Origin of the sequence: Achromobacter sp. ACRQX (assembly GCF_022346505.1) — a bacterium.
Taxonomy (GTDB): Bacteria; Pseudomonadota; Gammaproteobacteria; order Burkholderiales; family Burkholderiaceae_B; genus Achromobacter; species Achromobacter animicus.
In genome coordinates, this window is the sequence record NZ_JAKRML010000039.1 from 1 (window position 1) to 54,470 (window position 54,470).

The 54,470-nt window shown below is 64.2% G+C and carries 55 protein-coding genes, 4 tRNA genes and 1 riboswitch (1 of these 60 running past the window's edge); of the genes, 31 read left to right on the forward strand and 28 right to left on the reverse strand.

The features are described 5' to 3' along the window. Window positions 1–181 precede the first annotated feature (181 nt). Window positions 182–372: riboswitch (yybP-ykoY riboswitch) on the forward strand. A gap of 43 nt (window positions 373–415) precedes the next feature. The 5 genes from MHZ91_RS25320 (at window position 416) to MHZ91_RS25340 (ending at window position 7,570) form a co-directional block, all read left to right on the forward strand. Beyond that, a complete protein-coding gene (locus tag MHZ91_RS25320) occupies window positions 416–1,420 on the forward strand; it encodes a sodium:calcium antiporter (RefSeq protein WP_175123193.1) in 1,005 nt (334 codons plus the stop codon). 438 nt (window positions 1,421–1,858) lie between these two features. Then, window positions 1,859–2,191, forward strand: a complete 333-nt coding sequence (locus MHZ91_RS25325; protein ID WP_175123192.1) for a hypothetical protein — start codon at window positions 1,859–1,861, stop codon at window positions 2,189–2,191. A 429-nt stretch (window positions 2,192–2,620) separates the two neighbouring features. Beyond that, window positions 2,621–5,434 carry a magnesium-translocating P-type ATPase gene (gene mgtA / locus MHZ91_RS25330; protein ID WP_239216259.1) on the forward strand — a complete coding sequence of 938 codons (2,814 nt, stop codon included), beginning with the start codon at window positions 2,621–2,623 and terminating at the stop codon, window positions 5,432–5,434. A gap of 51 nt (window positions 5,435–5,485) precedes the next feature. Further along, window positions 5,486–6,589, forward strand: a complete 1,104-nt coding sequence (locus MHZ91_RS25335) for a porin (protein ID WP_239216261.1) — start codon at window positions 5,486–5,488, stop codon at window positions 6,587–6,589. Window positions 6,590–6,697: 108 nt separating this feature from the next. After that, window positions 6,698–7,570, forward strand: coding sequence for a cytochrome c oxidase assembly protein (locus MHZ91_RS25340; protein ID WP_175123189.1), 873 nt, complete (start codon window positions 6,698–6,700; stop codon window positions 7,568–7,570). Between the two features lie 52 nt (window positions 7,571–7,622). Here MHZ91_RS25340 and galU read toward each other — a convergent pair whose 3' ends face one another. Further along, the gene (galU, locus tag MHZ91_RS25345) at window positions 7,623–8,474 is read right to left on the reverse strand and encodes a UTP--glucose-1-phosphate uridylyltransferase GalU (RefSeq protein ID WP_175123188.1); all 852 of its coding nucleotides are present in this window, start codon (window positions 8,472–8,474) and stop codon (window positions 7,623–7,625) included. 56 nt (window positions 8,475–8,530) lie between these two features. Between galU and MHZ91_RS25350 the strand changes: the two genes are divergently transcribed. Further along, window positions 8,531–10,054: a M48 family metalloprotease gene (locus tag MHZ91_RS25350; protein WP_239216263.1), complete on the forward strand. Its 1,524-nt coding sequence runs from the start codon at window positions 8,531–8,533 to the stop codon at window positions 10,052–10,054. A 7-nt stretch (window positions 10,055–10,061) separates the two neighbouring features. On the opposite strand, the gene MHZ91_RS25355 is transcribed toward MHZ91_RS25350, so the two are convergent. From MHZ91_RS25355 to MHZ91_RS25370, 4 genes are all read right to left on the reverse strand, one after another. Beyond that, window positions 10,062–11,162: a YheT family hydrolase gene (locus tag MHZ91_RS25355; RefSeq protein ID WP_239216265.1), complete on the reverse strand. Its 1,101-nt coding sequence runs from the start codon at window positions 11,160–11,162 to the stop codon at window positions 10,062–10,064. Window positions 11,163–11,179: 17 nt separating this feature from the next. Then, on the reverse strand, window positions 11,180–11,602 hold the full coding sequence (locus tag MHZ91_RS25360) for a nuclear transport factor 2 family protein (RefSeq protein ID WP_175123185.1): 423 nt from the start codon (window positions 11,600–11,602) through the stop codon (window positions 11,180–11,182). Between the two features lie 40 nt (window positions 11,603–11,642). Further along, a complete protein-coding gene (locus tag MHZ91_RS25365) occupies window positions 11,643–11,861 on the reverse strand; it encodes a zinc-finger domain-containing protein (protein WP_175123184.1) in 219 nt (72 codons plus the stop codon). An 88-nt stretch (window positions 11,862–11,949) separates the two neighbouring features. After that, on the reverse strand, window positions 11,950–12,870 hold the full coding sequence (locus tag MHZ91_RS25370) for a branched-chain amino acid transaminase (RefSeq protein WP_175123183.1): 921 nt from the start codon (window positions 12,868–12,870) through the stop codon (window positions 11,950–11,952). Window positions 12,871–13,043: 173 nt separating this feature from the next. On the opposite strand from MHZ91_RS25370, the gene MHZ91_RS25375 reads away from it, so the two are divergent. The 3 genes from MHZ91_RS25375 (at window position 13,044) to MHZ91_RS25385 (ending at window position 15,896) form a co-directional block, all read left to right on the forward strand. Further along, window positions 13,044–13,793, forward strand: coding sequence for an AzlC family ABC transporter permease (locus MHZ91_RS25375; protein WP_239216267.1), 750 nt, complete (start codon window positions 13,044–13,046; stop codon window positions 13,791–13,793). Next, on the forward strand, window positions 13,790–14,125 hold the full coding sequence (locus tag MHZ91_RS25380; protein WP_175123181.1) for an AzlD domain-containing protein: 336 nt from the start codon (window positions 13,790–13,792) through the stop codon (window positions 14,123–14,125). Before MHZ91_RS25375 ends, MHZ91_RS25380 begins: the two co-directional genes overlap by 4 nt. 283 nt (window positions 14,126–14,408) lie before the next feature. After that, entirely contained in the window at window positions 14,409–15,896 is a 1,488-nt protein-coding gene (locus MHZ91_RS25385; RefSeq protein ID WP_175123180.1) for a DEAD/DEAH box helicase, read from the forward strand. Window positions 15,897–15,990: 94 nt separating this feature from the next. Here MHZ91_RS25385 and MHZ91_RS25390 read toward each other — a convergent pair whose 3' ends face one another. Continuing rightward, a complete protein-coding gene (locus MHZ91_RS25390) occupies window positions 15,991–16,374 on the reverse strand; it encodes a thioredoxin family protein (protein ID WP_239216268.1) in 384 nt (127 codons plus the stop codon). 63 nt (window positions 16,375–16,437) lie between these two features. On the opposite strand from MHZ91_RS25390, the gene MHZ91_RS25395 reads away from it, so the two are divergent. The 3 genes from MHZ91_RS25395 to MHZ91_RS25405 all read left to right on the forward strand — a co-directional run bounded on the left by MHZ91_RS25395 (window position 16,438) and on the right by MHZ91_RS25405 (window position 19,106). Next, window positions 16,438–17,247 (forward strand): EI24 domain-containing protein, encoded by an 810-nt coding sequence (locus MHZ91_RS25395; protein WP_239216270.1) that lies wholly within the window; start codon window positions 16,438–16,440, stop codon window positions 17,245–17,247. A gap of 31 nt (window positions 17,248–17,278) precedes the next feature. After that, complete coding sequence (locus MHZ91_RS25400; RefSeq protein WP_239216271.1) at window positions 17,279–18,094, forward strand: molybdopterin-binding protein; 816 nt, start codon at window positions 17,279–17,281, stop codon at window positions 18,092–18,094. A 148-nt stretch (window positions 18,095–18,242) separates the two neighbouring features. Next, window positions 18,243–19,106, forward strand: a complete 864-nt coding sequence (locus MHZ91_RS25405) for an IclR family transcriptional regulator (protein ID WP_175123176.1) — start codon at window positions 18,243–18,245, stop codon at window positions 19,104–19,106. Between the two features lie 100 nt (window positions 19,107–19,206). Here the strand turns inward: MHZ91_RS25405 and MHZ91_RS25410 are convergent, their stop codons facing one another. Then, complete coding sequence (locus MHZ91_RS25410; RefSeq protein ID WP_056568785.1) at window positions 19,207–20,184, reverse strand: tripartite tricarboxylate transporter substrate binding protein BugD; 978 nt, start codon at window positions 20,182–20,184, stop codon at window positions 19,207–19,209. A gap of 381 nt (window positions 20,185–20,565) precedes the next feature. On the opposite strand from MHZ91_RS25410, the gene phaP reads away from it, so the two are divergent. Further along, window positions 20,566–21,144: a TIGR01841 family phasin gene (gene phaP / locus MHZ91_RS25415; RefSeq protein ID WP_105237564.1), complete on the forward strand. Its 579-nt coding sequence runs from the start codon at window positions 20,566–20,568 to the stop codon at window positions 21,142–21,144. Between the two features lie 128 nt (window positions 21,145–21,272). Here phaP and MHZ91_RS25420 read toward each other — a convergent pair whose 3' ends face one another. The 5 genes from MHZ91_RS25420 to MHZ91_RS25440 form a co-directional block, all read right to left on the reverse strand. After that, complete coding sequence (locus tag MHZ91_RS25420; protein WP_239216272.1) at window positions 21,273–22,316, reverse strand: quinone-dependent dihydroorotate dehydrogenase; 1,044 nt, start codon at window positions 22,314–22,316, stop codon at window positions 21,273–21,275. A gap of 62 nt (window positions 22,317–22,378) precedes the next feature. Beyond that, complete coding sequence (locus tag MHZ91_RS25425) at window positions 22,379–23,116, reverse strand: arginyltransferase (protein WP_175137197.1); 738 nt, start codon at window positions 23,114–23,116, stop codon at window positions 22,379–22,381. An 84-nt stretch (window positions 23,117–23,200) separates the two neighbouring features. Then, window positions 23,201–23,971, reverse strand: a complete 771-nt coding sequence (gene aat, locus MHZ91_RS25430) for a leucyl/phenylalanyl-tRNA--protein transferase (protein WP_239216273.1) — start codon at window positions 23,969–23,971, stop codon at window positions 23,201–23,203. After that, complete coding sequence (locus tag MHZ91_RS25435) at window positions 23,968–24,549, reverse strand: NUDIX hydrolase (protein ID WP_239216274.1); 582 nt, start codon at window positions 24,547–24,549, stop codon at window positions 23,968–23,970. Before MHZ91_RS25435 ends, aat begins: the two co-directional genes overlap by 4 nt. Window positions 24,550–24,559: 10 nt before the next feature. Next, a complete protein-coding gene (locus tag MHZ91_RS25440; RefSeq protein ID WP_239216275.1) occupies window positions 24,560–25,492 on the reverse strand; it encodes a LysR family transcriptional regulator in 933 nt (310 codons plus the stop codon). Window positions 25,493–25,624: 132 nt separating this feature from the next. Between MHZ91_RS25440 and MHZ91_RS25445 the strand changes: the two genes are divergently transcribed. Both MHZ91_RS25445 and MHZ91_RS25450 read left to right on the forward strand, forming a co-directional pair. After that, the gene (locus MHZ91_RS25445; RefSeq protein ID WP_105237569.1) at window positions 25,625–26,026 is read left to right on the forward strand and encodes a DoxX family protein; all 402 of its coding nucleotides are present in this window, start codon (window positions 25,625–25,627) and stop codon (window positions 26,024–26,026) included. A gap of 118 nt (window positions 26,027–26,144) precedes the next feature. Beyond that, window positions 26,145–26,600, forward strand: coding sequence for a nuclear transport factor 2 family protein (locus MHZ91_RS25450; protein ID WP_239216276.1), 456 nt, complete (start codon window positions 26,145–26,147; stop codon window positions 26,598–26,600). A gap of 15 nt (window positions 26,601–26,615) precedes the next feature. Here the strand turns inward: MHZ91_RS25450 and MHZ91_RS25455 are convergent, their stop codons facing one another. The 6 genes from MHZ91_RS25455 to MHZ91_RS25480 all read right to left on the reverse strand — a co-directional run bounded on the left by MHZ91_RS25455 (window position 26,616) and on the right by MHZ91_RS25480 (window position 28,383). Then, entirely contained in the window at window positions 26,616–27,215 is a 600-nt protein-coding gene (locus tag MHZ91_RS25455) for a DUF2946 family protein (protein WP_239216277.1), read from the reverse strand. Between the two features lie 4 nt (window positions 27,216–27,219). Then, window positions 27,220–27,555 carry a hypothetical protein gene (locus MHZ91_RS25460; protein WP_175123169.1) on the reverse strand — a complete coding sequence of 112 codons (336 nt, stop codon included), beginning with the start codon at window positions 27,553–27,555 and terminating at the stop codon, window positions 27,220–27,222. A gap of 102 nt (window positions 27,556–27,657) precedes the next feature. Beyond that, window positions 27,658–27,731: transfer RNA gene (locus MHZ91_RS25465), tRNA-Cys, on the reverse strand. A 55-nt stretch (window positions 27,732–27,786) separates the two neighbouring features. Then, window positions 27,787–27,862 (reverse strand) — tRNA-Gly (locus MHZ91_RS25470). A gap of 145 nt (window positions 27,863–28,007) precedes the next feature. Further along, a tRNA-Gly gene (locus MHZ91_RS25475) sits at window positions 28,008–28,083 on the reverse strand. A 224-nt stretch (window positions 28,084–28,307) separates the two neighbouring features. After that, a tRNA-Gly gene (locus MHZ91_RS25480) sits at window positions 28,308–28,383 on the reverse strand. Window positions 28,384–28,587: 204 nt separating this feature from the next. Here MHZ91_RS25480 and murB point away from each other — a divergent pair. Beyond that, window positions 28,588–29,631, forward strand: coding sequence for a UDP-N-acetylmuramate dehydrogenase (gene murB / locus MHZ91_RS25485; RefSeq protein ID WP_239216278.1), 1,044 nt, complete (start codon window positions 28,588–28,590; stop codon window positions 29,629–29,631). A 111-nt stretch (window positions 29,632–29,742) separates the two neighbouring features. Here murB and dapB read toward each other — a convergent pair whose 3' ends face one another. Together dapB and MHZ91_RS25495 are read right to left on the reverse strand one after the other, a co-directional pair. Further along, a complete protein-coding gene (dapB, locus tag MHZ91_RS25490) occupies window positions 29,743–30,534 on the reverse strand; it encodes a 4-hydroxy-tetrahydrodipicolinate reductase (protein ID WP_175123167.1) in 792 nt (263 codons plus the stop codon). Window positions 30,535–30,550: 16 nt separating this feature from the next. Beyond that, the gene (locus tag MHZ91_RS25495; protein WP_175137203.1) at window positions 30,551–31,087 is read right to left on the reverse strand and encodes an outer membrane protein assembly factor BamE; all 537 of its coding nucleotides are present in this window, start codon (window positions 31,085–31,087) and stop codon (window positions 30,551–30,553) included. 154 nt (window positions 31,088–31,241) lie between these two features. On the opposite strand from MHZ91_RS25495, the gene fur reads away from it, so the two are divergent. Beyond that, a complete protein-coding gene (fur, locus tag MHZ91_RS25500; protein WP_056321269.1) occupies window positions 31,242–31,661 on the forward strand; it encodes a ferric iron uptake transcriptional regulator in 420 nt (139 codons plus the stop codon). Between the two features lie 130 nt (window positions 31,662–31,791). Here fur and recN read toward each other — a convergent pair whose 3' ends face one another. Together recN and MHZ91_RS25510 are read right to left on the reverse strand one after the other, a co-directional pair. Next, window positions 31,792–33,459 carry a DNA repair protein RecN gene (gene recN, locus MHZ91_RS25505; protein ID WP_239216280.1) on the reverse strand — a complete coding sequence of 556 codons (1,668 nt, stop codon included), beginning with the start codon at window positions 33,457–33,459 and terminating at the stop codon, window positions 31,792–31,794. 13 nt (window positions 33,460–33,472) lie between these two features. Beyond that, window positions 33,473–34,372, reverse strand: a complete 900-nt coding sequence (locus MHZ91_RS25510; RefSeq protein ID WP_105237577.1) for an NAD kinase — start codon at window positions 34,370–34,372, stop codon at window positions 33,473–33,475. Window positions 34,373–34,513: 141 nt separating this feature from the next. On the opposite strand from MHZ91_RS25510, the gene hrcA reads away from it, so the two are divergent. From hrcA to dnaJ, 7 genes are all read left to right on the forward strand, one after another. Continuing rightward, on the forward strand, window positions 34,514–35,518 hold the full coding sequence (gene hrcA / locus MHZ91_RS25515) for a heat-inducible transcriptional repressor HrcA (protein ID WP_062840377.1): 1,005 nt from the start codon (window positions 34,514–34,516) through the stop codon (window positions 35,516–35,518). A 45-nt stretch (window positions 35,519–35,563) separates the two neighbouring features. Then, complete coding sequence (gene hemH, locus MHZ91_RS25520) at window positions 35,564–36,679, forward strand: ferrochelatase (RefSeq protein ID WP_175123164.1); 1,116 nt, start codon at window positions 35,564–35,566, stop codon at window positions 36,677–36,679. Beyond that, window positions 36,669–36,905 carry a hypothetical protein gene (locus tag MHZ91_RS25525; RefSeq protein WP_175123163.1) on the forward strand — a complete coding sequence of 79 codons (237 nt, stop codon included), beginning with the start codon at window positions 36,669–36,671 and terminating at the stop codon, window positions 36,903–36,905. Before hemH ends, MHZ91_RS25525 begins: the two co-directional genes overlap by 11 nt. A gap of 126 nt (window positions 36,906–37,031) precedes the next feature. Then, window positions 37,032–37,589, forward strand: coding sequence for a nucleotide exchange factor GrpE (gene grpE, locus MHZ91_RS25530; protein WP_175123162.1), 558 nt, complete (start codon window positions 37,032–37,034; stop codon window positions 37,587–37,589). 14 nt (window positions 37,590–37,603) lie between these two features. Continuing rightward, a complete protein-coding gene (locus MHZ91_RS25535) occupies window positions 37,604–38,008 on the forward strand; it encodes a thioredoxin family protein (RefSeq protein WP_239216282.1) in 405 nt (134 codons plus the stop codon). A gap of 84 nt (window positions 38,009–38,092) precedes the next feature. After that, the gene (dnaK, locus tag MHZ91_RS25540) at window positions 38,093–40,018 is read left to right on the forward strand and encodes a molecular chaperone DnaK (RefSeq protein WP_175123160.1); all 1,926 of its coding nucleotides are present in this window, start codon (window positions 38,093–38,095) and stop codon (window positions 40,016–40,018) included. A gap of 108 nt (window positions 40,019–40,126) precedes the next feature. Next, window positions 40,127–41,257: a molecular chaperone DnaJ gene (gene dnaJ / locus MHZ91_RS25545; protein ID WP_175123159.1), complete on the forward strand. Its 1,131-nt coding sequence runs from the start codon at window positions 40,127–40,129 to the stop codon at window positions 41,255–41,257. 135 nt (window positions 41,258–41,392) lie between these two features. Here the strand turns inward: dnaJ and MHZ91_RS25550 are convergent, their stop codons facing one another. From MHZ91_RS25550 to MHZ91_RS25560, 3 genes are all read right to left on the reverse strand, one after another. Continuing rightward, window positions 41,393–41,674, reverse strand: a complete 282-nt coding sequence (locus tag MHZ91_RS25550) for a DUF4148 domain-containing protein (protein ID WP_239216284.1) — start codon at window positions 41,672–41,674, stop codon at window positions 41,393–41,395. A gap of 1,061 nt (window positions 41,675–42,735) precedes the next feature. Continuing rightward, entirely contained in the window at window positions 42,736–43,125 is a 390-nt protein-coding gene (locus tag MHZ91_RS25555) for a DUF4148 domain-containing protein (RefSeq protein ID WP_239216286.1), read from the reverse strand. Between the two features lie 286 nt (window positions 43,126–43,411). After that, window positions 43,412–46,159 (reverse strand): pitrilysin family protein, encoded by a 2,748-nt coding sequence (locus tag MHZ91_RS25560; protein ID WP_218344902.1) that lies wholly within the window; start codon window positions 46,157–46,159, stop codon window positions 43,412–43,414. Between the two features lie 132 nt (window positions 46,160–46,291). Here MHZ91_RS25560 and MHZ91_RS25565 point away from each other — a divergent pair, with 132 nt between their 5' ends. From MHZ91_RS25565 to MHZ91_RS25575, 3 genes are all read left to right on the forward strand, one after another. After that, complete coding sequence (locus MHZ91_RS25565) at window positions 46,292–46,891, forward strand: GNAT family N-acetyltransferase (protein ID WP_218344901.1); 600 nt, start codon at window positions 46,292–46,294, stop codon at window positions 46,889–46,891. Between the two features lie 248 nt (window positions 46,892–47,139). After that, window positions 47,140–47,520: a hypothetical protein gene (locus MHZ91_RS25570; RefSeq protein ID WP_218344900.1), complete on the forward strand. Its 381-nt coding sequence runs from the start codon at window positions 47,140–47,142 to the stop codon at window positions 47,518–47,520. 101 nt (window positions 47,521–47,621) lie between these two features. Next, window positions 47,622–48,179 (forward strand): GNAT family N-acetyltransferase, encoded by a 558-nt coding sequence (locus MHZ91_RS25575; RefSeq protein ID WP_175123153.1) that lies wholly within the window; start codon window positions 47,622–47,624, stop codon window positions 48,177–48,179. A gap of 46 nt (window positions 48,180–48,225) precedes the next feature. Here the strand turns inward: MHZ91_RS25575 and MHZ91_RS25580 are convergent, their stop codons facing one another. Together MHZ91_RS25580 and MHZ91_RS25585 are read right to left on the reverse strand one after the other, a co-directional pair. Then, the gene (locus MHZ91_RS25580) at window positions 48,226–49,398 is read right to left on the reverse strand and encodes a VWA domain-containing protein (RefSeq protein ID WP_175184131.1); all 1,173 of its coding nucleotides are present in this window, start codon (window positions 49,396–49,398) and stop codon (window positions 48,226–48,228) included. A gap of 25 nt (window positions 49,399–49,423) precedes the next feature. Next, on the reverse strand, window positions 49,424–50,305 hold the full coding sequence (locus tag MHZ91_RS25585; protein WP_175123151.1) for a MoxR family ATPase: 882 nt from the start codon (window positions 50,303–50,305) through the stop codon (window positions 49,424–49,426). 175 nt (window positions 50,306–50,480) lie between these two features. On the opposite strand from MHZ91_RS25585, the gene MHZ91_RS25590 reads away from it, so the two are divergent. Together MHZ91_RS25590 and MHZ91_RS25595 are read left to right on the forward strand one after the other, a co-directional pair. Continuing rightward, window positions 50,481–50,834 (forward strand): cytochrome c, encoded by a 354-nt coding sequence (locus MHZ91_RS25590; RefSeq protein WP_056568700.1) that lies wholly within the window; start codon window positions 50,481–50,483, stop codon window positions 50,832–50,834. A gap of 12 nt (window positions 50,835–50,846) precedes the next feature. Further along, window positions 50,847–51,209, forward strand: a complete 363-nt coding sequence (locus MHZ91_RS25595; RefSeq protein WP_175123150.1) for a cytochrome c — start codon at window positions 50,847–50,849, stop codon at window positions 51,207–51,209. A 63-nt stretch (window positions 51,210–51,272) separates the two neighbouring features. On the opposite strand, the gene MHZ91_RS25600 is transcribed toward MHZ91_RS25595, so the two are convergent. Further along, window positions 51,273–51,698 carry a DUF1841 family protein gene (locus MHZ91_RS25600; RefSeq protein ID WP_056321316.1) on the reverse strand — a complete coding sequence of 142 codons (426 nt, stop codon included), beginning with the start codon at window positions 51,696–51,698 and terminating at the stop codon, window positions 51,273–51,275. A gap of 205 nt (window positions 51,699–51,903) precedes the next feature. On the opposite strand from MHZ91_RS25600, the gene icd reads away from it, so the two are divergent. Beyond that, window positions 51,904–53,160: an NADP-dependent isocitrate dehydrogenase gene (icd, locus tag MHZ91_RS25605; protein WP_056568692.1), complete on the forward strand. Its 1,257-nt coding sequence runs from the start codon at window positions 51,904–51,906 to the stop codon at window positions 53,158–53,160. A gap of 155 nt (window positions 53,161–53,315) precedes the next feature. Further along, window positions 53,316–54,470: the 5' portion of an O-antigen ligase family protein gene (locus MHZ91_RS25610; protein ID WP_239216288.1), read on the forward strand. Its footprint extends 117 nt past the window's final position; only the first 1,155 of its 1,272 coding nucleotides appear in the window; it begins with the start codon at window positions 53,316–53,318; the stop codon falls past the right edge of the window.

Genomic DNA, 54,470 nt, shown 5'->3' on the forward strand with positions numbered 1-54,470 from the left:
GTTAGGGGGGGTTTGGGGGGGGGGGCCGGCAATGGGGGGGGGGGAGGGGGGGGCCACCCCGGCAAGGGCGAAAGATGGGGCCTACTTTACCCGCCATCCCGCGAATGCAACACCCCGGCCGCGAATCCGCGAGGACGGCGCGGTGATGACTGGACGGCGCGCGAACCGCTGCTACAATCGCCGCTCTGTCATTGGGGAGTAGCCATCCTTTTCCCCTAAAGGAGTCAGCGTCAACAGACTTGGTGGTTCAGTGCTGCGGAGCAGCCGCTAGAACCCCATGGCGCTGACGGCACCCACGTCCGGCTTGCCGCCGCGTGGATCAGCCAGGCGAGACCTTTGGCCGCGTAGCGTTCACCCTTGGCCGGGCGAGCCGCTGCGTCGCGCCAATGGTATCTGCTCGTCCGGCCGCGTTCCCATGTTGCTCACCCTGTTTCTGTTCTTCCTGTCCGCGGCAGTGATCTACGTCGCGTGCGAGTTCTTCGTCAACGGCGTCGAATGGGTCGGTCATCGCTTCCAGTTGGGCGCGACCGCCACCGGCACCGTGCTGGCGGCCTTCGGCACCGCGCTGCCGGAAAGCGCCGTCACCTTCATGGCCGTTGTCTTCGGCGATACCCCAGAACAAAAGGACATCGGCGTCGGCGCCGCAATGGGCGGTCCTCTCGTGTTGGCCACGCTGGCCTACGCCGTGGTCGGCCTGGCCCTGTGGCGCGCGCGCCGCGGCCAACCCGCGCAGGCAGACTGTATCAACGCGGACCAGCGCCGGCTGGCCCGCGACCAGGCCTGGTTCATGGGCATCTTCATCTTCAAGGTGGGCCTGGGGCTGCTGGCCTTCGCCTGGAAGCCGTGGCTGGGCTTCGTGTTTCTGGCCACGTACGCGCTCTACATCAAGCGCGAGCTGAGCAACGACGAGGAATGCCTGGACTGCGAGGACCTCGAGCCGCTCAAGCTGCGACCCCGCGACGAGAACCCGACCATGTTCTGGGCCGCCACGCAGACCATCATGGCGCTGGTGGTGATCGCCGGCGCGTCGCACGTCTTCGTGAACCAGATCGAACTGCTCGGCATTGCGATGGGCGCGTCGCCGCACGTGGCCGCGCTGCTGCTTGCGCCGGTGGCTACCGAATTGCCGGAAATCATGAACGCGCTGATCTGGGTGCGCCAGGGCAAGGAGCGTCTGGCGCTCGCCAACATCTCGGGCGCCATGATGATCCAGGCCACCATCCCCAGCGCGCTCGGCATCTTCATGACGCCGTGGGTGCTGGATGCGCCCCTGCTGGCCGCAGGTCTCTTCACCATGGTGTCCATCGGCCTGTTGTGGATGCGCTTCCGCCGCGCTGCCATGAGCGTGCCGGCGCTGTCGGCGGTGGGCGGACTGTATGCGCTGTTCGCCGGCTATCTGGGCTGGCACTTCTACGCCTGAGCGCAGTTGCCGGGCAGGCCTCTCCGTGCCTGTCCGGCTTTGCTTCATTTGTGTGTCAAAAGTGCGTCAGACCCTTGTCCATCAGTACAAACCCGCGTAAACTCGCCGTGTTTTCCATCCCAGGAGTTGTCTTCGTGAATACCGATTCCGGCGAAAGTTGTCGATCTTGCATCGACGTCGCTGTCTGACAGGATCCACGCAGAACTCCGTCTGCCGCATCCTGTCATTCAGGTTGCGGTGTATCCCAAGCGCCAGGCATCAGCCCGGCCCAAAGTGCAGGCCTACGGTCTGCCGGGACTCCCCCCGACATAAACCGCCAGAACCGCCGCTAGTCGCAGCGCCAGCGTTCGTGCACGTTCGTCGTGCCCGCCGCAAGGGCGTTGTCCGGCTGCGCTCGTGTTCGCGATCACGCTCCGCCTTCTTGTCATGGAGGTCGTTATGCGTTTCTTCGACTTGTTCCTGCGCCGCGCTGGCGTGGACCGTGCCACCGCCCTGGGCCGCCGTCGCGGCACGTCCCGGCTGACGGTGATCTGTCCTCGCGGTGAGCTCGGCGCCCTGCGCAAGCAGATCTGCCTGGACTTCAGCGCCGCCGGCCTGGATGTCGCGCAAGTGCAGATCGATCAAGGCCAGGAGCCGGATCTCGCATCGGCTTGCATTACCGTCAATTGCCCCCCGGAGCTGCGGGCGGAACTGATGACGCAAGCGCGCCGTCTGAGCGCCAACCCTGCTGTCCGTCACGTGCATTTCGGCGCGCAGGCCGCATTGGCCTGATCGCGCCTTTTCTTTCAACCCAGGAGAAATCATGCCTAGCGCCTTAGACCCAGAGCCTCGATTGCGCCCTGCGCGCGGCTCCGGCATGCCTATCTGACCCGTCATCTCCCTGCGAGCCGACTGGCCGGATAGACATCCCGGTCCGTACGGAACCCGCAGCCTGGAATCCCCGGCCCAGCACGCGCCCTGCGCGCCCCGGCGCCCGGTCCTGATTCCACCGCCCGCTCCCTTTCCGTTTTCCGCACCCGGCGCGCCATAGACGCGATCCGGACACCGGCAACATTGCTCCGGCGCCTGCGCACGCCCGTCAGTGGCGGTCCCACGGCATTTCCTCGGAAACGCCGCGGCCCGCTGCTGCCCGCGCGCGGCCGCTATCGGCAGGGTAGTCCGTGTCTCCCGCAACAACTTTAATAAATGCGGAGCACTCCCATGTTTGCTTTCCTGAAGTCCTTTTTTTCTTCCGCTGCGCGTCTGCGCGGCACCGGCCGGCACTTTCGCCGCGCCCCCATTCTCGAGCAAGGCGGGGATGAGGCCGCGGCATCGTCCGAAGCCGCCCGCCGCGCCAGCCAGCGTATGGTCGAGACGTCCCGGCTCGGTTTCGATTCGCTGTTCGAACGGTTTGGCAGCGGCTGGGGCGGCCTGTCCGACGCCCAGGCGCTGGCCGCGCGCGAACGCCACGGCGCCAACGAGGTCGACCACGAAAAGCCGCTGTCCTGGCCAGCGCACCTGTGGCTGTCGTACCGCAATCCGTTCAATCTGCTGCTGACCGCGCTGGCCGTGCTGTCGTGGCTGACCGACGTGCGCATGGCCGCGCCCGAGGAACAGTCCTGGACGGCGGTTGCGATCATCGGCTCGATGGTGGTGATCTCGACGGTGCTGCGCTTCGTGCAGGAGCAGCGCTCGAACCGCGCCGCCGAGGCCCTGAAGGCGATGGTGCGCAACACCGCGACGGTGCTGCGCAGCGATGCCGGAGCGCCGGCCGCCGGAGCGCCGGACGCGGGCAATGGCCGGCGCTTCTTCGGCGCCGCCCTGCATGCCACCGGCTCGCAACAGCGCGAAGTGCCGCTGGCCGACCTGGTGCCCGGCGACGTGGTGCTGCTGTCCGCGGGCGACATGGTCCCCGCCGATTGCCGCATCCTCAACGCCAAGGACCTTTTCGTTGCGCAGGCCGCGCTGACGGGCGAATCGCTGCCCGTCGAAAAGCACATGTCCCCGCGTGAGCAATCGGCCAATGCCCTCGAGCTCGAAAACATCGCCTTCATGGGCACCAACGTGGTCAGCGGAGCGGGCAGCGCGCTGGTGGTGGCCACCGGCTCGGACACGTACTTCGGCCAGTTGGCGGGCCGCGTCACACAGACCTCGCGCGCGCCCACGCAGTTCCAGCAGGGCATCAACCCCGTGAGCTGGATCCTGATCCGCTTCATGCTCGTCATGGCGCCGGTGGTGATGTTGATCAACGGCTTCACCAAGGGCGACTGGCTCGAAGCGCTGCTGTTCGCGCTGGCCATCGCGGTGGGACTGACGCCCGAAATGCTGCCCATGATCGTCACCGCGACGCTCGCCAAGGGCGCCGTGCGCATGTCGCGCCGCAAGGTGGTGGTCAAGCGCCTGGATGCGATTCAGAACCTGGGCGCCATGAACGTGCTGTGCACCGACAAGACCGGCACGCTGACGCAGGATCGCATCGTGCTCGAGCGCCATACCGACGTGTATGGCGCGGCCAGCGACGACGTGCTGGCGTACGCGTATCTGAACAGCTACTACCAGACGGGCCTGAAAAACCTGCTGGACGTGGCGGTGCTGGAGCATGCCGAGGTCGCGCGCAGCCTGGATCTGGCGGGCCGTTACCGCAAGATCGACGAGATCCCGTTCGACTTCTCGCGCCGCCGCATGTCCGTCGTGGTGAACGAGACCGAGAACGGCCGCGACCACCACGAACTGATCTGCAAGGGGGCGCTCGAGGAAATGCTCTCGGCCTGCACGCGGCTGCGCGTGGGCAACGAGGTGCAGCCGCTGACCGACGCCCGCCGCGCCGATATCCGCCGCGTGACCGCCGGTCTGAACCGCGATGGCCTGCGCGTCATCGCGGTGGGCGTCAAAGAGTTGCCGCCCACGCAGCAGGCCTATGGCATCGCAGACGAATCCGATCTGGTGCTGGTGGGGTACATCGCGTTTCTGGATCCTCCCAAGGAGTCGACGGGGCCCGCGCTGGCTGCGCTGAAGGACTCGGGCATCGAGGTCAAGGTGCTGACCGGCGACGTTGAACTGGTCACGCGCAAGGTCTGCCGCGAAGTGGGACTGGACGTGCGCAAGGTGTACCTGGGCGCCGAGATCGAGGCGATGGACGACGAGGAGCTTGCCGCCGCCGTGCGCGAGGCCAACGTGTTCGCCCGCCTGTCGCCCATCCACAAGGAACGCATCGTGCGCAGCCTGCGCGCGCAGGGCAACACGGTGGGGTTCATGGGGGATGGCATCAATGACGCGCCGGCGCTGCGGGCGGCGGACGTGGGCATTTCGGTGGATTCGGCGGTGGATATCTCGAAAGAGGCTGCCGACATCATCCTGCTGGAAAAGAGCCTGATGGTGCTGGAGGACGGCGTGATCGAAGGCCGCAAGACCTTCTGCAACATGCTCAAGTACCTGAAGATGACGGCCAGCTCGAACTTCGGCAACGTGTTTTCAGTGCTGGTCGCAAGCGCCTTCCTGCCGTTTCTGCCTATGCTGCCGATCCACCTGCTGCTGCAGAACCTGATGTACGACATTTCGCAGACGGCGATCCCGTTCGACAACGTCGACGAAGAACTGCTGAAGCAGCCGCAGCGCTGGGACCCGGACGGCCTGGGCCGCTTCATGGTGTTCTTCGGCCCGATCAGCTCGATTTTCGATATCGCCACCTATGCCGTCATGTGGTACGTGTTCCAGGCGAATGCGCCCGAGCACCAGACGCTCTTTCAGTCCGGCTGGTTTGTCGAAGGCCTGTTGTCGCAGACGCTGATCGTGCATATGATCCGCACGCGCCGGATTCCCTTCCTGCAAAGCCGCGCCTCGTGGCCGCTGATGGGTATGACGCTGATGGTGATCGCGCTGGGCCTTGTGCTGCCGTTCTCGCCGTTGGCGGAATACTTCCAGCTACAGGCGCTGCCCTGGAGCTATTTCCCCTGGCTCGTCGGCATCCTGCTCGGGTATTGCGTGCTGACGCAGGCGCTGAAGGGTTTCTGGGTGCGCCGCTACGGCTGGCAGTAGGCTGATGCAACCGGCGGCGGGCTCAACCCGCCGCCAACGCAAGGAAAGATCATGAGAATTGCATTTTGCGCCGCCTTGTCGGCGGCCGGCCTGATTCCGCCCTGTACCGCGCTGGCCGCGGATGCCGGGGCCGGACTGCAACTATATGGCGTGGTGGACGCGGGCGTTGCCGTGACCCGGGTGTCGGGGCAGGGCAGTCACAGCGGCCTGCTGAACGGCGGGCTGACCGACTCGCTCTGGGGGCTGCAGGGGACGGAAGACCTTGGCGGCAGTTGGGCCGCCAACTTCCAACTGGAAAGCGGCTTTGACCCGTCCAGCGGCACCGCGGCCGACGGCAGCCGCCTCTTCAACTATGGCGCCTGGGTCGGCCTGGCCCATGCGGACTATGGCGACTTGCGGTTCGGCCGCCAGTACACCGTTGGTCAGACCTACGGCGACGCGCTGGAGATCGCCTCCTGGAAAGACATGGGCATGGGCGCCACCTTCAAGGCGTCCGACAACTACCAGTTCAGCAACATGGTGAACTGGTATTCGCCGCAGTGGCGCGGGTTCCAGGCCGGGGTCGGATACGCCTTCGACGCGGATGGGCAGGACAACTTCCGCACCAACCAGAACACTCGGGCAATCAGTGTGGGCCTGAAGTATGAGGACGGCCCGCTGCTGGCCGTGGCGACTTGGGAACAACTGCGCCTGGCCGACCCGCCCGCGGCGGCCGAGGGGCGTCCGCAGGCGATGCAGCTGGGCGCCTCGTACGACTTTGAGGTGGCCAAGGTGTCGGTGGCCTGGTCGCGCCAGCGCAACGGTTACGTGGGACTGGACGGCGGCGACCCGGATGGCTTGGGCGTGGGGCTGGGCCCGGCGGCCTTCGTGCAGGGCGGCACGGTCGATGCCTGGCTGGTCGGGGTCAGCGTGCCTGCCGGGCCGGGTGCGGTGCTGGTGCAATGGTCCCTGGCCAAACCCGACTGGCGTTGGGCCAATGGCATGACGGCGCGCAATGCGCAGGTCGCGACGCTGGGCTATACCTACGACTTGTCCCCACGCACGACTCTCTACGCCTTCGCCGGCTACGCGTCGAACTACACGCTGGACAACCAGTTCGACCCCGGCAACGCCCACACCACGCGCATCGGCACGGGCGTGTCGCACCGCTTCTGACGCATGCCGCCGCCGGCGGCGCGCGGCAGCGGACAACGGCGGGGTCTACTACAATCGCCTGAGATCGGCGCCCGGCGCGCCGGTCCTCGTCTTCGCGTCGTTTCTCGGATGGCCCGCATGGATAGTCTCGAATGGCTCGTACCCTGGGAGTTCTCTCCCACGCTGGTGGCTTCCTTCCTGGTGGCCATCGTGCTGTTCGTACGCGGCCAGCGGGTCCACCACGTCACGCGTGCGCGCAGCATTCTGTTCTGGACGGGGATGGTCCTGCTGTACCTGTCGCTGCACACCCGCCTCGACTATTACGCCGAGCGCATGTTCTTCATCCATCGCATCCAGCATCTGGTCCTGCATCATCTGGGACCGCTGCTCGTCATGGCGGCCTTCCCCGGACAGGTGATGCGGGCGGGCCTGCCGATGCGGTGGCGCGTGCGGCTGCGCGACTTCCTGCGCACGGGCACGGGCCGCGCCACGGTGGCCGTGCTGACCAACAAGATTTTCGTGCCGGCCCTCTTCGTGTTCCTCGTGCTGGTCTGGCTGATCCCGTCGGTGCAGTTTTATTCGATGCTGGATTGGCGCCTGTACCGGCTCATGAACTGGTCGGTGGTGATCAGCGGCTTCATGTACTGGAACCTGATTCTGGACCGTCGTCCAGCGCCCCCGGCGGCCATGTCGCCCGGCGGTCGGGTGATCTCGCCCGTGGCGACCATGCTGCCGCAGATGGTCGCGGGCGCCGTCATCGCCTTCACGGAAAGCGACATCTACCCGCTCTTCGAGCTGTGCGGCCGTGCCATCGCCATGTCGGCGCAGACCGATCAGACGATCGGCGGGCTGACGATGTGGATCCCCGCCGCGCTGGTGGAAGTGATCGGCCTGATGGTGGCATTGGGAACGCTGATGCGTCTTTCCGCCAAGGGGCGGCTGCGCAAGGCGGACCGCGATGCGCGCGCGCGCGCCAAGTCCGGCGCGGCGCTATCGTCGTAAGCCCGGCCGGGAATGCCGCGCTGATTGGCGCATTCCCGTCAGGCCGTGCCGGTCATTCCGGCAGCAGGCCGTGATACTTCTTGCCCAGCGCCACGGTGGCCTGGAACATGCCGGCCTTGTTGCCGCAGTCGTAGCGCACGCCGTCGAAGCGATGCGCATAGACCTCGCGCTCGCGCATCAGCGAGGCGATGCCGTCGGTCAACTGGATCTCGTTGCCCGCGCCCATCTTGGTCGAGCGCAGATGGTCGAAGATCGCGGCTTCCAGTACATAGCGGCCCACAACAGCCAGCGTCGACGGTGCGGCCTCCGGGTCCGGCTTTTCGACGATGTGCGTGACGCGCTCGGTGCGGCTGTCCGCCGGCGTTTCGCCAGTATGGGTGGCCACGATGCCGTACTTGCGCGTGTCGGCGCGCGGCACGTCCTGCACGCCCAGCACGCTGGCGTTGCGCGCCACGGCCACATCCACCAGTTGCTTCATGGCAGGCGTATTGGCGTCGATCAGGTCGTCGGCCAGCAGAACGGCAAAGGGTTCGTCACCCACGGCGGGCGCGGCCGACAGCACGGCGTGGCCCAGGCCCAATGGGGCCGACTGGCGGATATAGAGGCAATTGACGTGCGCGGGTAGAATGCCCCGCACCATTGCCAGGAGTTCATGCTTGCCCTTGCTTTCCAGGTCGGTTTCCAGCTCGGGTGCAGAATCGAAATGGTCCTCGATGGCGCGCTTGTTGCGGCCGGTCACGAATATGAGATCAGTGATGCCGGCGGCGACGGCCTCTTCCACCGCGTATTGAATCAGGGGCTTGTCGACCACGGGCAGCATTTCCTTGGGCATCGCCTTGGTGGCGGGCAGGAAGCGTGTACCCATGCCGGCGACAGGGAAAACGGCTTTACGGACGGGACGCATTGATACCTCGTTGAGGATTCGATGAAACATTTTAAGCTCATCGCTATCATAGGCTTATGAACCGCAGGAACATGCCATCCATTTGCTCGATTGCGAAACGGGGCGCGATCGCTAGCCTTTGCGCGGCGCTCGCCATTCCCGTTGCTCCCGTCGCCGCGTGGGCGCAGCCGGTCGGGTTGCCTTCCATGGGCGCCGCCTCGTCGTCCGACCTGTCGCCCATGCTGGAGCGCACGCTGGGCGAAGCCATCATGTCGCAGGGGCGCCGCGACCCCACTTACATCGACGACTCCGAACTCAGCCAATACCTCACGACGATGGGGCGCAAGCTGGCGCAGTTTGCGCCAGGCGGCGTGCCCGAGGTCGAGATGTTCGGCGTGCGCGATCCCGAAATCAACGCATTCGCGATGCCGGGCGGCTTCATTGGAATCAACACGGGTCTGATCGTGTCGTCGGCCAGCGAGTCCGAACTTGCGGCCGTGGTCGCCCACGAAATCGGCCACGTCGTGCAGCGCCACATTGCGCGCGGCATGACCCAGCAGAATCAGAACGGCATGCTCATGCTGGCCAGCCTGGCGGGCGCGTTGCTTGCGGCGCTGGCGGGCGGCGGCGGCAATCTTTCCATGGGCGTGGCCGCCTTCGGTCAGGCGGCGGCCATCAACCGGCAGTTGGGCTTTTCCCGCGACGCCGAACGCGAGGCCGATCGCGCCGGCCTGCAGATGCTCACCAAGGCCGGCTACGACGCCGCCGGCATGTCGCAGATGTTTGCGCGGCTGATGAACGCTTCGCGCCTGAACGAAGGCGCGGGCGGCGGCTCGTGGGCCAGTACCCACCCGCTGTCGATCGAGCGCATGTCCGACGTGCAGAACCGCACCCGCGCGCTGCCGGCAACGCGCCATCTGGACAGCGACGACTTCTGGTACATCCGCGCCAAGATGCGCGTGGTGCAGGGCCGCGATACCGTGGGCTTGCGCACCGCCGGACAGCAATTGCAGGACGAGGCCCAGGCGCTCTCGGGCGTGCGGCAGTCTGCCGCTTATTACGGACTGTCCCTGCAGAACTATCAGCGCAACAATCTTGCGGAAGCGGAACGCTATTGGAATCTGGCGTCCGCCGATGGGCGCAGTTCGCCCCAGTTGGCGAAGCTGGGCGTGGACATCGCGCTGGCGCGCAAGGATTTCCCGCAGGCGCTGTCACTGGCCCAGGCGGGCACCAAGCGCTATCCGGACCACCGGGCGCTGGGCATCGCGTACGCGCAGGCGCTGCAGGGCAATGGGCGGCACGCCGAGGCGCAGGACTACCTGCGCGCCAAGATCAAGCAGTGGGGCAGCGACGAGCCCAGCCTTTACCAGATGCTGGCGCAAAGCGAAGAGCGCAACGGCAAGCCCGTACAGGCGCGCCGCGACCTGGCGCGTTACTACGTCATGACAGGCGCCTATGCGGCCGCGGAATCGCAACTGCAACAGGCGCGCGGCCTGTCCAAGGACTTCTACGAGCAGTCGCAGATCGACGTGCAGATCAAGGAAGTGAAGGACAAGCTGGCCGAAGAGCGCCAGCTGCTCGAGCGCTTCAAGTCGGGCTGACGGGCGCCTAGAGACCCGTTTCGAAGAACCGCCCCAGCCGCTGCGGCAGCCAGTTCAGATGACCCGGAAAGCTGCCTGTCGGAAAGCCCGCGTGCCCGCCATCGGAAGGCTGGTGCAGCAGGATGCCCGGCGCGCACTCGTCAGGTTTCGGCAGCGAAGCGGCAGGAATGAAGGGGTCGTTGCGCGCGTTCAGCACCAGCGTCGGCACCGCAATCTTTGGCAGCCACGGCTTGCTGGAGGCGCGCGTCCAGTAGTCCAGCGCATTGCGAAAACCGTGCATCGGCGCGGTATAGGTGTCGTCGAACTCGCGCAGATCGTGCGCGTGCGCGATCCGCATGACGTCGATGGAACCCGGAAACCGGTGCGCCTTTTCCAGGACCTTGTGCTTGAGCGTCTTCAGAAAGTGCGCAGTATACACGCGCCGGTTGAAGATGCCGGTGGATAGCGTCTTGCCGCAGGCGACCAGATCCAGCGGCGCCGACACGCCGGCGCAGGCGGTCAGCCACGTGGTGTCTTCCTGGTGTTCCCCCAGGTACTTCAGCAGCGCGTTGCCGCCCAGCGATACGCCGACGGCATGCCAGCGCGCGTGGGGAATGCGCTGGCGCACGGTGTTGAGCAGAAATCCGACCTCGGCCGAGTCACCCGAGTAATACGCCCGGGCCAGCCGGTTGGGCACGCCAGAGCAACCCCGGAAATGCGCGATGACCACGATCCACCCGCGCGCCCGGAAATGGTGCGCGACGGACTGCGCATAGCGGCTGTTGCTGCCGCCTTCCAGGCCGTGGAACAGGATCAGGGCAGGGGTGTCGGGCGTTTGCGGCAGCGACTTCCAGTCTGCGTCCGTCATCCAGCGCGCCGCGGCGGTCTTGCCATTGCCGACCGGTCGTTGGCCGCTCACCGGCGCGCCATCGGCGGCCTTGTGCGGAAACAGACCAGGGCCTGTCCAGTCGAAGTCGACGAAGTCCGTATCGGGCGTGTCGACGCGATCGCGCACGAACGCGATGCGGTGATACTGCGCGAACAGGGCGGCGTAGACCGTCTGGCTGTCGCCCCCGGGAAGCCAGGGGGGTACAGGGCAGGGCGTTGTATCAAGACGAGCAGCGGCCAACTGGGAATCCACCGCGTTCAATGAAGCATGTCGGGCACGTCGTGCAGGTCGAGCACCCCGGCTTCGGAGGGCGCCTGCGAGGCATGGTGCATGACCATGCGCCAGCCCGTGGGGCCCTTGTGGTAGATGTTGGTGGCATAGCAGTTGGCGAACTGCGTGCCCTCACGCGTGCGCACCGCGACCTGTTCCACCAGGACATGCACCGCGCACATCATGCTGAGCATGACGAGCGGGCGCAGTGGACGCACATGCAACGGACCGTTGGCCAGCACCTGTTGCCAGGACTCGTGCACCGCGGAATGGCCGACGACGCGCAGCCCTCCCGGATGGATGCATACGACTTCCTCGTCGTCGGCCCAGACCTGCATCAGGCGGACGGCGTCCGCCTGCTCAAGGGCTTCGTAGAACGCGTGTTCTGCTTCTTCGGGCGTGGCGAACATGGCTGCTGAAACGGTTAAGCGTGTTATGGGGCGGTGCCGCTCAATGGTGGCCGTGCAACACCGTGCCGGCCTTCAGGCGGTACTCGGCGCCACAGTAGGCGCAGCTTGCGGAACCGGTGCGGGCCACGTCCAGGAAGACGCGGGGATGCATGCTCCAGAGCGGAGCCTTGGGGCCGGGACAGAACACGGGAAGGTCTTCGGCGCCGACCTCGATGACTTCGTTAGCGCGGGAGCCGGCGGCCGGGGCAGCAGCGGTCATGGATATTCCTGAAAAAAAACCGATAGACGGCAGGTTGAAACAATGATGCGGTCTTGCTGGGCAAAAGCGCGCCAATCAGAATTGAGAATCAGACTTTACTTAGCCAGTGATGGTACTTCGGGTTGCGGCCATTCACCACGTCAAAAAACGCGTTCTGCAATAGTTCGGTGACTGGACCACGCCGGCCCGAGCCGATCTGGCGGTTGTCGACTTCGCGGATGGGCGTGACTTCAGCGGCCGTGCCGGTGAAGAACGCCTCGTCCGCGATGTAGACGTCGTCGCGGGTGAGCCGTTTGGTGACCACACGCAGGCCGAGGTCGGCGGCCAGGGCGTGTATGGTCGAGCGGGTGATGCCGGTCAGGGCGGAAGCGATCTCGGGTTCGCAGAGCACCCCGTCCTTGACCAGAAAAAGATTTTCGCCGGAGCCTTCGGCCACGAAGCCGTCGGTGTCCAGCAGCAGGGCCTCGTCGTAGCCGTCCTGCAGGGCTTCGGTATTGGCCAGGATGGAATTGGCGTAGGTGGTGGCGACCTTGGCGCGCGGCATCGTGACATTCACGTGCTGGCGCGCAAATGACGACACCTTCACGCGGATGCCGCCGGACAGCGCCTCTTCGCCCAGATACGCGCCCCAGGGCCATGCCGCGATGGCCACGTGCACCCGGGCGCCCTTGGGCGACACACCCATTTTTTCGGGGCCGTAGAACACGAGGGGGCGCAGGTAGCCGGATTCAAGCTGGTTTTCGCGCACGACCGTCCGCTGCGCCTCGTTGATCGTGTCGCGATCGAACGGCATGGGGATCTGGTAGATGTGCGCCGAATTGAAGAGCCGGTTGGTGTGGTCTTCGAGGCGGAAGATAGCCGTGCCGAGGGTGGAGTTGTAAGCGCGCACGCCTTCGAAGACGGACAGCCCGTAGTGCAGCGAATGCGTCAGGACATGCGTCGTCGCGTCTCGCCATGGGACGAGCTTGCCGTCATACCAGATGAAACCGTCGCGGTCAGCCATCGACATGGTCTTCTCCACACAGTGCGCACCAAACCTGCCGCCGTGCGCCAGGCCATGGGGGCCAAGAATCTCGAGGGCGCTATTGTATCAAGCAGCGAGGTTACAATACGGGCCTATTCGCGCAGTTCATTCCCATCGAGTATCCATGTCGTCCTGCCTGAATCGCCAGGGGCCAGCCGTTGTCCTCTGAAACCGCGCTTCCTGAATCCGAAGACCCAGTCCTGGTCCGCCAGGAACGCGTAACCGCCTTCCGTGCCGGCGTCCATGCCATCGTGCCCGCCCTGATCGCCACCGCGACCTGGGGATTGGTCACCGGTGTGGCGATGGTCAAGTCCGGACTGACGGAATCCATGGCGCTTGCCATGACGCTGCTGCTGTATGCCGGCTCGGCCCAGCTCACCTCATTGCCGCTCATCGCCGCCGGCGCGCCGCTCTGGCTGATCTTCGCGGCCGGCTGCGTCGTGAATCTGCGTTTCATCATCTTCGGCGCGGCCCTGCAGCCCTACTTCCGCCACCTGTCGTGGCCCAAGCGCCTGGGACTCGGCTATTTCACAACGGACATGGGCTTCGTGCTGTTCATGCCCCGTTTTGGCGACTCGGTCGAACGCGGGACCCGCGAGCAACTCTGGTTCTTCCTGGGTTCAATCGTGCCGGGCTGGCTGGTCTGGCAGTCGTCGTCGATCATCGGCATCTATCTGGGCGCGCAGGTCCCCACCGATTGGTCCCTGGATTTTGCCGCCGTGCTGGCGCTGCTGGCCATCACGGTGCCGCTGGCCAGTTCCAAACCGATGCTGGTGTCGATGCTGGCCGCCGGCGTCGTCGCCTGGGTGGGGCAGGCAATGCCCCTGCGCCTCGGGCTGGCTGCGGCGGTGATCTCCGGTGTCATCGCCGGCATGTGGGCCGAACGCTTCTTCAAGGCGCGTCCATGACAAATTGGTCCTGGGAACTCTACGTCTATTCCGCCATCCTGCTGCTTGCCCTGTGCAGCGTATTGACGCGTGCCGGGTTCATGCTGTTTGGCGATTACATTCCGCTGTCCGACAATGTGCGCCGCGCCTTGCGCTACGCTCCCGCCGCGGCGCTGACTGCCATCGTGGTCCCCGATCTGCTGCCCTGGAAGGCTGGGCTGGGCCCTGTCTTCGACTACAAGCTGGTCGCCGGGCTGGTCGCCATCCTGGTGTTCCTGCGCACCCGCAGCGCGGTGCTTGTGATCGTGGTCGGCATGCTGGTGCTCTGGGGTTTGCGCTGGCTGGCCAGCTGACGGCCACAAATCCAGGGTCACATCGTCCGTCTGATGGACACTCGAGGCACTTTTTTTGCCTCGGTGGGCCGTTGGATCGTGCTGCCGACCGGCCCTCAAACAGACCGTTTGACCGTGTGGTAAGGCGGCTGCGCTAAAATTCATCAATCCACAGCAATCCGGGCCTGGTACTGCCCTCATAAGTATCGAATCCAGCATGGATGCCCCGATGCCTTATGTAGCAGTGCATGCAGCACTCTCGTTTTGTTCTTTTTCACTGGTCCCGGTACTTGCCTAACCCCTGATGACTGAATCCACTCAAACCGCAGCACCCACCGCTGACGCGCCCGCGCCCGCGCCGACGTTCGACGATTTCGGGTTGCACCCCCTGTTGTTGCAGTCCATCGCCGAAACCGGCTACACCACCCCCACGCCCATCCAGGCGCAGGCCATTCCCGTCGTGGTGTCGGGTCGTGACGTCATGGGCGCCGCGCAGACCGGCACCGGCAAGACGGCGGCCTTCACGGTGCCGATCCTGCACCGTCTCATGCCGCTGGCCAACACCAGTGCTTCGCCCGCCCGGCATCCGGTGCGCGCGCTGATCCTGGCGCCCACGCGTGAACTGGCGGACCAGGTCTTCGAGAGCGTCAAGCGCTACAGCAAGAAGACGCCGCTGCGCTCGGCCGTCGTGTTCGGTGGCGTGGATATCGGTCCGCAGAAAGAAGCGCTGCGCCGCGGCTGCGAGGTGCTGGTCGCCACGCCGGGCCGCCTGCTCGACCACGTTGAACAAAAGAACGTGAACCTCAGCCAGGTCGGCATCCTGGTGCTGGACGAAGCAGACCGCATGCTCGACATGGGTTTTCTGCCCGATCTCGAACGCATCATCCGGCTGCTGCCCGCGCAGCGCCAGGGCCTCTTGTTCTCGGCCACGTTCAGCAACGAAATCCGCAAGCTGGGCCGTTCATACCTGAACCAGCCTGTGGAAATCGAAGTGGCGGCGCGCAACGCCACCGCGACGACCATCACCCAGATCGCCTACAAGATGACCAGCGACGCCAAGCGCGCCGCCGTCGTGCATCTGGTGAAGTCCCGCGGCCTGAACCAGGTCATCGTTTTCTCGAACACCAAGATCGGCACGGCGCGCCTGGCGCGCGACCTCGAACGCGACGGCGTCAAGGCTGAATCGATTCACGGCGACAAAACCCAGGCCGACCGCATGAAAGCGCTGGAAGCCTTCAAGGCGGGCGAGCTCGAAGTGCTGGTCGCAACCGACGTGGCCGCGCGCGGCCTGGATGTGGCGGGCGTGCCTTGCGTCATCAACTACGACTTGCCGTACAACGCCGAAGACTACGTGCACCGCATCGGCCGCACGGGCCGCGCGGGTGCGTCGGGCGAAGCCATTGCCCTGTTCACCGCCGATGAAGAGCGTTTCCTGCTCGACATCGAAAAGCTCATCAAGCGCGAAGTGCCTCGTGGCACGCTCGACGTGCCGGCCGATCTGATCGCCCGCAGCCATCGCCGCAGCGACGGTGGTTCGCATTCGCGCGAAGGGCGCGAGAGCAGCCGCGAAAGCCGCGGCGACCGTGGCGATCGCGGCCGTTCTTCGGACCGCCGCTCCAGCCATCATGGCGGCGGCTCGCGCCAACCGGTGGACGACTTCTTCCTGAAGCCTTACGAGCCCTCGACGACTGCCGCGCCGGCCGAAGAACAGGATTCGCGCAGCAATGCCGCGCCGTCGTCGGCGCCCAAGCGCCAGCTTGCCGTCCTGCTCGGCGGCAGCCGCAAGCCCTGATCGCACGCGATACCGGTCGCCGGTCCTCGGACCGCAAAAAAACCCGCAAGGCCTTCTCAGGCGTTGCGGGTTTTTTGTTGGGCGCGGCGCGATGTCAGGCGGCCAGCATTCGCGGCAGATCGGGCAGGGCGGTGGTCACGGCCGCGCTGTCTTCGTCAAGGCTTTCCAGCAGACGCTCCAGGTGGCCGATATGCGGCAGCATGGGGCCGTAGAACACGACACGACCGCCGATCTGCACCAGCAGCGTAGGGAAGTTTTCGACGTCCACGTCGCCCAGCAATTCAGCGTGATCCTCGATGTCGACCCATGCAAAGACGTGTTGCGGCAAGGCGCCGGCCAGGGCCTGCAATTTGGGCTTGTATTCTTCGCAGGTGTCGCACCAGGCGGCGCAGAAACAGGCGATGAGCCAGGTGTTGGGCGTGGCGCTCAGCCGCGAGCGCAGCGGGGCGAGATCGGTACCAGGAGTAAGCAGAGACATGTGAGCGGATCGGGGCGGGTTTGACTATCATACCCGGGTTGTTCACCCCTCAATTTGATTGCCATGACCGTCCTGCGTACTGATCCGCCCACCCCCGGAAACGGCCGCCTGTCCGGCGCCGGCGCGGGGGCCGTAAGCGTGGGGCAGGCGTTCAAGCGCGCGCTCGTGTCGCAGTGCCACCCGACCATGCTGTTCGCGGTGCTGCTGCCTTTCCTGATCGCCCTTGTTGGCGCCATCCTGCTGCTCTGGTTTTTCTGGACGCCCCTGACCGACTGGTTGCGCACCGAGGTGTCGCAATGGGACATCGTCAATCGCGTCGACCAATGGTTAGTCGCGGTCGGCCTGTTCTCGCTCAAGATCTGGCTGATTCCGGTCATCGCCGCGGCCATCCTGTTGCCGGTGTCCGGCATCCTGGGACTGGCCATCGCCGCCGTCTTCGTCATGCCGCTGGTGCTGCGTCACGTCGGTCAGCGCGAATACGCCACGGTGGGCCGCCGCGGCAAGTTCTCCACTGCGGTCAGCGTGTGGAACGCCGTGTGGGTGTCCGCGGCGTTCGCCGCGGGGTGGGTGCTGACGCTGCCGCTCTGGCTCGTGCCGCCCATGGCCATCGTGCTGTCCATCTTCTGGTGGGCCTTCGCGTTCTCGCGGATGATGCGCGTCGACGCGATCGTCGAGCACGCCAGCCCGGATGAACGCAAACTGATCCTCGAACGGAACAACGGCGGCTTCTGGACCATCGGTCTGATTTGCTCGCTACTGAACCTGCTGCCGCCCGCGTGGATTATCCTGCCGGTGTTTTCCGCGCTGGTCTACGCGCACTACGGCCTGGAAGCCCTCAAGCGCCTGCGGCAGGACCGCGTCATCGACGTCTGATCGGCGTCTTTTCTTATCAATGGAATCGGACATGGCTGCAGAACCCACCGCCCGCCGTATCGGCCTCATCATCGTTGGCGATGAAATCCTGTCGGGACGGCGCCAGGACAAGCATTTTTCCAAGATCGTCGAAATGCTGGGCGCGCGCGGCATGCACCTGAGCTGGGCCGAATTCCTGCCTGACGAGCGCGACCGTCTGGTCGACGCCTACAAGCGCAGCTTCGCCAGTGGCGACGTCGTGTTGTCGTGTGGCGGCATCGGCGGCACGCCCGACGACCATACCCGCCAGGCCGCGGCCGCTGCGCTTGGCCTGCCGCTGGCACTGCATCCCGAAGCCGAGGAGGCCATCGCATTGCGCACGCGCGAAATGGCTGAAAAGGGGCAGGGCACTGCCGACATGAGCGCGCCGGAAAACCAGCAGCGGCTGCAGATGGGCATGTTCCCCGAAGGCTGCGAGATCGTCCCCAATCCGTACAACCGGATCCCGGGATTCTTCATCAAGGATCACACCTTCGTGCCGGGCTTTCCCGTCATGGCATGGCCAATGCTGGAATGGACGCTGGATACCCGCTATCGTGCGCTGCAGCATATTCGCGCCCACGTCGAGCATTCCTTCCTGGTTTTCAGCATGCCCGAATCGCGCATCACGCCGTCGATGGTTACTGTGGAAAGTCGTTGGCCCGACGTCCGCGCGTTCAGTCTGCCCAGCGTCGGCGAGGCGGGCGGCACGCCCCACATCGAGCTGGGCGTGAAGGGCGAACCCGAGGCTGCCGCAGCGGCGCTGGAATTCCTGCGCGCCGAAGTCCTGCGCCTGGGCGGCAAGCTGGCGCCCCCGGCGGCGGCCTGATTTGCGCGCCGGCGGGGCACCGCCGGTCGCGCCCGCTGCGCAAATACCATTTGCCAAACCGGCCGGTAAATTTCACAATACGGGATAAGAACTGTTTGCTGCATTGCCGCAACGCGTGTCTTGCGTGGCGGCGCCAGCCCAAAATTCCATGGCCCGTCTTCCCACCCCTCGCAATCCGCTGGACGCCGAAACCGAAGGCGCTTCCGCCCATCCGATCGCCATTCAGGTCATCGAACGCGCGATGCGTCTGCTCGACGCCCTGGCCGCTCAACCGGATCCGGTCACGCTCAAAGAGCTGTCGGCCACCACCGGTCTGCACGCCTCCACCGCCCACCGCATCCTGAACGACCTGGTCGTCGGCCGCTATGTCGAGCGGGTCGACAACGGGCTGTATCAGCTGGGCATGCGCCTGCTGGAGCTGGGATCGCTGGTCAAGGGCCGTCTGAACGTGCGCGAAGCGGCCATTCCCGCCATGCGGTCGCTGCACAAGCTGACGGGGCAGACCATCAATCTTTCCGTCCAGCAGGGCGACGAAATCGTCTACATCGACCGCGCCTGGAGCGAACGCTCCGGCATGCAGGTGGTGCGGGCCATCGGCGGCCGCGCGCCGCTGCACCTGACGTCCACCGGCAAACTGTTTCTGTCCACGGGCGACACGCGCCAGGTGCGCGCTTACGCGCTGCGCACGGGGCTGGCCGGCCATACGCGCAACAGCCTGACCGATCTGGACAAACTGGAACGCGAACTGGCCCTGGTGCGCCGCCACGGCTACGCCCGCGATAACGAAGAGCTGGAGTTGGGCGTACGCTGCATCGCCGCCGGCATCTTTGACGACACCGGCAAGCTGGTGGCGGGGCTGTCGATCTCGGCGCCGGCCGAACGGCTGCAGGACGACTGGATCAAGGCGCTGGTCGAAACTGCCGCCAGCATTTCCGAAGCGCTGGGCTACGAGCCCTCCGTGTCCTCGGGTTTCAACGGATTGGGTCTGGCGGCCGAAGCCATGCGGCCGTAGCTGCGGCGCACGCCAAAACAGAAAGCCCCCATGAGGGGGCTTTTTTATGGGCCGTTGCCGCAAGAGGCGCCGCCGAAGCGGGCGGCCTCTTGAAGCGGGCTTATTGCTTTTCGATGCCGGCCTTCTTGAACAGCTCGGCCCATTGCGGGACCTGCTGCTTGACCTTGGCGGTCAGCGCATCGGGGTTGGCTTCCGACGTCAGCACGGTGGCGCCGAGTTGCTTCATGCGCTCCTGGAACTTGGGATCGGCCAGACCGGCCTGCAAGCTCTTGACCAGCTTGTCCACGACAGGCTTGGGCGTGCCCTTCGGCACCCACATGCCATGCCAGATGCCCACTTCAAAGCCCTTGTAGCCGGACTCGTCCATGGTCGGCAGCTTGGGCAGCGTGGGAACGCGCTTCAGGCTGGTCACGGCGTAGGCCTTCACCTTGCCGCCTTCGATCTGCTGCGTGGTGTTGGTGGTCTGGTCGCACATCAGATCGACCTGCTTGCCCAGCAGGTCGTTCATGGCGGGCGCGGTGCCCTTGTACGGGATGGTCAGCAGTTGCACGCCCAGGGCTTCGACCAGCATCGTGCCGCACAGGTGGCTGGCGGCGCCGATGCCCGCGTTGGCGAGCGAGACCTTGTCCTTGTTCTTTTTGACGTAGTCGGCCAGTTCGGCGATGGTGTTGGGCGGGAAGTCCGAGCGGGCGACGATGGTCATGGGCACGTCGACCACCAGGCCGACCGGCTCAAAGCTCGTGAAGGGGTCATACCCCGGATTCTTGTAGAGCGACGGGGCGGTCGAGAAGCCGGCGTGCATCAACAGGATGGAATAGCCGTCCGGCTGGGCACGGGCGACCTGAGTGGTGCCGATGGTGCCGCCGGCGCCGCCCTTGTTTTCAACGACGACCGTCTGGCCCAGGCTGGGCCGCATGGCTTCCGCAAGGGAGCGGGCGACGTTGTCCGTCGGGCCGCCTGCCGCGAACGGCACCACCATGTTGATGGGGCGTTCCGGATATTCCGCGTGCGCGGCGCCGGCCGCGAACAGGGCACCGGCCGCGAGCAGGGCCGAAAGCGTGCGGGGAATGAAAGTCATGAGGTCTCCGATTGCAGGGTTTTGCTTGCTGCGATTAGTTATCTTTCGCTGACATATCATTGGTATTTGTCGGTCATCAGCGTGAAAACAGTGTAGAAAAGAATTGATACCGCGTCATGTCCGGTATTTCCCGAGTTCCGGGAATTCGTTGAGCAGAATCAAGCCCCGGCAGGCGGGCGCACCGTTAAAGTGCAAACACTTGTTGCGCCGCACAAAAACTGCTTGACAAGTTTTTTACCCAGTCTAGAATGGCAATTGTGCAGTGCATCAAACGGGCCGGCGGTAGCTTGTAGTACCAGTTTCCGCGCACGTTTCTTATTTCGTCGCAGACAACCATCCTTACTGCCGGACAGCCTCCGGCTACCCTGAGAGGAGCATCCTATGAGCGCAATTCCGCAACAAGTTCTGGACCGTCAAAAGGCCAGCATCAACACCATCGTGGCCGCCCAGACCGCCGTCTTCGCCGGCTTCGAAAAGCTGGTCGAACTGAACCTGAAGGTCGTGAAGGCCACCCTGGACGAAGTCGCCCAGAAGTCGCAGCAAGCCGCTGAAGTCAAGGATCCGCAGGAAGCCGCCGCGTTCGCGACGGGCCTGCTGCAACCGGGCGCCGAAAAGGCTCTGGCCTACACCAAGCACGTGTATGACATCGTTGCCGGCGTGCAAGGCAGCCTGGTCAAGCTGACCGAAGAACAGATCGCCGAAAGCCAGCAACAGCTGAGCGAAGCCGTCGACCAGTTCTCCAAGAACGCCCCGACCGGTTCCGAAAGCGCCGTCGCCCTGATCAAGTCCTCGCTGGCCACCGCGACCAGCGCCTACGATTCGATGACCAAGGCTGCCAAGCAGGCCGCTGAAGTCGCCGAGTCGAACCTGAACGCCGCCGCCAACGCGACCTTCAAGGCCGCCACGGACGCCGCCGACGCCGCGACCAAGGTTGCCGGCCGCAGCCGCCGCAGCGCCTAAGTATTTGGCGCACGGTGCTGCGCAAAGCGCAGTAATGTAGTACTGTTGAGTGACAGAGCAGAGCTGGAATTAGGGCCACCCACAGGGTGGCCCCTTTTTTTGCCTGCGTTTTTTGTCTTTATCGGCCGTCAGCGGGACGCGACGGCGCGTACGCATTCGCCAACCAGCCCGGGGCCACGGTAGATGAGGCCCGTGTAGAGCTGCACCGCGTCGGCGCCGGCTTCCATCTTTTCGCGGGCTTCCCGTCCGGACAGCACGCCGCCCACGCCGATGATGGCCAGGCTATTGCCCAGCCGTTCCTTCAGGCGGCGGATCACCGCCAGCGACAGTTGATGCACGGGCGCGCCGGACAGGCCGCCAGCCTCCTCCGAGTGGGCCTGGCCCTTCACCGCGTCGCGCGACAGCGTGGTGTTGGTGGCGATGACGCCATCGATGCCGTGGCGCGGAAGGATCTCGGCGATGGCGTCGATTTCCTCATGGGTCAGGTCCGGCGCGATCTTCACCGCCATCGGGACCCGGCGCTGGTGCTGGTCTTCCAGGGCGCGGCGCTTGTCGGCCAACTGCGCGAGCAGCGCAGAAAGCTCGTCGCCGCTTTGCAGCGCACGCAGGTTCTTGGTGTTGGGCGACGAGATATTCACGGTGACGTAGTCGGCATGCGAGTACACGCCGTCCAGGCCGATCAGGTAGTCGTCGGCGGCCCGTTCGATGGGCGTGTCCGCGTTCTTGCCGATGTTCAGCCCCAGGATCCCGCCTTGCTTGCGCCACGTGCTGCGCTGCACATTGGCAAGAAAGGCGTCGAGCCCCTGATTGTTGAAGCCCAGCCGGTTGATCAGCGCATTGGCGCGCGGCAGGCGGAACATGCGCGGCTTGGGGTTGCCGGGTTGCGCGCGCGGCGTCACCGTGCCGACCTCGATAAAGCCAAAACCCAGGTTGCCCAGCGCGTCGATGTAGGCGCCGTTCTTGTCCAGGCCGGCGGCCAGCCCGATCGGGTTGGCCAGCTGCATCCCCATCAGCGTGCAGGGCGCCTTGGGCTGCGCGTGCATGAGCTTGCGCGTGGCGCCGCATTCATAGGCGCGCTGCAGGCCCGAGAGGGTGACTTCGTGGGCGGTTTCCGCGTCCATGGCGAAGAGCGCCGGGCGGGCCAGGGGATAGGCGTGGAAGAGGATAGACATGGGCCGGGATTGTAGAGCGATTTGCTCCGTCTCCGTCGATTGCAAACGACGCCGCAACAGATTCAGGCGGGCGGGCGCTCGGGACTGTCGCGCCATTCCCCGTCGACCAGGAACTGCGCCGGACGGAAGGCCGATTTGTAGGACATCTTGCGGCTGTCCGCGATCCAGTAGCCCAGATAGAGCCACGGCAGGTTCAGCGCGCGGCACTGTTCCACCTGCCAGAGAATGCTGTACGTGCCCAGGCCATCGGCGATGTCCGGGTCATAGAACGTGTAGACCGAGGACAGGCCGTCGTCCAGCACGTCGATGATGGAGACCATCACCAGCACGCCCTCGGCGTTGCGGAACTCGACCAGCCGGGTGTTGACGCGGCTGGTCAAGAGGAACTGCGCGTACTGCGTGCGGCTGTCCTCGTCCATGCCGCCGCCCGGATGCCGGCCCTGCTGATACCGGGTATAGAGCCGGTAGTGTTCCGGCGACCATGCCAGCTCCGCGACGAACGACTGCAGATGCTGATGATCGCGCCACGCACGGCGCTGGCTGCGGTTGGGGGCGAAGCCGGCCGTATCCACGCGCACGGGAATGCAGGCCTGGCAGTTGTCGCAATGGGGACGATAGGTGAAGAGACCGCTGCGGCGAAAGCCTTGTTCCACCAATTGGGAATACGTGCCCGCGTTGATCAGATGCCCGGGCGCGGCAACCTGCGACCGGGCCTGGCGACCCGGCAGATAGCTGCAGGGGTAGGGGGCGGTTGCGTAGAACTGCAGCGTGGAGAAGGGAAGTTCTTTCAGCTGGCTCATTGGAGCTGGCTCATGGGAGCTGGCGTATCGGATATCCCGCGTATAGGCGGCAAACCCGGGACGGGAGTGGCTCCATATTAACGCTTAACTCGGGCTGCAATCCGTCCCCTCGGGTGTATCCGGATGCAGTTGGCCGCGCGTGTCCAGCCGGCCGCGTGACCACGGAATGCCGGGCTGTTGAGTGGCTTGCCGAACATGCCGCAGAAAGTGTTCCCGTGGCACGGGAGCCGCGCCCATGCTGGCCAGATGCCGCGTCTGCTGCTGGCAATCGATCCATTCGACGCCCTGCGCGTCCAGGTAGCGAACCAGATGCGCGAGCGCGATCTTCGAGGCGTTCGGGACGCGGGTGAACATGGATTCGCCGAAGAACATGCGTCCCAGGCTGATGCCGTACAGTCCGCCCGCCAATTCCCCGTCAATCCAGGTTTCGATGCTGTGCACGACGCCGGCGTCATGCCACTGCCGGTAGGCGTCCTGCATGGCTGCGGTGATCCACGTGCCCGGCTGGCCGTCGCGCGGCGCGGCGCAGGCCGCCATGACCTCGGGAAACACGGTGTCGACCCGCACCTGCACGCTGGGCGTGGCCTCGTATTCCCGGGCGGCGATCTGGCGGAGCAGCTTGCGCAGCGAGTGCGACGGCGCAAAGTCCTTCACGGGCAGCACCATGCGCGGATTCGGACTCCACCAAAGCACGGGCTCGCCTTCCGAGTACCACGGAAAGATGCCGTTGGAATAGGCCTGGGTCAGACGTTCCGGCGACAGGTCCGCGCCCGCGGCCAGCAGGCCGTCCGGATCCGTCAGCGCGAATTCCGCAGGAGGAAACGGGGTGTCGGCGGCGAGCCAGGGCAGTTTCAACGGTGGGATTCTAGGGTGTAGTGATGCGGGCCGAAGGTGCCGCGTTTGCGGTCCTCGAAGAACAGGCGCAGGGTGCTGGCGACGGTGCGGAAGGCCAGGTCGTCCCAGGGAATTTCGGATTCGTCGTACCAGCGCGCTTCCAGGCTTTCCGGGCCCGGGTCCAGTTCCGGACCCACCGCCTGGGCGAGATAGAACACGTGCACCTGCTCGATCTGCGGGACGTCGATGATGGTGTAGATGTCGCCCAACTGGATTTTGGCGCCCGACTCTTCCAGCGTTTCCCGCGCCGCGCCTTGCGCCGTGCTCTCGCCGAGCTCCATGAAGCCGGCGGGCAGGGTCCACGTGTTGTAGCGGGGTTCGATCGCGCGGCGGCAGAGCAGGATGTGGTTTTCCCAGACGGGCACGGTCCCGACCACCAGCCGCGGATTCTGGTAATGGATCGCCCCGCAGTGATCACAGATGTCACGCTCGCGGTTATCGCCTTCCGGCACGCGGCGGTTTACCGGAGAGCCGCACTGGCTGCAAAAGTGGGAACGGCGCGGGGCGGGGAAGTATTCGAGGGGCGATTTGGCGGTCATGGGTACGATTCTACCGGCTGCGGCGGGTCGTGGCGCGCCGGGCCGGCGGCGTGGGCGCGGGGCTGCCGAACCGCGCTTCCAGGTGTTCGACGAACGACCGGACCTTGGGCGACAGAAAGCGGCGGTGCGGGTAGACGGCGACCATGGAAATCGGCGTGTGGGCATAGGAGGTCAAGAGGGCGGTCAGACGTCCGGCGCGTATGTCATCCCCGACCAGGAATTCCGGCTGCAGGATGATGCCGTGGCCGGCCAGTGCAGCGGTGCGCAGCACGTCGCCGTTATTGGCCCGCAACGCGGCGTTCACGCGCACCAGATGCGTCACGCCGTCCTTCTCGAAATGCCATTCATTGCCCGTGCTGGCGTAGGCGTAGTGCAGGCAGCGATGCTGCTTCAGGTCTTCAGGCACGGCCGGCGCGCCGTGGCGCTCCAGGTACGACGGCGCTGCGCAGACCAGCAGTTGCTGCGGCGCCAGGGGCCTGGCCACCAGCGACGAATCCACCAGCGGGCCGATGCGCACCGCAACGTCGTAGCCGTCCTCGACCAGATCCACCACGCGGTCGTTCAGGTCGAGGTCGATCACCACGTCCGGATAGCGCTGCAGGTATTCGGCGATGGCTGGCCCCAGATGCAGGATGCCAAAGGACACGGGCGCGCTGACCCGCAATCTTCCGCTGGGCCGCTGGCCTTCCGCCTGCAGCGACAGCTCCAGGTCGGCAACTTCCGCCAGAATGGGCCGGACGCGGTCATAGAAGGCGCGTCCGGCGTCCGTCATGCTGAGCTTGCGCGTCGTGCGATTCAGCAGGCGTACGCCGTACTTCTGCTCCAGATAGGCGATCTGCCGCGTCACCACAGATCGCGCCTGGCCCATCTTGTCGGCGGCTGCCGCGAATGAGCCCAGTTCGACGACCTTGGCATAGGTCTGCATGGCCGTATGGGTGTCCAAGATTGTTTCCTATCGAGGAACAATAATTTGCAATTCTGCATGTTTATCTTTGTTTTTGGAATCGCAAGAATACGGCCCATGAAGGATCTGCCTGCTCCGGGCGATTCGCTTTTCTGCACAAGGATGATTGCAATGATTGATTCCCGTACCGCGCCGTATGCTGCGTTGCTCTTGCGCGTGGCGCTGGGCGTGATGTTCCTGGCTCATGGCCTGACCAAGCTGCTGGTGTTCACGCTGCCCGGCACCGCCCAGTTCTTTGCCAAGATCGGTTTTGCCAGCTGGTTGGCCTATCCCGTCACGTTTTTCGAAGTGGCTGGCGGCATCCTGCTGATCCTGGGCGTGGTGCCGCGCTGGGTCGCTGCGATTGCCGTGGTGCAGCTCTTCGCGGCGTCGACGGTCCATTTTGGCAATGGCTGGGGCTTCGGCAACCCGGGCGGCGGTTGGGAATATCCGATTTTTCTGACCGTGGCGGCTGCCGTCCTGGCGCTGTTGGGCGACGGCAAGTTCGCGCTGGTCAAAAGCGGCCGCCGCTGAGCCATAGCGGCGTCAAGCCACTGAGCGCTACGCGCATCAATCTGTTTACCGGGCCGGACGTGGCCCGCGCGAAGGCGGGGCCATAGAATGGCTTCGCCTTTTTTTATCTGGAGTCGTTATGTCCCGGCCTATGTTCATGCGCACGTTTGCCGCACTGCTGTTTTCCGTCCTGGCCTGCGCCGCGCAAGCCACGCCCGAACAGGAAGCCGCCAACAAGGCTGCCGTCCTGGCGTTCTATGAAAAAGGCTTGAACCAGAAAGACGCGGACGCCGCGCTCAAGTACGTGGGCGATCGTTATGTGCAGCACAATCCCAACGCGGCCGACGGCCCCGAGGGCTTCCGGCAATTCATCGCATTCCTGCGCGACAAGTATCCCGCCTCGCACAGCGAAATCAAGCGCGTGTTCACGGATGGCGATTACGTCATCCTGCATGTCCACGCCGTGCGCGAGCCGGGTACGCGCGGCAACGCCATCATCGACATCTTTCGCCTGGAAGGCGGCAAGATCGTCGAACATTGGGATGCCGTGCAACCGATTCCCGAGAAGGCCGCCAACAGCAACGGGATGTTCTGAGTTTGCGCTGGCCCGTCAGGCCGCGGGGGCGTGCGGGGCGGGGTCAAATCCCAGGCGCGCGGCGATGTCTGCCTGCGCGATTGCGTGCAGCGGCGCTGCCGCGTACACGTCAGGCCAGACGGCTGTCATCGAATGGCTAGCCGCCAGTTCGGCCAGCGCGTCCAGCAGCGGACCACCAGCTTGCGTCCGCATCATCTCCAGCAGCGGCTGCAAATCGCGGTCCAGCACGATGCCGGCGCCCATCGGCGTCGATGCGTAGAGCTGGCCTTCATCATCCAGCCACCACGCGCTGACTGCGTCGACGGTCGCATCCGTGTGCGTGATGAGGCCGCGATTGTCATCGGCAAGGCGCATCACAAAGGGCGCTGCGTCCAGACGCACGAACACCCGTTGCGGGCCGTTCTGGAAAAACCAGCGGCCGTCATCGTCGCGTTCGTAATTGCGGCTGATGAATTCCAGGATCTGTGTGTTGGTGATCGGCTCGCCCGGCCCGCCGTCATTGGCATGTCCTTGCGGATGAAGGCGCCAGCGGCCGCGCGCATCCAGTGACAGCCATCCGTAGACAGCCGGCACATTCGGCCAGCGGGCGAGGGCGTCCTTTACCGATTGATCCATGATCTCAGGGGCGGATGACGATCGTGGGCGAGATGACGATGCCAGGTTGCACCGGCATCACGGGCACCGCCACGGGTTGCGGTGCGTAGCCATAAGCATAGTCGTCACGGCATTTGCGCTTTTCGCTGTAGTCGCCGTTGCGCTTCCACTTGCGCTCGACCTTGCAGGCGCCATCCCAATACTTTTCCTTATACTCGCCGCCCTTGTGGCGGTGGTGATGGTGCTTGTCATGCGCCTCGGCAGCCAGCGGCGCTAGCGCGATCAGCGCGGCGGCGGACAGGCTCAGGAAAGCAGGGCGGGCAGTGAAGCGGCGCGGTTGCGATACCGGGATGTTGTGCATGGACTCATCGTTCAAATGAAAACGGGGTCACCATAACAATCATCCGGCTGACCGGGCGTAGGGATGGGTAACGAGATGCTGGGGAGAAGGGGGGAAAGATGCTGGAGGCGCAAGCCGGAATCGAACCGACGTACACGGATTTGCAATCCGCTGCATAACCACTCTGCCATTGCGCCAGCACTTGCAAGAAAAAAGGAAGCGCGGTGTTGGCCGATGCTTCCTCTTTGTATTTGGAGCGGGAGACGAGTCTCGAACTCGCGACCTCAACCTTGGCAAGGTTGCGCTCTACCAACTGAGCTACTCCCGCGGGGGTACTGCTGGGGTACTGCTTATTACTACTAAGCTACAAGCTTTAGCTTGTTTTGATGAATGCCTGTTTTGGTATCAGGGCTGTTCACCAAAGACAGCGATTGTACATACTTTTAAGGGTCTTTGCACGGCAGACCGAAATCTGGAGCGGGAGACGAGTCTCGAACTCGCGACCTCAACCTTGGCAAGGTTGCGCTCTACCAACTGAGCTACTCCCGCATTTGCTAATACCCTCATCGCTGGCTGTGCGCTTGAGTCTTCAAGAAGAATCTTCAAGAATCTGGCGGCTGTCCAATCAGCGAGGCGAGAGTATACATTAATTTTTTCATCCATCAAGCCGGCTCGCATGTGCTGCATGAACTGGCTCTTCAGGCATGAAAAAAGGGCCTTTCGGCCCTTGCTTTCAATGATGTGCAGCTTTGAGAAAGCTGCACATCAAAATCTGGAGCGGGAGACGAGTCTCGAACTCGCGACCTCAACCTTGGCAAGGTTGCGCTCTACCAACTGAGCTACTCCCGCATTGGTTCCGCAAACTGCTCAGAACCGCTTTTCTTATTCACTCTGATCAACTTGGTTATCGATCAGAAGGCGCGCAGTCTAGCACGATTTTTTGAGCTTGTCCTGAGCCGCTGTGGCCGTTTCGATTCGAACTTCAAATCGGGTCAAGCACTCAATCAAGTAAACTGAGCGAAGACAGAAACTATAGCACACCACGTAGCACCCATGTCAAATTCCTTCGCCGGACCCGCGTCCGATTCGTTGTCTCCGGCCGTGCAGGACCTTACTCGTCTGAATACGCTGGGACTCGCGTCCCGGGCCGACGCCTTCGTCGCGCTGCGCGATCCGGCGCAATTGCCGGCCTTGTCGGCGCTCGCGCAAGCGGCGCCGTCGCTGCTGGTGTTGGGCGGCGGCAGCAATGTGGTGTTGCCAGAGTGCGTGCCGGGCTTGGTCGCGCGCGTCGCGTTCGAAGGCGTGCGTCTGCTGGAGGCGCGGCCGGACGCATGGATCGTCGAAGCCGCGGGCGGCGAGAGCTGGCACGGATTCGTAGCGGCCTGCGTGGCGCAGGGATGGGACGGCCTGGAGAATCTGGCGTTGATCCCCGGTACCGTCGGCGCCTCGCCGGTGCAGAACATCGGCGCTTACGGCGTTGAGCTGCAGGAGCGGTTCCACAGTCTGACGGCCTGGGATGTGCGCGAGGCACGCTTCGTGGAAATGCGGGCGGCCGAGTGCAGGTTTTCATACCGCGACAGCACGTTCAAACATGATGAACCTGGCCGCTGGATCATCGTAAGCGTGCGTTTTGCGTTGCCGCGCCCCTGGCGGCCCGTGCTGGAATATCCCGATCTGCAACGTCATGCGCGGCTGGCGGACGGAGCGCCCAGCGCGCGCGACGTGTTCGAGGCGGTTTGCGAGATCCGGCGAGCCAAGCTGCCGGACCCCGCCGTCACTGGTAATGCGGGCAGCTTCTTCAAGAATCCGATCGTGCCGGCTGCGCAGCGTGAAGCGCTGGCGGCGCGTTTTCCCGGCCTGGTGTCGTATCCGCAGCCCGATGGCCGCTACAAGCTGGCCGCCGGCTGGCTGATCGATCAATGCGGCTGGAAGGGCAAGGCGTTGGGCGCGGCGGGTGTGCATGACCGGCAGGCGCTCGTGCTGATCAATCGAGGCGGCGCCACGGCCGAGGACATCATGGGCCTGGCGCGAGCGGTGCAAGACGCCGTGGCTGACCGTTATGGCGTGCGGCTGGAGCCGGAACCCGTCGTGGTGTGACCGGCCGGACCTGGCTGGCCGCGCCTAGCCGGCCGCGCCAAAAGAACCGCAAGAACACGGCATGAAAAAAGGACCCCGAGGGGTCCTTTATTTTTAGCGCCGTGAACCGGATCAGAGGCCCAGCACCGACTGCATGTCGTACAGACCGTTGCTCTTGCCGTCGAGGAAGCGCGCCGCGCGCAGCGCGCCTTCCGCGTAGGTGGCCCGGCTGGACGAGCGGTGCGTGATTTCGATGCGCTCGCCGATGCCGCAGAACGACACGGTGTGATCGCCGACGATGTCGCCGCCGCGCAGCACCGAAAAGCCGATGGTGCCGGGTTTGCGCACGCCGGTGTCGCCGTGGCGGCTCCAGGTGGCGACGTCGGGCAGGGCAACGTCCCAGGCGGACGCAATCGTTTCGCCCATCTTCAGCGCCGTGCCCGAAGGCGCGTCGACCTTGTTGCGGTGGTGCGCTTCGAACACTTCGACGTCATAGCCGGCGTTCAGGATGCGGGCCGCCATGTCCAGCAGCTTGAGCGTGGCGTTGACGCCCACGCTCATGTTGGGGGCGAACACGATGGCGGTCTTTTGCGCAGCGACTTCGATTGCGGCGCGGCCATTGTCGTCAAAACCGGTGGTGCCGATGACGGCCTTCACGCCGTGCTTGACGCAGGCTTCCAGGTGCTTGAGGGTGCCTTCCGGGCGGGTGAAGTCGATCAGGCAATCGGCGCCGGCAAGGGCGTCCAGATCATCCGTGATGGCCACGCCCGTCTGCTTGCCCAGCTGGGCGCCGGCATCGCGGCCCAGCGAAGCAGAGCCCGGAACGTCCAGCGCAACAGCCAGCTCCAGGCCGTCGGCCTTCAGGATGGCCTCGATCAGCATCTGGCCCATGCGGCCGTTGGCGCCGGCGATAGCAATACGCATAAAAAAGTCCTTCGGTTTAAAGCAGCGGCTCGGGCGCGTTGCCCGGCTGGCCTGGGTATTGGTTGAGCGGGCTGACGGGCGCATCGGCGTCGCGCTTCTGTTCGTCCTGCTCTTGCTTGATACGCTCTTCGTCCCGATTCAGACGCTTGTCGGCCTTTTCGTCGGCAACGGCATCCGGCGTGTTGATCTGGTAGGGCTGCAGATCAGGCTGCTTGTCGCCTTCCCAGCGCACGAGGCGGTCGTTTTCGAACCAGACGGTGAACTTGCGCTCTTGCGAGTTGCCGTAACCGGGCTTGAAGTAATACGGGTAGTCCCAGCGGTTGGCGTGCAGCACGCTGGTGAGCGTGGGGCTGCCGAGCGCGAAGCGGACTTGTTCGCGGGTCATGCCGGGCTGGAGCAGTGCGACCTGTTCCTGCGTGATCCAGTTACCCTGCTGGACCGGAGCTTTGTAAGGGAAGCCCCATTTGTTTGAGGTGCAGCCCGCCAAGGCGACGGCCAGGGCGGCGACGGCCAAACCGGTCTTCAGAGAGCGGGAGGGAATACGTGCAAACATGGACACTACGCGCCCCTATTATTTGGAAGCAAGCAAAACCGTTATCATAAAGGTTTCATCAGGATAGTTCCGCGAGGCGGCATGAATTCGGCGAGCCGGCTTGCGGTGACCCCAGTCCTTGCCCATGCCAACGCGGACGGAGAGCGATTACACCATGAGCGACCAAAGCGAACTGAAAAACATGGGTTTGAAGGCGACTTTTCCTCGCCTGAAGATTCTTGATATTTTCCGCAAATCGGGTGAACGGCACCTGAGCGCCGAAGACGTCTACCGCGCCCTCATCGGCGAAAACGTCGAAATCGGCCTGGCGACCGTCTATCGCGTGCTGACCCAGTTCGAGCAGGCCGGCATCCTGGCGCGCAGCCAATTCGACAGCGGCAAGGCCGTTTTCGAATTGAACGACGGCGACCACCACGACCACTTGATCTGCACCAATTGCGGCAAGGTGGTCGAGTTCTCGGATCCCGAGATCGAAAAGCGCCAGCAGAAGATCGCCAAGGACAACGCCTTCGCACTGGAAAGCCACGCGATGGTGCTGTACGGCATCTGCGGTAGCTGCCTCAAGGGCCGGTAAGCCCAAGTCGGCAGGCTAGCGGCCGGTCCGTCCGGCTGCTTAGGTGAAAAACAAAGCCCCTTCGATGTGAAGGGGCTTTTTGCATTTGGCCATTGCGTGCGCGTCGGTCGAGGGATGCCCCCACGCGGGGTCAGACTCGGGGCGCGGTCTGCCCGAAGCCTTCCAGCATTTCGCGCGCGTGTTCCCGGGTGGTGGCGGTGAGCTTCATGCCGCCCAGCATGCGCGCGATTTCCTCGACGCGGGCCGGGGCGTCCAGCGGTTCGATGCTGGAGCGCGTGGTGCCGCGCGATTCGGCCTTGCTGACCAGGAACTGGTTGTTGGCGCAGGCAGCAACCTGGGGCAGGTGGGTGACGCACAGCACCTGATGGCGTTCACCCAGCTCGCGCAGCAGCTTGCCGACGGATTCGGCGACAGCGCCGCCCACGCCGCTGTCGACTTCGTCGAAGATCAGCGTGGGAACGCGCGCCGCGCGGCTGGCGATAACCGATAGCGCAAGCGAGATGCGGGACAGTTCGCCGCCCGAAGCGACCTTGGCCAGTGGCCGCGGGGTGGTGCCGGCGTGGCCGGCGACCAGAAATTCGACCTGTTCGCTGCCGTGCGCGGAGGGTGCGGACGGCGTAAGCGCCGGTTCGAAGCGGCCGCCCTGCATTGCGAGCGTCTGCATGGCCTGGGTGACCTGCTTGCCCAGATCCTTGGCAACCTTGCGGCGCGCGGTCGTGAGCTTGGCGGCGACTGCGTCGTATTGCGCCTGCGCCGCGGCCGCCTGGGCGCGCAGCGCGTCGATGTCGCCGGCGGCCTGCAGGGCCGCCAGCTCTGCATGCAGGGATTCCCGCAATTCGCACAACGCGTCGGGTTCGGTGCGGAACTTGCGGGCGGTCTCGAACACCAGCCCGAGACGCGCTTCCACGTCCGCAAGCCGCTTCGGATCAAGTTCGACCCGGCTGACATAGTTGTTCAGGTCGGACACGGCTTCGCTGATGGCGATGCGGGCCGATTCCAGTTCGTCATGGACGCCCTTCAGGCCCGGATCGTGCCGCAGCATCTGCTGCAGACGCTGGTTTGCGGCGGTCACGCGGTGATGCGCGGAGTCGCCTTCGCCGTCCAGCGTTTCAAGGATCTGCGAAGCCCCGTCCAGCAGCGATTGCGAATGCGACAGGCGCGTGTGCTCGGATTGCAGGGCTTCCCATTCGTCCGGCCCGAGGTTGAGCTGGTCGAGTTCATTGACCCGCCATTGCAGGCTTTCGCGTTCTGTCGCGAGGCTTTCCGCGTCTTTTTCAGCGGATTCCAATTGGCGCGCCAGTGCGCGCCATTGCTTCCATGCCTGGCCGACCGCCTGACGCAGATCGCCATGGCCGCCGTGCGCGTCCAGCAGGTCGCGCTGGGCATCGGGACGCATCAGACTTTGGTGCGCGTGCTGGCCGTGGATGTCGACCAGGCTGTCGCCGAGTTCGCGCAGCTGCGCCACGGTGGCCGGTGTGCCGTTGATATAAGCGCGGCTGCGGCCTTGCGCATCGATGACACGCCGCAGCGAGAGTTCGTCGTCGGCGTCGATCTCGCGTTCGGCCAGCCACGCATGCAGGGCCTTGGGGGTGTCGAAGACGGCGGTGATGTCGGCGCGGGTCGCGCCTTCGCGCAGCATGCTGGCGTCGCCGCGCTCGCCAAGGGTCAGGGCCAGCGCATCGACCAGGATGGATTTTCCGGCGCCGGTTTCGCCGGAAAAGACGGTAAAGCCGGGACCGAAATGGATTTCGGTCTGTTCGACGATGACGAAGTCGCGGATGTGCAGGGTGCGCAGCATGTGGGGGCGCTAACTACTCTACGTTGTCGGAGGCTTCGGGCATCAGGTTCCAGTGCAGCTTGCGGCGCAGGGTGGAGAAGAAGCTATAGCCTTCGGGATGCACGAATCGGATGGTGTAGGGCGCGCGCTGCACGACGATGCGGTCGCCCGGTTGCAGGTCGGACCAGGTCTGCATGTCGAAATGCACACTGGCGCCGACTTCGACGCGGCCCATGGCAGTGAGCGTCATGTTGAGCACACCGGTGTCCGGGATGACGATGGGGCGGTTCGACAGCGTTTGCGGCGCCACCGGCACCAGCACCATGGCGTTCATGCCCGGATGCAGAATGGGGCCGTTGGCCGACAGCGCATAGGCGGTGGACCCGGTGGGCGTGGCGATGATCAGGCCGTCGGCACGCTGCGTATACATGAAGGCGCCGTCCAATTCGACCCGGACCTCGATCATGCCGCCGCGTCCCGCACGGTTCAGGACCACGTCGTTCAGCGCCGAGGCGGAGTACATCTTTTGATCGCCGCGCCATACGCTGCCTTCGAGCAGCATGCGGTCTTCGATCTGGAAGCTGCCCTCGAGCACCCGGGCAAGCGCTGCGTGCGCGTCCTGCAAGGCGATGTCGGTGATGAAGCCCAGGCGCCCGTGGTTGATGCCGACCAGCGGCATGCCATAAGGCGCGAGATGGCGGCTGGCGCCCAGCACGGTGCCGTCGCCGCCCATGACCACGGCCAGCGAGGCGGTCTTGCCGATTTCCTCGAGCGTGGCGATGGGATATTCGGTCAGCCCGGTATTGCGCGCCGTGTCTGCGTCGATCAACACATGTCGGCCCGCTTGCGTCAGCGCGTGCGCAAGGGCTCTCAGCGGTGTGTCCAGGCCGGTGTCCTGGTATCTGCCGATCAGGGCGACGGTGGGAAAGTGCATGGCTGCGTACAAATGAAAAAGGGCAAAACCGTAAAGCTGGATGTACCCAGAATGGGCCAATTAGCCGATTATATGGGGCCGTATATCGGGTTGCGGGACAAAAATCGCCCCAACCGAAAAAGATTCCCTAAAATAGCCGCTATGGATGACCGCGCACGCGCATTACTGAAAGCGTTGATAGAACGCTACATCGCCGATGGGCAGCCAGTCGGCTCGCGGACGCTATCTAAAGTCTTCGACTTGTCCCCGGCAACCATCCGCAACGTCATGGCGGACCTGGAAGAGCTGGGGTTGATCCATAGTCCGCATACTTCCGCCGGCCGTGTACCCACGCCGCGCGGATACCGCATGTTCGTCGATTCGCTGCTGTCGGTACAGTCGTACCAGCTTCAGCCGCACAACATGGGCGAAATGCTCTCTGCCGCCGAACCCACCCGCGCCGTCAACGCGGCCGCCGCGTTGCTGTCGAATCTGACGCAATTCGCGGGCGTGGTGCTCACGCCCAAGCGGGCCCAGGTGTTTCGCCAGATCGAATTCATCCGCCTGTCCGACAAGCGCGTCCTGTTGATCATCGTGACGCCCGATGGCGACGTCCAGAACCGCATTCTCTTCGTCCAGCGGGATTACGCCGAATCCGAACTGCTGGAGGCCGGCAACTTCTTCAACATGCACTTCGCCGGCAAATCGTTCAATGCCGTGCGCCAGACGCTCTCGACCGAGCTGGCCCAGTTGCGCGAAGACATCTCGCGCCTCATGCAGGCCGCCGTCGAGGCCAGCGCCGAAGCCGCCGAGGACGGCGACGCCGTGGTCATTTCCGGCGAGCGCAAGCTGCTGGACGTGACCGACATCGCGTCCGACATGGACCGGTTGCGCAAGATGTTTTCGTTGTTCGAGAAAAAGACCGACCTGCTGCAGTTGCTGGATGTCTCCAGCCGGGCGCAGGGCGTGCAGATCTACATCGGTGGCGATTCGCAACTGGTGCCCCTGGAAGACGTTTCCGTCATCACCGCGCCGTATGGCGTGGATGGCAAGGTGGTGGGCACGCTGGGCGTCATCGGTCCGACCCGCATGGCCTACGAGCGCGTCATACCCATCGTGGACATCACGGCGCGCCTGCTGTCCAACGCCCTCAGCCACAACCAGTAGTTCCATTCAAAGCTACATCCTCCTTGCGGAGGAAGGGGAGTTTTTGTGTTTCTTCGCCTGTTCAAGTATCTCTGGCCTGAGCGCTACCTTCCTGAACCCGAGCAAGAAGACCCCTTCAACGAAGATCCGCCGCCGCGCGTGCCTGGCAAGGTCGGCGTGCTGCTGGTGAACCTGGGCACGCCCGACACGCCGACGGCCAAGGACATCCGCAAGTACCTGGGCGAATTCCTGTCCGACCCCCGCGTCATCGAGATCCCGCGCTACCTCTGGAAGCCCATCCTGCACGGCATTGTGCTCGTGCGCCGCCCCAAGCGCCTCGAGCCCCGCTATGGCGGCATCTGGATGAAGGAAGGTTCGCCCCTGATGGTCTACAGCCAGCGGCAGACCGACGGCGTGCGCGCCGCCCTGCAGGCGGCCGGGGTGGATGCCGCAGTCGAGTTGGGCATGCGCTATGGCAATCCCTCCATCCCGCACGCCATCTCAAACCTGCGTAAGCAGGGCTGCGAGCGCATCCTGACCGTGCCGCTGTATCCGCAGTACGCCGCCAGCACCACCGCCACCGTCGTCGACGCGGTTACCCGCTACATGGGCAAACTGCGCGATCAGCCGGAAATGCGCTTCATCAAGCGGTTTCACGACGACCCCGCCTACCTGGACCCGCTGGCCGCGCGCATCGAGCGGTACTGGAGCGAACACGGCAAGCCGCAGAAGCTGGTCATGAGCTTTCATGGCCTGCCGCGCTACTCCATCGAGCTGGGCGACCCGTATTACCGCGACTGCATGGAAACGGCCCGGCTCCTGGCCCAGCGACTTTCGCTGCCCCGCGACCAGATCGAAGTGACCTTCCAGAGCCGGTTCGGCACCGCCCGCTGGCTGGAGCCCTACACCGAACCGACCCTCAAGGCACTAGCCGCATCGGGCGTCACCGAGGTCGATGTGGTGTGCCCGGGATTTGTGGCAGACTGTCTCGAAACCCTGGAAGAAATCAGCCTGGAATGCCGCGACGCCTTTCTCGAGGCCGGTGGCAAGCAGTTCCGTTACATTCCCGCCATCAACGACGATCCGGCCTGGATCGCGGGGTTGTCAGGGCTGGTGGAACGATACTTGCAGGGGTGGATTCCAGACACCACGGACTTGAAGGAGAAGGCGCATGCACCATGATCCCAAGACTGGCGAATCGGTCAAGAAGGGCAAAGTCAGCACTCCCGTCGACGAAGACCGCGTCGAACACGACCTGGACGAGGCCCTGGCCGACACCTTCCCGGCCAGCGACCCCGTCGCGATCCCTTCGGATCCGGACGCGGACGACAAGCGGGTGGACCGCGCACTGAAGGAAAGCTTCCCCGCCAGCGACCCCGTCGCTCCCGCGCAGCCAAGCAAAAAGTAGGAAACCGCCGCCAGCCGCCCGGCCGCGGCGCCGGGTCCTGGGGAATATTTCGCTTACCCGGGCTTGAATTAGGGGTATTGGCCCCCATTCATGTCTCCGAAAGCCATTCTTTTTGGAGGATTCCCCATGACGGCACCCCACGAGCCTGCTGACCAGGCGCCCGAAGTCGGCCAGAACGCCGATGCGGCACCCGCCGCCCAGGACGCCGCGCAGGCCGAGCTGAACGAGTTGCGCGCCCAGCTGGACGCCGCCCAGGCTACCGTCAACGAGCAGCACGACCAGCTTCTGCGTGTGCAAGCTGAAGCCGAGAACGTGCGCCGCCGCGCCCAGGAAGAAGTGTCCAAGGCGCGCAAGTTCGGCATCGAATCGTTCGCCGAAAGCCTGGTTCCGGTCAAGGACAGCCTGGAAGCTGCCCTGGCCCAACCTGATCAGACGGTCGAAACGCTGCGCGAAGGCGTCGAAGTCACCCTAAAGCAGTTGGCCGCCGCATTCGAGCGCAACCTGCTCAAGGAAATCGCACCGGCGCAGGGCGACAAGTTCGATCCGCACCAGCACCAGGCCATTTCGTCCATTCCGCATGAACAGCCCGCCAACACGGTGGTGCAACTGCTGCAGAAGGGCTACGTGATCGCCGACCGCACCCTGCGCCCCGCGCTCGTGGTCGTCTCGGCAGGCCAGGGCTGAACCGCGTATCCGCCATGACCGACCCGCGCTTCGACCCGGCCCAGGTATTCCAGGTGTTCGGCATGCGCCATGTCGACACCGCGGGATTCGACGCGGCCGTGGTGCAAGCGCCCGGCACCGACCTGCGCTGTGTCTTCCTGTGGGGCCAGGATTGCTACAACTGCAACCTGTTCAAGCAGGCGGCGCTGCTGCACCAGGAAACGCTGCTGGGGCTTGGCCTCACGTGGTTCGAAGCCGATGTCTACGCGGATGAACCGCTGGGCCGCCGGTTTTCGTTGCATGGCGTCCCCACTTTTGTGCTGTACCGGTCCGGCAAGCGCCTTGGGCGCATCACCGGCTGGCCCGGATTGCCCCAGTTCACTGCGGCAATCCAGCGCCTGCAGGACCCGGGCCCGGAAATTTCCAGCCCGGCGTCTTGAAAAACCCCACGGGCAGCCCCAGTTACGGGGAGACAAGCAGTTTTCCCCAAATTTTCATAGATTTAATAATCAAGGTAACCCACCATGAGCAAGATTATTGGCATTGACCTGGGAACGACCAACAGCTGCGTGGCTGTCATGGACGGCGGGCAGGTCAAGATCATCGAAAACGCGGAAGGTGCTCGCACCACTCCCTCCATCGTTGCCTACATGGATGACGGCGAGACCCTGGTCGGCGCGCCTGCCAAGCGTCAGGCCGTGACCAACCCGCGCAACACGCTGTACGCAGTGAAGCGCCTGATCGGTCGCAAGTTCGAAGAAAAAGCCGTGCAAAAGGACATCAATCTGATGCCCTACGCCATCGTCAAAGCCGACAACGGCGACGCCTGGGTTGAAGTGCGCGGCAAGAAGATGGCGCCTCCCCAAGTGTCGGCCGACGTGCTGCGCAAGATGAAGAAGACCGCCGAGGACTACCTGGGCGAAGAAGTGACCGAGGCCGTCATCACCGTGCCCGCGTACTTCAACGACAGCCAGCGCCAGGCCACCAAGGACGCCGGCCGCATCGCGGGCCTGGAAGTCAAGCGCATCATCAACGAACCCACCGCCGCGGCGCTGGCGTTCGGCCTGGACAAGACCGAAAAGGGCGACCGCAAGATCGCCGTCTATGACCTGGGCGGCGGCACGTTCGACGTGTCCATCATCGAAATCGCCGATGTGGACGGCGAAAAGCAGTTCGAAGTGCTGTCGACCAACGGCGACACCTTCCTGGGCGGCGAAGACTTTGACCAGCGCATCATCGACTACATCATTGCCGAGTTCAAGAAGGAACAAGGCGTTGACCTGTCCAAGGACGTGCTGGCGCTGCAACGCCTGAAGGAAGCCGCTGAAAAAGCCAAGATCGAACTGTCGTCCGCGCAGCAGACCGAAATCAACCTGCCGTACATCACGGCCGATGCTTCCGGTCCCAAGCACCTGAACCTGAAGATCACGCGCGCCAAGCTGGAAGCGCTGGTCGAAGAACTGATCGAACGCACGATCGAGCCCTGCCGCGTCGCCATCAAGGACGCCGGCGTCAAGGTTTCCGACATCGACGACGTGATCCTGGTCGGCGGCATGACCCGCATGCCCAAGGTCCAGGAAAAGGTGAAGGAATTCTTCGGCAAGGATCCGCGCAAGGACGTGAACCCCGATGAAGCCGTGGCCGCTGGCGCCGCCATCCAGGGCTCCGTGCTGTCGGGCGACCGCAAGGACGTGCTGCTGCTGGACGTCACGCCGCTGTCCCTGGGTATCGAAACCCTGGGTGGTGTCATGACCAAGATGATCCAGAAGAACACCACGATCCCGACCCGGTTCTCGCAGACGTTCTCGACGGCCGACGACAACCAGCCGGCCGTGACGATCAAGGTGTTCCAGGGCGAGCGCGAAATCGCTGCGGGCAACAAGGCCCTGGGCGAGTTCAACCTTGAAGGGATCCCGCCGTCGCCGCGCGGCATGCCGCAGATCGAAGTCACGTTCGACATCGACGCCAACGGCATCCTGCACGTGTCCGCCAAGGACAAGGGCACCGGCAAGGAAAACAAGATCACCATCAAGGCCAACTCGGGTCTGTCGGAAGACGAGATCCAGCGCATGGTCAAGGATGCCGAGGCCAACGCCGAGGAAGATCACCGCGTCGCCGAACTGGCTCAGTCGCGTAACCAGGCCGACGCGCTGGTGCATGCCACCCGCAAGTCGTTGACCGAGTACGGCGACAAGCTCGAAGCTGCCGAGAAGGAAAGCATCGAGGCCGCCATCAAGGACCTGGAAGAAACGCTGAAGGAAGGCGACAAGGCCGCGATCGACGCCAAGGTCGAAGCCCTGTCCACGGCTTCGCAGAAGCTGGGCGAAAAGATGTACGCCGACATGCAGGCGCAGCAAGCCGCCGGCCAGCAGCAAGCGGCCGACAACGCGAAGCCGGTGGACGACAACGTCGTCGACGCCGACTTCAAGGAAGTCAAGCGCGACCAATAATGGCCGGGCACTGACTGCCTCTGCCGCCCGGTAGCCGGAGAAATCCGCCTACCGGGCGTACTCATTCTGTAGCACTGAAAAGAAGGCTCGGTTTCGAGCCCACGGATCATGGCAAAACGCGACTATTACGAAATCCTGGGCGTGGCAAAAAACGCCTCGGACGACGATCTCAAGAAGGCCTATCGAAAGCTGGCCATGAAATACCATCCGGATCGTAATCCGGACAGCAAAGAAGCCGAAGAGAAGTTCAAGGAAGCCAAGGAAGCCTACGAGGTCCTGGGCGATGACCAAAAACGCGCCGCATACGACCGCTACGGTCATGCAGGCGTCGACCCCAACGCCGCCGGCATGGGCGGCGCGGGCATGGGCGGCGGTTTCGCCGACGCGTTCGGCGACATCTTCGGCGAGATTTTCGGCGGCGCCGGCGGCGGCCGTCGCGGCGGCGGACCCCAGGTCTACCGCGGCGCCGACCTCAAGTACGCGCTGGAAATCACCCTGGAACAAGCGGCAGCCGGTTTCGACACCGAAATCCGCGTCCCCAGCTGGGAAAACTGCGACACCTGCCACGGCTCCGGCGCCAAGCCCGGCACCTCGCCCAAGACCTGCCGCACCTGCGGCGGCTCGGGCGCCGTGCGTATGCAGCAAGGCTTCTTCAGCGTCCAGCAGACCTGCCCCACCTGCCACGGCAACGGCAAGGAAATCACCGATCCCTGCCAGGCCTGCGACGGCGTCGGCCGCATTCGCCGCAACAAGACCCTCCAGGTCAAGATTCCGGCCGGCATCGACGACGGCATGCGCATCCGCTCCAGCGGCAATGGCGAACCCGGCATCAACGGCGGTCCTCCCGGCGACCTGTATGTGGAAATCCACATCAAGCAGCACAAGATCTTCCAGCGCGACGGCGACGACCTGCACTGCGAACTGACCATCCCGTTCACCACGGCGGCACTGGGCGGCGAGCTCCAGGTCCCCACGCTGGGCGGCAAGGCCGAGATCTCCATCCCCGAAGGCACGCAATCCGGCAAAACCTTCCGCCTGCGCGGCAAGGGCATCCGCGGCGTGCGCGGCAGCTACCCGGGCGACCTGTACTGCCACGTCGTGGTGGAAACGCCCGTGCGCCTGAGCGACGACCAAAAGAACATCCTGCGCCAATTCGAGGCTTCGCTGAACGACGGTGGCGATCGCCACTCGCCGCAAAGCAAGTCCTGGACGGACCGCGTCAAGGAATTCTTCAGCTGATCAGTCTTCAGCTGATCGCGCTGCCGCTCAGCGCAAAAAGCCGCGACGAGAGTCGCGGCTTTTTTTCGTTTGGTCGCCAACAATGCTTGGCGCGTCAGGGACAGTGCTGCGGGATCACGCAGAACCGCGAGCCCCTTAGCGGCTGCTCGGCGGGTAGTCGAGTTCGCCGAACGTGTATTCGCCGTTGGCCTTGGCGTGCTCAAGCTGGACGCGCACGTCCTGCTCGGTCAGGTTGGAGGTGCGGGGCTGTGCCGCCGGATAGTCCTGCTCGCCAAACGTGTATTGGCCGCTGACCTTGGCTTCCTGCAATTCGGCCGCCACCTGGGAACGGGACTTGGATTGTTCAACGCCAGCTGCGTGAGCGCCGGAGCCTGCCAGGGCCAGGGAAACAAACAGCGTCGTGGCCAGGATTTTCATGAGTGAGACCTCCAGATTGCTTTAAGTGAAACCGAGTCCGGCGGCCCATCGTCGTGGTCCATCTGATGATCTCGATGGCCAGATGCAGCACGCCAAATCCCGGCATGAACCCGAACGGCATGAAACCACCTTCCAAATTGGCGAGATATCGAAGGGCTTCTAAAAATTACGCATATGCGGGAATACGCAGTCCAGGAAGCTTTCGCCTGCATGCAGGTGCTACACCAAGCGCTCCATTAGGGGCGTAACGCAGCGCTGCCCTAAGCTCTCCACCAGCGCGCAACGCACACTTCTGCCCGGGACTCTCCACCATCGCGCAGCGCACAGTTCTGCCCGGAACTCTCCACCATCGCGCATTGCACACTTCTGCCTAGGACTCTCCACCAGCGGGCAACGCACACTTCTGCCCAGGGCTCCCCACCAGCGCGCAGCGCACCCCCGCTGACGCAACGCATCGCGTAAGCGTTGCAAGGCCGCCCGCGCGGCCGACGCAACGCGGGCCCCGCAAGATCCTCCACAGCCGAAAGCTCGTCGCAAAAACGCCAAGAAATCCGCCCGTCCCAGCGTCCGAGGCCGTTCGACACGGCGAGCCTGGTGTGGCCGCGGCACTCGGCGCGCGGGGCGTCGATAAGCCCAACGGAATCCGAAGGAACCGCCAAAGGCGGTGACGAGGATGAGGCAGGGGAAGTCCGGAGCGAAGGCTCCGGACCGCAATCGTGGCCCCGTGCGCCGAGTGCCGTGGCCGCGCCAGGCGCTAAAGAACCCCAATGGCAGCCCAGCAAAATCCCGACGAAAAAAAGAGACCGCGACAATCGCCACGGCCTCTTCGCTACTACCACTGCAACTTCAACTGCGAACTTCAACTGCAAACTGCAACTGCGAACTGCAACTTCAACTGCAAACTGCAACTTCAACTTCAACTGCTGACTGCACTTCAACTTCAACTGCTGACTTCAACGACTACTGCTACTGCTACTGCTACTTCAACCGCCGCTGTACACCGAAAATACCGGCCTCAGGCCATGATGCCACCCGAGGCCGGCCGGGCTACAGCAAGCAGCTCACCGGCTGATCGGCGGGTACTCGAGCTCGCCGAACGTGTATTGACCGCTGGCCTTCGCTTGCGCCAGTTCCTGCTGGACGTCGGCACGCGACTTCGCGCTGCCCGACGTTGCGACGACCGGCGGGTACTGCAATTCGCCGAACGTGTATTGACCGCTGACCTTGGCTTGCTGAAGCTGGGCTTGCACTTCCTGCGAGCTCAGGCTGGTCTTCTGGGGCAGGGCGGGCGGATAGTCCAGCTCGCCGAACGTGTACTGGCCGCTTGCCTTCGCTGCTTGCAGTTCCGTCGCCACTTGGGCGCTGCTCTTCGCTTGCTCGACGCCGGCGGCTTGTGCGCCGAAACCGGCCAGGGCCAGGGATAGGAAAAGGGTGGTTGCTAGGGTTTTCATGGTGAGACCTCCAATTCGTCGTAAAGAGGGACCGAATCCGGCGGCACTCCGTCGTGGTTCGTTTGCTGTTCCCGATGGACTGAATTGTGCGCGCCTTCCCACCTGGGATAAACCCTTAATCCCTGAAAACATCTTTCCAAATAACCGAGTAATAGATCAGACCGAAAGAATTGGCCCCATAGATGGAATGGTCAAGCCCAATCCCAGCATCATCAAACCGCAACAGCCCACCCACTATGCAAAAAAAACCCCTGCCGAGGCAGGGGCTTTCCCAACAGAGGGTACATCAGGGCTTCTTGAAATCCCCCGCCAGCGCCGTGCTGAACCCGTCCGGACGCACATACTTGCGCAGCGCCGCGTTCACCGTCTCCGGCGTCAAGGCGGAAATCTTCTTGTCCATTTCTGCAGACCACGCAAATGTACGGCCGCGCTCAAGGTAATCCAGCCACGTGCTTGCCAACACGTCGTCCTGCGCCCGAGCCAGATTCCGGTAGTTCAGGAGCGCCGTAATCCCCTCCGTGATTTCCTTCTCCGAGAAACCGTCCTTCAACACGCGCGCCAGTTCCTCGTTGATCGCCTTCTCCAGCCGCTCGCGATTCTGCGGCGCGTAAATCGCGTAAATGCTCCAGCTTGCGGTCGGTTCAAACGCCGACACCGACAGCGAGCTGCGCACGTTATACGACAGGCCCTCCGTCTCGCGCACCCGGTTCCACAAGCGCGACGTTTCCGATGCACCGAACAGGTAATTGGCCAGGTACAGCGCCGGATAGTCCGCGTCCGTATCCTGCACCTTCAACGGCATGCGCGACAGATAGAACGCGTTGGCCTTGTCCGGCGTATCGATGTCGAACTGCTTGGCCGGCACGTCGCGGTACGGGTTCGGCACGCGGGTGTAGGCCGGCGCCTTCTTCCATCCGGCCAGTCCCGTGCGCAGCGACTTTTCCACTGCTGCCGGCTCGAAGTCGCCCACCGCCGAGAACTCGATATCGCCAGCGCCGTAGAACTTGGCGTGGAACGTTGCCAGCGCCTCGCGGTTCAGGCCGCGCACGCTAGCCAGCGACTCTTCGAACGTCGGCACATAACGCAGATCGTCCGCAGGCCACGGATTGTCGTGGCGCGCCAGTGCGCGTCCGGCCAGCGCCGACGGTTCCGTCATCGCGTTCTGGATCGACGTTTCAAGTTGGCGTTGATATTCCTCGACCTGCTCCTTCGGGAAGCTCGCGTTGCGGATGATCTCCAGCGCCAGCGCCGTCAACTCAGGCAGATTCTCGCCCTTGGTCGACATCGCCACCTTCAGTGTCGTGCCGCCGCCGGTAAAGCCAAGTTCAGCCTGCAGTTTGTCCAGACGGTCCTGGATATCCTGGCGCGACAGCTTGTCCGTGCCGCGCAGCAGCAGGTCCGCCGCCGCGCTGGAATTGACGCGCTGGCCCAGCAGGTCTTTTTCGTTGCCGAACTGGATCAGCATCTGCGCCTGCACACGGCTGCCGCGCGTCGCCTTGGGCAGCAGCGCCAGTTTCACCGGACCATTCGGCAGATCAAGCGTCGTGCGTTGCGTCAGCTTGTCGATGTTGGCCGGCGAGGGATCGAACGCCGACGCAGCCTTGAAGTCCGGATCGCCCTTGTAGTCCTTGAACACCGCCGTGAGGTCCACGCGTTCCGTCTGCGGCGCACGCACCGGCTTCTCGGTCGGAATGTAGCGGCCCTCGATGCGGTTGCTCTGCACCAGATAGGTCGTCGCGGCCTTTTGCACCTCGGCCAGCGTCGCCTTGCGCGCGCGGTCGCGTTGCAGGAAGAACAGGCGCCAGTCGCCCGCCGCGATCGCTTCGGACAGCGCCACGCCCACCTGCTCGGGATCGCTGTACGTCTGTTCCCACGACGTCAGCCACTTGCTGCGCGCGCGGTCCAGTTCCTGCTCCGTGAAGGGCTTCTTGTCGAGCGTCTCCAGCGTGCCCGTCATCGCCTTCATGGCGGCGTCCAGATCCTTGCCCGGCGTCAGTTGCGCGGCGAACATCGCCAGTCCCGGGTCCAGGTTTTCCATCGTGAAACCGAACACGCCCGAGGCCAGCTTGGTCGGCACCAGGGCATGGTACAGGCGGCCCGACGGGGTGTCCGCCAGGATCGTGGTCGCCAGGTCGAACGGCACGAAGTCCGCGCTGCCGCCGGCCGGGATGTGATACATCGCCGCGACCAGCGGCGTGCCGCCGGTGCGGCGCAACGTCACCGAGCGCTCGCCGTCCTGCGTCGGTTCCACCGTGTATTCCGGCGGCAGCTTGCGGTCGGGCTTGGGCAGCTTGCCCAGCGTGGCTTCGATGTCCGCCAGCGTCGTCTGCGGGTCGAACTTGCCCGCCACGATCAGCACGGCGTTGTCCGGCTGGTAATACTCGTGATAGAAGGCGCGCAGCTGGCCGATATCCACGTTCTCGACGTCGGAACGCGCGCCGATCGTGTTCTTGCCGTAGCTGTGCCACTGGTAGGCGGCAGCCTGCATCTTCTGCATCAGGATGCGGAACGGGTTGTTCTCGCCGCTTTCCATCTCGTTGCGGACCACGGTCATTTCCGAGTCCAGGTCTTCCTTGGCGATCAGCGAATTGACCATCGCATCGGCCTGCCAGCCGAGGTACCACTTCAGCGTCTCGGGGTTGGCCGCGAAGCTCGCGAAGTAATTGGTGCGGTCGCTGGACGTCGAGCCATTGGCCTGCAATCCGCGGCGGGAGAACTCGCCCATCGCGTTGCGGGTGGTCGACGTGCCCTTGAACAGCATGTGCTCCAACAGGTGCGCCATGCCGGTCTGGCCGTAGTTTTCGTTGCGCGAGCCCACCAGGTACGTCATGTTGACCGTGGTGGACGGCTTGGATTCGTCGGGTACCAGGAGCACCCGCAGGCCATTGGCCAGTCGGTATTCGGTGATGCCTTCGATCGAGGCGGCCTCCGTGACGCCGGCCGGCAGGCTGGCGGCTCCGGCCTGAAAGGCCAGGAAGGAGGAAAACAGCAGCACGCCTAGCGGGCGCGGCAGCTTCGACAGGGACAAGCGCATGGCGGACTATTCCTTTGGCATGGCAGAATCCGTTGGAGTGTATACGTTGGCAATGGTTCAGGCGGGCGAAAAGGGCGCCTTCGCCGCCATCGCTGGACTACCATCGCTGGCCGCCATGCTGAGGAAGTTGATATGTCCCTGAACATCGAAGTCGAAACGCCCCGCCTCGTGCTGCGGCAATGGCGCGCGGCGGACCGCAAGCCTTTCGCCGCCCTGAATGCCGACCCGCAGGTGACGCAGTTCCTGTTGCCGATGACGCCCCAGGAAAGCGATGCCCTGGCCGACAGGCTGGCCGCCGGCATTGACGAGCACGGCTGGGGCTTCTGGGCCGTGGAGGCGCCGGGCGTGGCGCCCTTCATCGGCTTCGTCGGCATCAAGCCGCTGGCGCCCACGCTGCCTTTTGCGCCTGGCGTGGAGATCGGCTGGCGTCTCGCGCAACCGTTCTGGGGACGGGGCTACGCCAGCGAAGCGGCTGATGCCGCATTGCGGGTCGGCTTTGAACAGGTGGGCGCGGAAGAAATCGTTGCCTTCACGGCTACGGACAACGTGCGCTCACGCGCCGTGATGGACCGTCTGGGCATGGCCGCCGAACCCGAATGCTTTGACCATCCGGCCGTGCCGGCGGGACACCCGCTGCGTGCGCATGTGCTTTACCGGCTTGGACGTGAAGCATGGCGGCGGCGTCGGGAGGCGGGCGGCGCCAACGACGGCGCCATCTTTGCGGCGGCTTGATGCTCCGCCAAGCCGCGCCAGTGTTGATGTTGCGATGCAGCAGTTCAGCGCTCCCAGGCGATTTGAACCACTTCCCGTCGCGGGTGTAAGCTTTCAAGGACGCATTCACTGTTGCTGACGGGATGCGCGACGGCCGTCTTACCGGCTTCCCGTCCAACGCCAGACGCTGCCTCAGCGCGGCGCCGGTGCTTGTCGTTCGCGCCTTCGCCGCTGGCATCCTGCCGGCGCATTCTACGGAGGAACGACCCATGCTGACCGAAATCGTCACGCGTGCCTTGTCCCAGCTGACTGGCAGCGCCCTTAACGGCGATGGCATCAAAGGACAGTTTCAGTACGCTTATGCCAGTGATGACGGCCAATACGTGGCCATACTTACCCATGACATGACCACCTATGTGGTGGACCTGAGTACGCAGCGGTATTTCGCGGAGTGCGGTGGATCGCCTCGCGGATTTGCCGGCCATGTGCTTGAAATGGAGGGCGCCAGCGCGCGCTCCCATCCGTGGCCCGCCGCGCAAGATTTGTTCGACCTGGACATGGACGCCGACGAATTGTCGTGGCGGCAATGCCCCGGTTTGCGCCACATGAGTACAAGCGCGCATCGATCTGTGGAGAGCCGCGCCGCCTGAGAGTGGCCAGAAGCGGCAACGTTTCACTGAACCGGCGTCATCGCCGGTTTTTTTTCGTCCGCTTGATACCGGCAGGCGGCGCCATCGCTAAAATTCCCGCCATGAAAACCCCCGCCGAATTCCGCGCCCCGCAGGGCGCCACGCTGGTTGACTGCACGCACGAGCGCCATGCCGACCAGATCCTGGCCATCTTCAATGACGCCATTGCGACATCCACTGCGCTGTACGACTACAAGCCGCGGCCGCGCGAAGCGATGGACGGATGGTTCAAGACCAAGCAGCAAGGCGGCTTCCCTGTCGTGGGGCTTGAGAATGCGGACGGCGAGTTGATGGCGTTTGCCAGCTACGGCACGTTCCGCGCGTTTCCCGCCTTCAAGTATTCGGTTGAGCATTCCGTGTACGTGGACGGGCGCTTTCGTGGCCGCGGTCTGGGCGAAGCCATGATGGCCATCCTGATCGAGCGAGCGCGCGCCAATGGCGTGCACGTGCTGGTCGGTGGCATCGACGCCTCGAACCAGGGCAGCATCCGCCTGCATGAAAAGCTGGGGTTTGTACATGCCGGCACGATCCGCCAGGCCGGCTTCAAGTTTGGACGCTGGCTCGATCTGGCGTTCTATCAGTTGACGCTGGACACGCCCGACAACCCCGTCGACGGCTGACAGCGCCAACCGCGGCGGCAGCATCGCCGCCGCGACGGCGCAACTTTTACTTCGACAGCACCCGCATCGCCTGCTCCAGGCCGGCGACCGTCACGGGATACATGCGGTCCTGCATGATGTCGCGCATCAGCGCAATGGATTGGCGGTACTGCCAGGACGCCGTGGGCTCGGGATTCAGCCAGACCGACTTGGGCCACGCGTCCAGCAGCCGGCGCATCCATTCGGCGCCCGGTTCCTTGTTGTAGTGCTCGACCGAACCCCCCGGCTGCAGAATTTCGTATGGGCTCATCGTGGCGTCGCCCACGATGATCAGGCGCCAGTCCGGGTTGTACTTGCGCAGCACGTCCCAGGTGTCGAAGCGCTCGTTCTGGCGGCGGCGGTTGCTTTGCCACAGGCTTTCGTACGGGCAGTTGTGGAAGTAATAGACCTCAAGGTTGCGGAACTCGCTGCGTGCCGCCGAGAACAGTTCCTCGACCCGGCCGATGTGGTCGTCCATGCTGCCGCCCACGTCCAGCAGCATCAGCACCTTCACCGTGTTGTGGCGCTCCGGGATCATGCGCAGGTCCAGATGCCCTGCGTTGCGCGCCGTGCTGGCGATGGTGTCGTCCAGGTCCAGTTCCAGTTCGGCGCCCTGGCGCGCGAAGCGGCGCAGGCGGCGCAGCGCCACCTTGAAATTGCGCGTGCCCAGTTCGACCTGGTCGTCGTAGTCCTTGAACTGGCGCATGTCCCAGACCTTGACCGCCGTGCGGTTGCCGGCCGATGCGCCGCCCACGCGGATGCCTTCGGGGTGATAGCCGCCGTTGCCGAACGGCGAGGTGCCGCCCGTTCCGATCCACTTGCTGCCGCCGGCGTGGCGTTCCTTCTGCTCGTCCAGGCGCTCCTTGAAGAGCTCCATCAGCTTGTCCCAGCCGTGCTTTTCGATGGCGGCCTTTTCTTCGGGCGACAGGCTTTTCTCGAACTGCTTGATCAGCCAGTCGAGCGGGATGTCCTTGCCCGCGGGCAGCGCGGCTTCGATGCCGCGGTAATACGCGCCGAAGGCCTTGTCGTAGCGGTCGTAGAGGGACTCGTCCTTGACCAGCGTGGCGCGCGCCAGGAAGTAGAACTCGTCCAGCGTGGGCGACATCAGGTCCTGGCGCAGCGCGTCCACCAGCGTCAGGTATTCGTTGACCGAGACGGGCAGCTTGTGCGCCCGGAGGTGATAGAAGAAGTCGATCAGCATGTGCGGGCCGCCCGTGGATGCCGGATCAGCGGCGTTGGCCGCCGCGCGTCATGGCCGCCAGGCGTTCGAGCAGATGCACGTCCTGCTCGTTCTTGAGCAGCGCGCCGGCCATCAGCGGCACGGCGGTGGCCGTGTGCGCGTCGATCTGCGCGGCCGTGACGTCTTCGGCCAGCAAGAGGCGCAGCCAATCCAGGAGTTCGGACGTGGACGGCTTTTTCTTCAGCCCGGGCGCATCGCGCAGCGAGAAGAACGTGTCCAGCGCGGCGCGCAGCACGTCCTGCTTCAGGTCCGGATAGTGGACGGCCACGATGTCGCGCATCGTCTCGCGGTCCGGGAAGCGGATGTAGTGAAAGAAGCAGCGGCGCAGGAATGCGTCTGGCAGATCCTTTTCGTTGTTGGACGTGATGATGACGAGCGGACGGTGGCGCGCGGCGATGGTCTCGCGCGTTTCGTACACATGGAATTCCATGCGGTCCAGCTCGCGCAGAAGATCATTGGGGAACTCGATGTCGGCCTTGTCGATCTCGTCGATCAGCAGCACCACCGGCTCGTGCGACTGGAACGCCTGCCACAGCGTGCCCTGCACGATGTAGTTGCGGATGTCGCGGACTTTTTCGTCGCCAAGCTGCGAATCGCGCAGGCGCGACACGGCGTCGTATTCGTACAGACCCTGATGCGCCTTGGTGGTGGACTTGATGTGCCATTGCAGCAGCGGCCGGCCCAGCGCGCGGGCCACTTCCTCGGCCAGCATCGTCTTGCCGGTGCCGGGTTCGCCCTTGATGAGCAGCGGGCGCTGCAACGTGAGGGCGGCGTTCACGGCGAGCTTGAGGTCATCGGTGGCGACGTAGCTGTCGGTGCCATCGAAGCGGACTGGCTTGGCGGATGAGGCGGTCTGGGCTGCGGACATGGTCTGATGGCTTCTGTGGTTTGATTGGGATCAACACTAACGCAAGGTATTAATCCTGAGCAATTATCGTACAATCAGGCGGTTTTGCTTTGGGTTCCACCCGCAACGTGTTTGCAGAGGGCCTTTTCGTGTGAGCAGGCCCTAGTCCTTAGCCATACCAAGAAGAGTCATTCCAATGAAGTTGCGAACCTCTCTGAAGTACACGGTTTCCGTGTTGGCCACGATGGCGTCCTGTGCGATCGCCGGCCAGGCTGTTGCTGCAGACGCAGCGCCGGTCGGTAATGTCCAGAATGCCCGCGACAAGGTTTCGATGTGCATCGGTTGCCATGGCATCCCTGGCTACAAGGCATCGTTTCCCGAGCTTTACCACGTTCCGATGATCGCTGGCCAAAACGCCAAGTACATCGAAACCGCCCTCAACGAGTACAAGAAAGGCGCGCGCAGCCATCCCACGATGGACGCCGTTGCCGGCAGCCTGTCCGATCAGGACATTGCCGACTTGGCCGCGTACTACTCGAATCTCAAATAAGGGGGCAAAATCATGAACCGCACCATGCTTGCCCTTGCGGGCGCGACCCTGGCCATCTGGGGCTCTGCCGCCCAGGCGCAGGATCTGGCGGCCGGCAAGGCCGTCTTCGAGAAATTCAACTGCGCCTCGTGCCACGGCGCCGACGCCAAGACGGCGGTGGATCCGGCGTATCCGACGCTGGCCGGGCAGCACGCCGACTACCTGGCGCATGCGCTGAAGGCCTACAAGCGGGGCGCCTCCGGCAGCGCCGCCACGGCCAACGTGCGCAAGAACCCCATCATGGGCGCCTTCGCCACGCAGTTGTCCGACCAGGACATCTCCAACGTGTCGGCGTGGCTGGCCACGCTGCCCAGCGATCTGGGTGTGCGCCGCTAGGACGCAACGCTTTTCGGCCGATGTGAATGAAAAACCCTCGCTAGCGAGGGTTTTTTCGTTGGGTCAGAGGCTGGCGCGGCGGCGGATCAGGTCGATGTAGGTGTCGCTGTCCAGCGGCGTGCCCAGGCGCTGCGCTTCCCAGACCACCTGCCCCAGGCATTCCATGATTTCGTGCGCGGCGTGATGCGCGTCCGAACGTGCGGTGAGCTGCTGGTAGGCCTGGCGAATGCCCGGCGGATGGTCGATTGACAATTGTTCCGCGATGGCCAGGTGCATGGACAGGTGCAGGAACGGATTCGTGCGGCCTTTTTCCACCGCGTATTCCGCCGTCATGGCGTCCGGGCTTTCGAGGTCCGCGTGGTATTCGGGATGCTCGATGATCCAGTCCAGCGCAATCGCCTCCAGCGGGGTCAGGACCTCGTTGGCGCGATGTTTGCGCCAGGTTTCAATAAAGAATTCGCGGACTTGGTCGCGGGAGGGATTGAACATTCGGGAGGGGGCCAAAAGCAGGATGTGGTCGCTTTATTTTACCGCCCCGCGCGGACCGCCGGTTTCGCCCGGCGCTTTGCGATATAGAATGGGTTGCTATCCGCCATCCGGTGTGCGGTTCGCAGGAGGCGGTATAACCCGCGGAATCGGACGCTGTCCGATCCTGGCGCGTGCAAGAAAACCACCCGGAGCAAATGGAGCATTCATGTCCTACCAACATATCAAGGTTCCCGCCGGCGGCCAGAAAATTGCGGTCAACGCCGATTTCTCGCTGAATGTGCCTGACCAGCCCATCATCCCCTTCATCGAAGGCGACGGCACGGGCGCCGACATCACCCCCGTCATGATCAAGGTCGTCGACGCGGCGGTGCAGAAGGCCTACGGCGGCAAGCGCAAGATCCATTGGATGGAAGTCTATGCCGGCGAAAAGGCCACCAAGGTCTACGGTCCTGACGTGTGGCTGCCCGACGAAACCCTGGAAGTCGTCAAAGACTACGTGGTTTCCATCAAGGGCCCGCTGACCACCCCGGTCGGCGGCGGCATCCGGTCGCTGAACGTGGCGCTGCGCCAGCAGCTTGACCTGTACGTCTGCCTGCGCCCCGTGGCGTACTTCAAGGGCGTGCCGTCCCCGGTGCGCGAACCCGAAAAGACCAACATGGTGATCTTCCGCGAGAACTCGGAAGACATCTACGCCGGCATTGAATACATGGCCGAAAGCGAGCAGGCCAAGGAGCTGATCCAGTTCCTGCAGACCAAGCTCGGCGTCAAGAAGATCCGTTTCCCGAACACCTCGTCCATCGGAATCAAGCCGGTGTCGCGCGAAGGCACCGAGCGCCTGGTGCGCAAGGCCGCGCAGTACGTCATCGACAACGACCGCACGTCGCTGACGCTGGTGCACAAGGGCAACATCATGAAGTTCACCGAAGGCGGCTTCCGCGATTGGGGCTATGAGCTCCTGCAGAAGGAATTCGGCGCGCAGCTGATCGACGGCGGCCCGTGGTGCAAGTTCAAGAATCCCAAGACCGGCCGCGAGATCATCGTCAAGGATGTGATCGCCGATGCGTTCCTGCAGCAGATCCTGCTGCGGCCGGCCGAATACGACGTCATCGCCACGCTGAACCTGAACGGCGACTACATCTCCGACGCGCTGGCCGCGCAGGTGGGCGGCATCGGCATCGCGCCGGGCGCCAACATGTCCGACTCCGTGGCCATGTTTGAAGCCACCCACGGCACGGCGCCCAAGTACGCGGGCAAGGACTACGTGAATCCCGGGTCCGAGATCCTGTCGGCGGAAATGATGCTGCGTCATATGGGCTGGACCGAAGCTGCGGATCTCATCATTTCCAGCATGGAAAAGTCGATCCAGTCCAAGAAGGTCACGTACGACTTTGCCCGTCTGCTGGAAGGGGCGACGCAGGTGTCGTGCTCGGGCTTTGGCCAGGTGATGATCGAGAACATGTAAGCCTCGGCCGGGGCTCCTCGCCAGGCTGCCGCTGTGCGCTTGGGGTCCCATCTCGATTTTGAGCAAAACCCGCCCGCCGTCATGGCGGGCGGGTTTTGTCTAACCACCCGCATCATGCGTATTGCGTGTGCATTGTTCTTTTCAGGTTGATTGTTGTGCCCCGAATGTATGTAAATCTGGTCGCCTGGCTGGTGTTGCTCATGCCCGCCCTGGCGCTGACCAGTCCCGTTGGCGGTCCCGCCGTGCTGTACCTGAGTGCATTGATCGCGCTGACGGCCATTGCCGTCAATGCGGTGAAGCGCTACGAGCCCATGGATTTCCGGGCGCTTTGGCCCATGGCGTTGGCGCTGCTGTCCCCGCTCGTCTGTATGCTGATCACGTCTTCCGTGAAAAGCGTGTGGAGCAATTCCGAACTCGAAAAGCTGCTGCGCTTTGCATTGGCCCTGCCCGTGTTGTGGCTGCTGCTGCGCGCGCCGCAGCGGCTGCTGCGCCATATCGAATGGACCGTATTGGCCGGCGCGCTTGCCGGCTCCATCCTGCTGATCACGATGATGCTTACGGGCGGCCGCGGCGCGGTGGTCGAGGTTGGCGGACGCTATAACGCCGTGGCCTTTGCGAACATGGTGCTGCTGTTCGGGGGAATGACCTTGCTGTCGCTCGGCTGGGGCCCCGGATCGCGCTGGCCGCGACTGGAGACCGGCCTGAAGGTCCTCGCCGCGGCGCTGGCCGTGTGCGCGACCTGGATGTCCGAAACCCGCAGCAGCTGGATGCTGCTGCCCATTCTGGGACTCGTCTTCCTGCTGGGCCTGCGCAACTGGCGGCGGCGCCACAAGGTGTACTGTGCACTGGCCGTGAGCGTGGCGCTGGTCGTCAGCGCGGCGGCCATCTGGACGTTCAGCAGCCGCATGCAGGAGATCACCCACGACGTGCAAGGGTTCGCCACCTCGGCCAACCGTGACACGTCCTTCGGCATCCGGTTGCAACTGTGGCATGCCGCAATCCTGATGTTTGAAAAAAGCCCGGTCGTGGGCATTGGTCCCAGCAAGTTCCGCGACGAGCTGCGCGTGCTGCAAGGGCAGGGCATCGTGACGCAGGAAGTCGTCGACGGTTTCGGCGAGCCGCACAACGACCTGCTGGCGGCGCTGGCGGGGTACGGCGTGCTCGGCCTGCTGAGCATGCTGACGCTGTATCTGCTGCCGGCAGCCATTTTCTTCCGGCGTTTGGCCAGTGATGACCGCGTGATCCGCGTGGGCGCCCAGATGGGCCTTCTGTTCTGCCTGAGCTATTGCGCCTTCAGCCTGACCGAGATG

Excerpts from the sequence above, each read along its gene's own strand:
- MHZ91_RS25510 (WP_105237577.1), bottom strand. The coding sequence starts at position 34,372 with ATGCACTTTCCCACCGTCGCCCTGATCGGCAGATACCAGGACACCGGC.
- MHZ91_RS25425 (WP_175137197.1), bottom strand. The coding sequence starts at position 23,116 with ATGAGCCAGCTGAAAGAACTTCCCTTCTCCACGCTGCAGTTCTACGCA.
- MHZ91_RS25395 (WP_239216270.1), top strand. The coding sequence starts at position 16,438 with ATGACCGTCCTGCGTACTGATCCGCCCACCCCCGGAAACGGCCGCCTG.
- MHZ91_RS25590 (WP_056568700.1), top strand. The coding sequence starts at position 50,481 with ATGAAGTTGCGAACCTCTCTGAAGTACACGGTTTCCGTGTTGGCCACG.
- MHZ91_RS25600 (WP_056321316.1), bottom strand. The coding sequence starts at position 51,698 with ATGTTCAATCCCTCCCGCGACCAAGTCCGCGAATTCTTTATTGAAACC.
- dnaK (WP_175123160.1), top strand. The coding sequence starts at position 38,093 with ATGAGCAAGATTATTGGCATTGACCTGGGAACGACCAACAGCTGCGTG.
- MHZ91_RS25460 (WP_175123169.1), bottom strand. The coding sequence starts at position 27,555 with ATGCACAACATCCCGGTATCGCAACCGCGCCGCTTCACTGCCCGCCCT.
- icd (WP_056568692.1), top strand. The coding sequence starts at position 51,904 with ATGTCCTACCAACATATCAAGGTTCCCGCCGGCGGCCAGAAAATTGCG.
- MHZ91_RS25335 (WP_239216261.1), top strand. The coding sequence starts at position 5,486 with ATGAGAATTGCATTTTGCGCCGCCTTGTCGGCGGCCGGCCTGATTCCG.
- MHZ91_RS25550 (WP_239216284.1), bottom strand. The coding sequence starts at position 41,674 with ATGAAAATCCTGGCCACGACGCTGTTTGTTTCCCTGGCCCTGGCAGGC.
- galU (WP_175123188.1), bottom strand. The coding sequence starts at position 8,474 with ATGCGTCCCGTCCGTAAAGCCGTTTTCCCTGTCGCCGGCATGGGTACA.
- MHZ91_RS25570 (WP_218344900.1), top strand. The coding sequence starts at position 47,140 with ATGCTGACCGAAATCGTCACGCGTGCCTTGTCCCAGCTGACTGGCAGC.
- MHZ91_RS25445 (WP_105237569.1), top strand. The coding sequence starts at position 25,625 with ATGATTGATTCCCGTACCGCGCCGTATGCTGCGTTGCTCTTGCGCGTG.
- mgtA (WP_239216259.1), top strand. The coding sequence starts at position 2,621 with ATGTTTGCTTTCCTGAAGTCCTTTTTTTCTTCCGCTGCGCGTCTGCGC.
- fur (WP_056321269.1), top strand. The coding sequence starts at position 31,242 with ATGAGCGACCAAAGCGAACTGAAAAACATGGGTTTGAAGGCGACTTTT.
- grpE (WP_175123162.1), top strand. The coding sequence starts at position 37,032 with ATGACGGCACCCCACGAGCCTGCTGACCAGGCGCCCGAAGTCGGCCAG.
- MHZ91_RS25580 (WP_175184131.1), bottom strand. The coding sequence starts at position 49,398 with ATGCTGATCGACTTCTTCTATCACCTCCGGGCGCACAAGCTGCCCGTC.
- MHZ91_RS25390 (WP_239216268.1), bottom strand. The coding sequence starts at position 16,374 with ATGTCTCTGCTTACTCCTGGTACCGATCTCGCCCCGCTGCGCTCGCGG.
- MHZ91_RS25365 (WP_175123184.1), bottom strand. The coding sequence starts at position 11,861 with ATGACCGCTGCTGCCCCGGCCGCCGGCTCCCGCGCTAACGAAGTCATC.
- MHZ91_RS25450 (WP_239216276.1), top strand. The coding sequence starts at position 26,145 with ATGTCCCGGCCTATGTTCATGCGCACGTTTGCCGCACTGCTGTTTTCC.
- MHZ91_RS25410 (WP_056568785.1), bottom strand. The coding sequence starts at position 20,184 with ATGACTTTCATTCCCCGCACGCTTTCGGCCCTGCTCGCGGCCGGTGCC.
- MHZ91_RS25555 (WP_239216286.1), bottom strand. The coding sequence starts at position 43,125 with ATGAAAACCCTAGCAACCACCCTTTTCCTATCCCTGGCCCTGGCCGGT.
- MHZ91_RS25495 (WP_175137203.1), bottom strand. The coding sequence starts at position 31,087 with ATGTTTGCACGTATTCCCTCCCGCTCTCTGAAGACCGGTTTGGCCGTC.
- MHZ91_RS25400 (WP_239216271.1), top strand. The coding sequence starts at position 17,279 with ATGGCTGCAGAACCCACCGCCCGCCGTATCGGCCTCATCATCGTTGGC.
- MHZ91_RS25405 (WP_175123176.1), top strand. The coding sequence starts at position 18,243 with ATGGCCCGTCTTCCCACCCCTCGCAATCCGCTGGACGCCGAAACCGAA.
- MHZ91_RS25360 (WP_175123185.1), bottom strand. The coding sequence starts at position 11,602 with ATGTTCGCCACGCCCGAAGAAGCAGAACACGCGTTCTACGAAGCCCTT.
- MHZ91_RS25455 (WP_239216277.1), bottom strand. The coding sequence starts at position 27,215 with ATGGATCAATCGGTAAAGGACGCCCTCGCCCGCTGGCCGAATGTGCCG.
- recN (WP_239216280.1), bottom strand. The coding sequence starts at position 33,459 with ATGCTGCGCACCCTGCACATCCGCGACTTCGTCATCGTCGAACAGACC.
- MHZ91_RS25575 (WP_175123153.1), top strand. The coding sequence starts at position 47,622 with ATGAAAACCCCCGCCGAATTCCGCGCCCCGCAGGGCGCCACGCTGGTT.
- MHZ91_RS25535 (WP_239216282.1), top strand. The coding sequence starts at position 37,604 with ATGACCGACCCGCGCTTCGACCCGGCCCAGGTATTCCAGGTGTTCGGC.
- murB (WP_239216278.1), top strand. The coding sequence starts at position 28,588 with ATGTCAAATTCCTTCGCCGGACCCGCGTCCGATTCGTTGTCTCCGGCC.
- dapB (WP_175123167.1), bottom strand. The coding sequence starts at position 30,534 with ATGCGTATTGCTATCGCCGGCGCCAACGGCCGCATGGGCCAGATGCTG.
- MHZ91_RS25525 (WP_175123163.1), top strand. The coding sequence starts at position 36,669 with ATGCACCATGATCCCAAGACTGGCGAATCGGTCAAGAAGGGCAAAGTC.
- MHZ91_RS25585 (WP_175123151.1), bottom strand. The coding sequence starts at position 50,305 with ATGTCCGCAGCCCAGACCGCCTCATCCGCCAAGCCAGTCCGCTTCGAT.
- MHZ91_RS25435 (WP_239216274.1), bottom strand. The coding sequence starts at position 24,549 with ATGACCGCCAAATCGCCCCTCGAATACTTCCCCGCCCCGCGCCGTTCC.
- MHZ91_RS25370 (WP_175123183.1), bottom strand. The coding sequence starts at position 12,870 with ATGTCGATGGCTGACCGCGACGGTTTCATCTGGTATGACGGCAAGCTC.
- MHZ91_RS25385 (WP_175123180.1), top strand. The coding sequence starts at position 14,409 with ATGACTGAATCCACTCAAACCGCAGCACCCACCGCTGACGCGCCCGCG.
- MHZ91_RS25320 (WP_175123193.1), top strand. The coding sequence starts at position 416 with ATGTTGCTCACCCTGTTTCTGTTCTTCCTGTCCGCGGCAGTGATCTAC.
- MHZ91_RS25565 (WP_218344901.1), top strand. The coding sequence starts at position 46,292 with ATGTCCCTGAACATCGAAGTCGAAACGCCCCGCCTCGTGCTGCGGCAA.
- MHZ91_RS25560 (WP_218344902.1), bottom strand. The coding sequence starts at position 46,159 with ATGCGCTTGTCCCTGTCGAAGCTGCCGCGCCCGCTAGGCGTGCTGCTG.
- MHZ91_RS25595 (WP_175123150.1), top strand. The coding sequence starts at position 50,847 with ATGAACCGCACCATGCTTGCCCTTGCGGGCGCGACCCTGGCCATCTGG.
- MHZ91_RS25350 (WP_239216263.1), top strand. The coding sequence starts at position 8,531 with ATGAACCGCAGGAACATGCCATCCATTTGCTCGATTGCGAAACGGGGC.
- MHZ91_RS25325 (WP_175123192.1), top strand. The coding sequence starts at position 1,859 with ATGCGTTTCTTCGACTTGTTCCTGCGCCGCGCTGGCGTGGACCGTGCC.
- MHZ91_RS25380 (WP_175123181.1), top strand. The coding sequence starts at position 13,790 with ATGACAAATTGGTCCTGGGAACTCTACGTCTATTCCGCCATCCTGCTG.
- hrcA (WP_062840377.1), top strand. The coding sequence starts at position 34,514 with ATGGATGACCGCGCACGCGCATTACTGAAAGCGTTGATAGAACGCTAC.
- MHZ91_RS25420 (WP_239216272.1), bottom strand. The coding sequence starts at position 22,316 with ATGTCTATCCTCTTCCACGCCTATCCCCTGGCCCGCCCGGCGCTCTTC.
- MHZ91_RS25340 (WP_175123189.1), top strand. The coding sequence starts at position 6,698 with ATGGCCCGCATGGATAGTCTCGAATGGCTCGTACCCTGGGAGTTCTCT.
- dnaJ (WP_175123159.1), top strand. The coding sequence starts at position 40,127 with ATGGCAAAACGCGACTATTACGAAATCCTGGGCGTGGCAAAAAACGCC.
- phaP (WP_105237564.1), top strand. The coding sequence starts at position 20,566 with ATGAGCGCAATTCCGCAACAAGTTCTGGACCGTCAAAAGGCCAGCATC.